The following is a 57317-nucleotide window of genomic DNA, read 5'->3' as shown; positions in this document are numbered from 1 at the left end:
TTAATCACCTTATGTTAACTGTCTTTTTTGCTTTCTATATGTATAAAAATTGATATCGTTGAATAGTTTATCTCGCAGGAATGAGGGATTCGCATGTTTTTCCATGGGACAAGTCGTGTCAATGATAAAGGACATTTAGAGATTGGCGGTGTCGATGCTGTTGAGTTGGCAAAAGAATACGGAACACCGCTGTATATTTATGATGTGGCGCTTATTCGCCAGCGTGCTCGCGCGTTTAAAGAGGCGTTTGAAAAACATGGAGTAAAAGCACAAGTAGCCTATGCCAGCAAGGCGTTTTCAACGATGGCGATGATCCAGTTGGTAGAAGAAGAAGGGCTTTCGCTTGATGTTGTCTCTGGTGGAGAACTGTATACAGCGTTAAAAGCAGGATTTCCTCCTGCGCGCATTCATTTCCATGGCAATAATAAAAGCCGTGATGAATTGGCGATGGCACTTGAGCATGGGGTAGGGTGCATCGTTGTTGATAATTTTTATGAACTGGAGCTGCTTGATGATTTAAGCAAGCAATACGGAGTAACTACCTTTATTTTGCTAAGGGTAACGCCGGGAATTGAGGCACATACACATGATTATATCTTAACGGGACAAGAAGATTCAAAATTCGGCTTTGATTTAAATAACGGGCAGGCAGACGAAGCGCTTGAAAAAGCATTAGCTTCGGCATCTCTGCATGTGTTGGGTCTTCACTGCCATATTGGTTCACAAATTTTTGAAACGACAGGTTTTGTATTAGCAGCACAGAAAATCTTTAAGAAAATCGGCAGCTGGAAAGAAAAATATAAATTTGTTCCGGAAGTCGTCAATCTTGGCGGCGGATTTGGGATTCGTTACACAAGCGAAGACGATCCAATTCCAGCTGCAATGTATGTGGAACAAATTATTCAAGAAGTCAAGAAGCAGGTTATCGAAATGGACATTACAATGCCAGAAATTTGGATTGAGCCGGGACGTTCGCTAGTCGGTGATGCGGGAACGACAATTTATTCGATCGGTTCACAAAAGGAAGTGCCAAACGTTCGAAAATATGTTGCAGTGGATGGCGGCATGAGCGACAATATTCGTCCGGCGTTATATGAAGCAAAATATGAAGCTGTATTGGCTAACCGCATGCTTGATGAAAATGAAGAAGTCGTTGCCATTGCCGGAAAATGTTGTGAATCAGGAGATATGTTGATTTGGGATTTGCCGCTTCCAAAAGCGGAAGCCGGTGATTATTTAGCCGTATTTTGCACAGGTGCATACGGTTATTCAATGGCTAACAACTATAACCGTATTCCGCGTCCGGCTGTCGTCTTTGTGGAAAACGGGGAAGCTCAGCTTGTTGTGAAGAGAGAAACGTATGAAGATTTGGTGCGCCTAGATGTGCCATTGAAGGCAAAAGTAAATAAATAGGTCACGGGGGCCCCCGTGACCTATTTATTTTTGTTGATCTGTTGAGGTAAATGCTGATTTAATGGCATTCCAAATTTCTTTTAGAATGTCAATGATATTTTGGATAAACGTTTTTCCTTCTTCAGATTGTAAAAATGTCGAAAGTTTGTCTTTTGCTTTGCTTAATTGGTCATTGACTTGATTCCAATCAATGTTTAGGTTTTTCATTTTGTTAAATAAAGAAATTAAGCTGTTGATTTCATCTTCTGTTAAGGTGATCCCAAGATCATTGGCGACTTTTTCAATGATGGAACGCAAGTCCGCATCGGTTTTTGGCGGATTTTTGGAAATTTCTTCTTTTATTCCGGCAAGTAAGGCAACAGCTTTGTCATTGCCAATTGATTCGCCAAGCTTTGCCGTTTTGACCATTTCTTCATTGGCGACTTTTTTCACTTCATCCGGAATGACTTTGTCGGAAGACACTTCGTACGCTTTCATCAGCCCTGTTAAAGCGGCCGTTCCAGATACACGGAATGGAGCGGTAATATAAATTTTTGCATCTTTTACTCCGGCGGTAATGAGCGCGTTCGTGTACATTTCCTCCGTTACCCATGAGATGTTATGCGTTTCTACATCGAGCCCAGAGTCTTTCGGGCCGATCGTAATCATTGATGAGGAAATCGCTCTTGTCCCGATTTGCGCTTTTGGAACAACACCATCTAGATATTTATGCTCTTCCGCATTGGAAACCGTAATTATTTGCGCATTTTCTGGAGCGTTCATTTCGCTTAATATTTGTTGTTTTTGTTGTTCCGTTAAATTTTCGCCTAATGTAATAATGACATCGCCTTCTGCTGCGTCCGCCGCCGCCATCGCCGGGTACATAAACAGCAGTGACGTTATAAACAATCCAATCAATGTGCGTTTCAAGAGAACAACCTCCTTTTCATTCTTCGTTGTTTTCCTTGTCACCATTCTTATTGTACATAGAATGGATGGAATATAGAAGCAAAATATAGTAGAATAAAAAAGCTCGTTTATTTAGACGATTCAAACAAGATGGAGGTTTCATCATGAAAAAAGCGTTAATTGAAATGGAAAATGGCGATCGTATCGTGATCGAATTATTCCCAAACGAAGCACCAGGAACAGTAGCTAACTTTGAAAAATTAGCAAACGAAGGATTTTATAACGGATTAACATTCCATCGCGTCATTCCGGGATTTGTTAGTCAAGGAGGGTGCCCGCGTGGAAACGGGACAGGTGATGCGGGTTACACGATTAAATGCGAAACAGATAACAATCCGCACAAACATGTGACAGGGGCGGTTTCGATGGCACATCGTGGCCGCGATACAGGTAGCTGCCAATTTTTTATTGTTCATGAACCTCAACCGCATTTAGATGGGGTACATACGGTATTTGGACAAGTAATTGAAGGAATGGATGCTGTGTATCGCATAAAACAAGGCGATGTCATGAAAGAAGTTAAAGTGTGGGAGGAAGAATAAGCTTCTGTTGAAAAAAGACTTAACAGATTAGCGGCTGTTAAGTCTTTTTTGTATAGCTAAAAAGCGAAAAAATGAACCTAAGCATTGATTTATTGGTTGTTTATTATAAAGTAAGAACCACGGATAATGGTTTCTGTAAATTCAATTTTTACACTTAGGGAAATGGCGGAAGATACGACCCTAAGTGTTTTTATTGAAAGAATGAAATAGATGAGCAGAAGTTAGTCTAATATTAGTCTAATAAAGGAAGAAATAGCAAACTGATAAGAAGAAGAATAGGTAGTGCCGTAAATACCCAAGCACCTGGCCGAGCAAAATTGACTGTCAAGCCAATCCCAAACCGTTTTTCTACAAAAAGGGATGGATCGTTGCGATTAAAATAAAACATCCCCCATTTCCAATACTCGTCATTATCGTAGTCAACCCAAAGTGTTTCTTCTCCTTTTTCAGTTGTGATTCGACTTCCACCCTGTCCGATTTTAAATGCTAGCCATAATATCCAAATGAATTGTGAAGCAAGTACGATGATAGTTGTTATCATAAGCGCAACTTTAGGAATATGGGTGATAACAGCCAATTGAATAACGAAAAACAACGTAACTGTTAAAATCGAAGAGCCGATCATGAATAAAGACAAGTGACGTCTAAAAACAATATTTTGTTTTTTTGACTTTTCTGGATTCGCTGCGTTTAATTCTTGTTTCGCTTTTTTTATAGCCGTATTGACAGCCATCATTAGTATAGTGACAAATATTTGGACAATTGGCAAAATAGAAACAGTATATATCGATTTATTTGTATAACGGGTAACATTTCCTTGTAAATCAAAATGGGCCGGTAAACGATCAGGTAGTTTTGGATACATGCCAATAGTGATTAAGATGGTTAAAAAGGAAATAAAAATAGGGATTAGAAACCATCCGTTTGAATAAACAAGGTGATTTTCCCTAAATTTTATATCGATAATGACACGTTCCTTCCGTTCTACCTTCCAGTTATACTCCTTTTTTAATTGTTTCATCCGTTTATGAAATGGGAGATAGATGAGAAAAGGAGTCAATATGAGCAGGAAGCCGAACAAAACAATAACTATCGCCATTATCGTTTCAGACGAAGGAAAAAATGGGAGAAAAAGGGTAGAGAGTAGCAATAAACTTGTGGTAATTCCTGCTCGGATGGCATACTGTTTTCGTAAATGTTTTATGACTGGTAATTGAGATGCTTCTTCTGGGATGGAGACCCCGAAGCATTGGGTCGGTTTTGTTAAATAAGGAATTACTGAAAGTAAAATGATTGCAGGAAGAAAAGAAACAATCAAAAGAATCGCATCAGCAATAGACATTAACATTTGCCTCCCTTGAGTTCGATTTCTTCGAAAATTTCTGAACAAAGTGTTAAAAACTGACTTTTGGTTAAATGCCGACAAACGGATTCCATTGCCAAAGGCCGAAGAGAAGCAAATAATCGCTTATAAAACTTATCATCCGCTTTTCTTATTTCTTCGCTGTTAATGACAGCTCCTTTCTTACGGTGAATTTGAATGAAGCCTAGCTGTTTTAAATGTTGGTAAGCTTTGTTCACTGTAAGCATATTTACTCCTAAATCAGCGGCTAATGTTCGTACAGGAGGTAGTTTGTCACCTGGCTTTAATTCCCCGGTAGCAATGCCTTCTATAATGGCGTGAACAAGCTGCATGTAAATCGGAATGTCTGATTGAAAATCTAATTCGATCAACATAAAGTGTCCTCCTTAATATTATTGTTATACATATAGTATAACAAATAAAATAAAAAAATATATAATTTTCAGTAAAAAATTCTTTGGCCACAGATAGTATTTTTTTCGCACTATAAACTAACTAGTAATAAATTAAAAATTGAAGTTTCCTATGTCCATTGCCCACAACAATTGGTTTGCTTTTGTTGGAACGATAAATGACTAAAGACTTTAACAGATTCGCTTCTATTAGGTCTTTTTTGTATAATTGAACTAAGAGGTGAAGCAAATGAATCGCAAAAATTGGCTGTTATTTTTTATTTTACTGGGAGCAAGTTTGCTCTGGGGGCTTGCATACTGGCTGTTCATTGCTGGCTGATGAGCATTTGAGAATAGACAAATGGCTTTATTGTGCTATAATGATAAAAAATTGAATATAGGGTATCCTTCGGGGCAGGGTGAAATTCCCGACCGGCGGTAATGAAACGAAAGCGTTTCTCAGCCCGCGAGCCGTATAGGCACGATCCGGTGCAATTCCGGAGCCGACAGTATAGTCTGGATGGGAGAAGGATCACACAGCACACGCAATGGAAAAGCTGCTTTCAAAGATTGTTGCTATTAGTGCATGCTTTTCAACAAGTACAGGCAACCTTTTGTTTGCTGTCGTGTCACGTTTGCACGTGATATTGATCGAACAACGAACGGTTTGGCGGACAAATTCATTTATCTGCAGACGTTCTTGTTCGATCAGGGGGGCGAACAGCTTTCTTTAGGAGACAGCTATATCACATTTGGTTATGTGCTGTTGTTTGACATTCAAAAAATGTAAATGTCATTGTGATTCTTACATAATCCTGCCCTAGGGCTTTTGACCTAGGGTTTTCTTTATGCCAAAAAAGGGGGCGGACGTGATGCAACACGACGAACAGTATATGCGATTGGCCATTGAGTTAGCGAAAGCGGGAATCGGACAGACATCTCCGAACCCGGTCGTCGGTGCTGTTGTTGTGAAAGACGGGGAAATTATCGGCTTGGGTGCGCATTTAAAAGCGGGGGAGCCGCATGCGGAAGTTCACGCGATTCGCATGGCAGGAGAGAAAGCGAAGAACGCAACCGTGTATGTGACGCTTGAGCCATGCAGTCATTTCGGAAAAACGCCCCCATGCGCGGATTTATTAGTGGACACAGGGGTCAAACGAGTCGTCATCGCAACAACAGACCCGAATCCGCTCGTTGCTGGAAAGGGAATAAAAAAACTGCAAAATGCAGGCATTGATGTAGAGGTTGGCGTGCTCAAAGAGGAAGCGGATGAGTTAAATCGCATCTTTTTCCACTATATCGCGACAAAAACACCGTTTGTCACGTTGAAATATGCGAGCAGCTTAGATGGGAAAATCGCGACGACGACCGGGGAAAGCAAATGGATTACATCGGAAGCAGCACGCCAAGATGCCCATCGTTATCGCGCTATGCATGATGCGATTCTTGTCGGAGTGAACACTGTGATTGCCGATAATCCAAGTTTAACGGTGAGACTTCCCGAAGGAGGAAAAAACCCGATTCGCGTCATTTTAGATACGCACTTACGCACGCCGCTTGAGGCAAACGTCGTCAATGACGGAGCGGCAGAAACGTGGATTGTCGTTGGGAATCAAGTAAAAGAGGAAAGCATCATGCCATATCGCAGGCGAAATGTACAAGTGATAAAAATGAACGAAGCGAACATCGACATTCGTAAATTGTTAAAAGTGCTTGGCGAAAAGCGGGTAACGTCTTTGTTCGTCGAAGGGGGAGCCAGCGTGCATGGGAGCTTTCTTCAAGCAAAGGCAGTCAACGAAATGGTGGCGTATATCGCGCCGAAAATCATCGGTGGAAAAGAGGCACCAGGTCCTATTGGAGGCAGCGGCTTTGCAAGCATGGCTGATGTGATGAAACTAAAAATTAAAAGCGTCGAAACGATCGGGCCGGATATCAAAATTGTGGCCATACCAAATCAAAAGGGTGAGCGATGATGTTTACTGGAATTATTGAAGAAGTCGGTACGATTGAACAAATGAAGCAGTCGGGAGAAGCGATTGTCATCACGATTGGCGCAAAAAAAATTTTAGAAGATGTTCGGCTCGGTGACAGCATTGCTGTCAACGGGGTTTGCTTGACGGTCACTTCGTTTACGAACCGTTCTTTTACCGTTGATGTCATGCCGGAAACGGTGCGAGCGACGTCGCTGCGCACATTAACGCGAGGGGCAAAAGTGAACTTAGAACGAGCAATGGCGGCAAACGGACGGTTCGGTGGTCATTTCGTTTCTGGACATGTCGACGGAATTGGGGAAATTATTCGTAAAGAACCGGTGGCGAATGCTGTTTATTACGATATTAAAGTGCCGAAAGAGTTGCGTAAATATATGATTTTAAAGGGATCGGTGGCTGTTGATGGAACGAGCTTAACGATTTTCGGGCTCACCGATGACACCTTTACAATTTCACTGATTCCGCACACGCGCGCGGAAACGATTTTAGGCGACAAACAAGTTGGAGATATTGTGAATATTGAGTGTGACGTTATCGGAAAATATGTGGAACAGTTTCTTGCCAGAAAACAAGAACCGGAACAACGCTCACGCATTACTCTCGAATTTTTAAAAGAGCACGGTTATTAAGAAAAGCGGGGCGGCGAAATGCCGCCATCCTGGCTCCGCGGTGAGTAAATGTTCTTCGTCCACAGAAGTGCTTGCACTTCAAGGGAAAAGATTATTTGCCACAAGAGAGCTAGCCGCCGGGCTGGACAGTAAATCAAAATTTATCCTTTCATAGCTATTAAAAAAGGGGGGCTTGTATGTTCAACACGATTGAAGAAGCGATTTACGAATTAATGCAAGGAAATGTCATTATTGTTTGCGATGATGAGGATCGCGAAAATGAAGGAGATTTCGTCGCATTAGCGGAAAAAGCCACACCGGAAGTCATTAACTTTATGATTAAGTACGGACGTGGTCTTGTATGTGTTCCGATTACCGAGGAGCTCGCTGATAAGCTCGATTTAGCGCCGATGGTTAACCATAATACGGATTCTCACGGGACAGCATTTACGGTGAGCGTCGACCACAAATCAACGACAACAGGCATTAGTGCCTACGAACGGGCAACGACGATTCAGGAGCTTCTTAACCCGAATGCGAAAGCGAGCGATTTTAAACGTCCAGGTCACATTTTTCCGCTCGTTGCGAAAAAAGGGGGCGTGTTGCGTCGCGCTGGTCACACGGAAGCAGCGGTTGATTTAGCTCGTTTATGCGGAGCGAAACCGGCTGGAGTCATTTGCGAAATTATTAAGGAAGATGGAACGATGGCGCGCGTGCCGGACTTACGGCAAATCGCTGATGAATTTGATTTAAAAATGATTACGATTAAAGACCTAATTAAGTATCGAAACCGAAAAGAAAAACTGGTCAAACGTGAAGTCGAAATTACGCTTCCGACTGAATTCGGTGAGTTTAAAGCGATCGGATATACGAATTCAGTGGACGGAAAAGAGCATGTAGCACTTGTTAAAGGCGAAGTTATTCCAGATGAACCGATTCTTGTCCGCGTTCATTCCGAGTGCTTAACAGGCGATGTGTTTGGTTCGTATCGTTGCGACTGCGGTCCGCAGCTTCATGCTGCGCTTCGGCAAATTGAAGAAGAAGGTCGGGGCATTTTGTTATATATGCGTCAAGAAGGTCGCGGTATCGGCTTGATCAACAAATTGCGTGCGTATAAACTACAAGAGCAAGGATACGACACGGTAGAGGCAAACGAAAAGCTCGGTTTCCCTGCTGATTTGCGTGATTACGGAATCGGTGCGCAAATTTTAAAAGATTTGGGCGTAACGAAAATGCGACTCCTTACGAACAATCCACGAAAAATTGCTGGGTTAAAGGGATATGACCTAGAAGTTGTAGAGCGTGTACCACTACAAATGCCGGTGAAAAAGGAAAATGAAAAATATTTAAAAACAAAATACGAAAAATTAGGCCATATGTTGCATTTTTAAGAAAACCTTGTCGCGATTTTGTAAAAATTGTATTATGATGAAAACAGTTAGCGGAAATGAATTTAGGAGGGGTTTTGGATGAGAATCATGGAAGGAAATCTAGTAGGTACGGGATTAAAAATCGGAATTGTCGTTTCACGATTTAATGAATTCATTACAAGCAAATTGTTGTCGGGAGCATTAGATGGTTTAAAACGACACGGTATTGAAGAACAGGATGTTACCGTGGCATGGGTGCCGGGAGCATTTGAAATTCCGCTTGTAGCGAAAAAAATGGCAGAATCGAAGCAATATGATGCAGTGATTGCCCTAGGTACGGTTATTCGCGGCGCAACAAGTCATTATGATTACGTGTGCAACGAGGTGGCCAAAGGAGTTTCCCATGCGTCGTTATCAACAGGAACTCCGGTCATTTTTGGCGTACTAACGACAGAGACGATTGAACAAGCGATTGAACGCGCCGGAACAAAAGCGGGCAATAAAGGTTGGGAAGCAGCGGTTAGCGCCATCGAAATGGCGAACCTTCTCCGTTCTTTTTCATAAACCATGTGTAAAAAGGCAATGAGGAGTTCACAATAATAACAAGAACGTTTATAATACGTAATGAGAAAACGACTTCCGTACTTTTCTGTCGAAGAAAAGTCTTGTCAGTAATGAGGGATTCTTTATGTTAATTCGTTACCGAAAAAATTACGAAAAAATCGCGATGGGTCTTCTGTCGTTTATGCCGACAGAAAAAGACTTAAAAAAGTTGCAGCAAACGATTAAACAGTACGAAACAGATGATGATTGGCAACTCTTTTTATGGAAAGAAGAGGAGGATATCATCGGCATTATTGGTATTTTAATGCGCGATGAAAATGTTGCCGAAATTCAGCATATTAGTGTCAATCCTTCGCACCGCCACCAAGGTATTGGAAAACAAATGGTAAAAGCGCTGAAAGAAATGTTTCCTCACTACGTGTTTCAAGCAAACGAATTGACTGCTTCATTTTTAGATAAGTGTGAATAAGAGCATAGAGGCTGTCTATAAAGTAAAATGATTTACTTGTTAGACTGCCTCTTCGCTTTTTTCTTCTGTTCGCGTGCTTCTATGACATCGGAGCGGTCGCGCAACTTATGTTTATGCAGCAAAAATTCGTTATGAAGATCGCTTTCTTTTCCCCATACAAGCCCGCGCTCGCGGCATATCATCTGGCACGTTTTTAACAATTGAACGTCGAAAATCGGAAGTTCAATGCTTCGATACGGTTCACCTTTATCGAGCCGTTCGATGTAGTGCTGCAGTTGCTGTTTTAGCTGTGAATAATCCAGTCCTAACCGTTCGATTGCTGCTTTTTCCCCTTCGAGAAGCGACAGCGCTTTTTGCATCATTCGCCGCGCTCCTCGATCATTCCCGCGCCGATGATGGTACAGAGCCACAGCGATTTGAATAAGAACGACCCACACCTGTTTTCGTCCATCTTGTTTCCAATGCTCTTCTAGTATTTCGTGACATTCAAAATAATCACGGTCTGTGTGAAAATGAAGCAAATAGTCGATATAGGAGTTCGGATACATCATTACACGACCTTTCTATTCATTGTAATCGTATTGTATCATATTGTGCGTAGTGTGTAGGAATTTGAAAAATCATATTGGACAACGCTGTATTATCGTCTATACTTAACGGTAGTGTAGTTGAAAAATGGTGGGATGAATGTGCAATACAATGTAAAAATTGAGGCGTTTGAAGGTCCGCTCGACCTTTTATTGCATTTAATTAACCGCTATGAAATTGATATTTATGACATTCCTGTCGCGGAAATTACGGAACAATATATGGCGTATATTCATGCGATGCAAGAGCTTGAGCTTGATATTGCAAGCGAATATTTAGTGATGGCAGCGACGCTTCTTGCTATCAAAAGCAAAATGTTGTTGCCAAAGCATGAGGAAGAAAGATTGGATGAAGGAATGGAACCGATCGACGAGGATCCACGGGAAGAATTAATGCAGCGGTTGTTGGAATATAAAAAATTTAAAGAAGCGGCACATGAACTAAAAAAGAGAGAAGAAGAGCGCGCGCTTTTATTTACGAAACCGCCGAGCGATTTAAGCGCCTATGCCACAGCTGTTGAAGTGGAAAAACGGCCGCTTGATGTGAATGTATACGATATGCTCGGGGCTCTTTCAAAATTATTGCGCCGGAAAAAATTACAAAAACCGCTTCATACGAAAATTACGCGTCAAGAGATTTCCATCGAAAAACGAATGGATGAAATTTTAAGCGAATTGCGAAGAACACGAAAGCGGAAAAATTTTTACGACTTGTTCCCTCACTATGACCGCGAGCATATTGTTGTGACATTTTTAGCGATTTTAGAACTCATGAAAAAAAACTTAATCATCATTGAACAAGAACGAAATTTTGCCGATATTTTCATCTCTAGCAACGAAAGGATGACACAAAATGGAGATGAGTGAATATAAAGCGATTGTCGAAGGATTATTATTCGCTGCCGGAGATGAAGGACTGTCGCTCAAACAAATTGCGTCCGTGCTTGATGTCAACGACGAACAAGCATTGACCATCATCGAGGAGCTCAAAGAGGATTATAACCAGCAAAGCCGTGGTATTCATCTTATTGAGCTGGCAGGCGTGTTTCAACTGGCGACAAAGAAAGAGCATGCTCCTTATTTAAAAAAGCTAGTTGAATCACCGGGTTCTTCGTCTTTATCGCAAGCAGCGCTCGAAACGTTAGCCATTGTTGCTTATCGCCAGCCGATTACAAGAGCGGAAATCGAAGAAATTCGCGGCGTAAAAAGCGATAAGCCGTTGCAAACGTTAATTGCCAAGGCGCTCGTGAAAGAAGTGGGAAGGGCGGAAGGAACAGGCAGGCCGATTTTATACGGAACGACAAAGGAATTTTTAGACTATTTTGGTTTAAAAACGTTAGAAGAGCTGCCACAGCTGCCGGAATTGAGTGAAGACGAAAACATGGAGCGAGAGGCGGATTTATTCTTTGAAAAATTTGAAGAAACTTTTAACGAACAGACGTGATTATGATAAGATAGAAGTAGCTTATTTTGTCTTTGTTCTCGCGGTTAAAGGGGGCTTAGTGTATGCGGATCCACCGATGTCAAGGATACGAATTAGAAAAAGCGCAGCCGAATACGTCCGAAGACTTTTTTAATCGGTCGGAAGTGACGTTCGTGGAAGACGGAGATGAGAAGACACTGCATGTGTTATATGTACGTTATTTTGAAGAGGCATTTCCGTCCTTTACTCCATATGAACAAGACCCGATTTTTTCCGTTCAAGGGCGCGATGTCTATTTCAAGGATATTGTCGCACTCGTTTGCTTGTTGAAAAATCCAAGTTTCCGTCATCGCAAGCGCGTCTATGTCAATGAAGAAAAGGAATTCCGCCGCTATTTTGAGCATATTGAATTTACAAAGCTTCCCGAGATTTTTGCAGCCTTAGAAACAAAAGGAGAATATGAATTAACGTCACCTCTCCTTTTTATTACACAGCCATCTTAAACGGATATGGGGGTCTTTTCGTATGGGAAATTCCATCGTCATGAGCCAAACGAAACAAGTTGAAGCGTTTTTGCAACAAACGGTGAAAGCCATTTCTGACTACTTGAATGAAACGACGATTACTGGATTGCTCCATGAGCAAGAAGGTGGAAACAAAGCGTACTATGAACAATTGTTTTCGAATTTACGGCGCCTTGTTGTTTATTGTGAAGAAGGCTTAGAAGCATGCCGAGTTGTGTTAAGCGATGAGCCGTTTCGCAAAGCTGCGGCAGAAAAGGTCCTTTATCGCATTTATCATTCGTGCATTTCCGAATTTTTTGCGCCAAAAGGCGATACTTGGTATGAAGATAGCCGCTCAGCATACACAGGGAGAAATTCCATTAAATTCCGGCAAACGCCACCTTCTTCATTCAAAAACCTTCTCTCATCGCTCGAAAGTGGATTTCAAACGATTCGCGAGGAGCTCGAATTTTACGAGACTGATTATCGCACGAAAATCATTCAATCGAAATAACAATCGGAGCTGTCTCCTTATGTGTCGGGAGACAGCCGTTTTATTTTTTGTGCTTTTGTTTGTTAGCGTCCTGTACTTTTGAGCATCCAAACACTTCGATACGGGAGAAACGTTTGATTTTCAAAGCAGGCCTATACCGCTTTCATTTTTTACTCTGTTCTCGGTTTTATCGGGGTACAAGCTGGCTGGTTCACAACGTTTGTAGACTCTGCGAGCTTCTGCAAGTAATAACATTCTTCTCTTGCCATGTGGTCCGCCATGAGCGGTGTTAACACCCCTAATATTTCTTTGTTTAACTCCATCTCTTCTAATTCGTGTAAAAAGTTTTGGAAGATGACCATCTCTAATTCAATGTCCCGATGAAAGCGGGCTAATGCTGGGAAATCGTATAGATTCGTTCGCAAATATCCAGCCATCTCAATCGCTTTTAAGTAAAAGGCTTCCCATTCTTTTGTAAACGTATCACTTTGTTGCTTTAATTCTTTTTCGACGCTATCCAAATGATCGTTAATCGCCCCTGCGTGACCTGCAGCGTCAAGTAGCCATAGTAGGTCATGGTGAAGTGGATGAACGGCAGGAGGTAGTTTCCTCTGTACGAGATAGCTAGCGATTCGCAACCATTCATCCAGTTCGTTGACCATATGATTTAAAAACGATGGGGACAAAGAAAAGCTGATTTTATCTGTTAACAATCTTTTTAGTAAATGAAGTTTAAATACCCGCAATTGTTCGCCTGCTTCTTTTCCCCGCTTAACGAGCTCTAGTAAACTTGCATATCCTCCACGTGCCTGTTCTAGCAGTTCATCAAACAGAAAAATAAATTGTTTGGCCCGTTTGATTTCATTTGTTTCTTTTTCAGCAAGGGATTCATCAATAAATCGACAATGGTCGCCGAGAATTTGCATCCAAAATTGCAGCTCAAACGCCGCCTCTTGTTCAAAGGTTTTTTTCACTGTTTCTCACCTCGTTTTTATATGTATGAACATTGGTGAATTGGGGTGCGCAAAGACAAGAACGATTTTTAGGCTCACGGCATACGATATGGCGACAAACGAAGAGGAGGTTTTTTATGGAACAACAAGAACGTTTTCAACAATATGTCAATGACGTAATCGAATGGGGAAAACAAATGGAGCAGCGATATGCGGAGCGCGGCGAAGAAGAGATTCACGCTGATATTGAAGCGTTGCTCTCTCGCCTTAAACAACATGAAGAGGTATGGACAGAAGAGGACATTTACGACATTCAAACAATGGTGGATGATTTGTATGAAAAAGCAGAGCGAAGGGAAGACAGAGATCGTCAAGGGCGTGTTCCGATCGGCGGCCATAAGCTTCCGCCGCTTCCGTATCGATATGATGCGCTTGAGCCGCATATTTCGGAGGAAATTATGCGCCTTCATCATACGAAGCATCACCAAAGTTATGTTGACGGATTAAATAAAGCGGAAAAAATGATGCAAAAAGCGCGAGAAACGAATGATTATGAATTGTTAAAGCATTGGGAGCGAGAAGCAGCGTTTCACGGCTCCGGCCATTACTTACACACGATTTTTTGGAACAATATGACACCGAAAGGAGGGGGAGAACCGCGCGGAGGATTGTTGGAGCGAATTAAGGCCGATTTTGGCAGTTTTGAGAGATTTAAAAGACATTTTACAGAAGCAGCCAAAAGCGTCGAAGGGGTCGGCTGGGTGATTCTTGTCTGGTCGCCACGCTCACACCGATTGGAAATTTTACAAACGGAAAAGCATCAATGGATGACGCAATGGGATACGGTTCCGTTACTTGTGTTAGATGTGTGGGAACATGCGTATTATTTGCAATATAAAAATGACCGTACCGCTTATATTAACAATTGGTGGAACGTCGTTCATTGGCGGAATGTAGAACAGCGTTTTGAACAAGCGAACAAGCTTCGGTGGAGACCATTTTAAGTTGATAGCGGGAAGGAATTTCCTTCCCTTTTATGCGGTTACTTTTATGCGGTTAGATGAGACTTGTACATTTTCAAGCATATCCATTCATTTTGTGCATACACTTGTACAAAACGGAAAAAGGGATGGGATTACATGGAGCTAGGGAAACGGTGTATGGTACTCATCATAGCGCTTACCATGTTTTTTTCATGTATTCCGAACAAAACAGAAGCAGTCGGAGAAGTTAGCGCGCAAAGTGCGATTTTAATGGAGCAACATTCGGGACGAGTACTATTTGAAAAAGACGCACATACGAAGAGACGCATTGCAAGCATCACCAAAATTATGACGGCCATTTTAGCGATTGAATCGGGAAAAATGGACGAAACGGTAACGGTGAGCTCTCGTGCTGTTCGTGCGGAAGGATCGTCCGTTTATTTGAAAGAGGGAGAAAAAATCAAGTTGCGCGATCTCGTATATGGACTGATGCTTCGTTCGGGGAACGATGCGGCAATTGCTATCGCTGAATATGTCGGGGGAAGCGTTGAAGGTTTTGTGTTTTTGATGAACCAAAAAGCGGCAGAAATCGGAATGAGAGATACTGAGTTTGCGAATCCCCACGGATTAGATGATGCGGAGAATCATTACTCTACCGCCTACGATATGGCGTTATTAATGCAGTATGCGATGCAGAATAAAGAGTTTCGGAAAATTGCAGGAACAAAAGTATATCGTGCCCCCAATCCCGGGGAAAAATGGGATCGAGTCTGGCGCAATAAAAATAAATTGCTCACGAACCTTTATGAGTATTGCACAGGGGGAAAAACGGGATATACGAAACGAGCGAAACGCACGCTCGTCACGACTGCTTCCAAAGACGGTTTAAATTTAATCGCGGTGACGCTGGATGCACCGGATGACTGGAATGACCATATTGCAATGTACGAATACGGGTTTGAAGATTATGTCATCGCCAAAGTAGACGACAAGCGGATGATCAACAAAATTAAGGATGACTTTTATCATAATAAGATTCGCGTGAGCCGCGATTTAATGTATCCTGTGACAGAAGAGGAAATGAAACAGCTACATGTTAAGATTCAACTCATCAAACCAAAAAAAGAATGGAAGAAAGATGAACGCGATATCCCTGACGTTGTTGGCAAAGCGGTGCTTTATTTAGACGACGAAGCGGTTGATGAGGTACCAATTTTGTACGAGCATTCATCAAATGCTGTGTCTAATGATTCGATTGGGAAGTTATTTTTCTTTTTAGGTGTGGGGAACGATGGTTAACGTAATTTGGGTAATGATGGCGATTATCGGAATTTTCTTTGCGATGGCCCATGGAACGATGGATGAAGTGAACGAAGCGGTATTTAAAGGTGCAAAAGAAGCGGTGACAATCAGCATCGGTATGATTAGTATTTTAGTGTTTTGGCTTGGATTGATGAGAATTGCAGAGGAAGCAGGATTGCTTGCTAAGCTTTCTAATTTATGTAAACCATTTGTTCGCTGCCTTTTTCCAGAGGTGCCGGCAAACCATCCGGCGATGGGGTATATCGTCTCGAATATGATTGCGAATATGTTTGGTCTGGGGAATGCCGCAACACCGATGGGAATTAAAGCAATGGAAGAGCTGAAAAAATTAAATGGCTATAAAGACGAGGCGAGCCGCTCAATGGTCACATTTTTGGCGATTAACACGTCAAGCATTACGCTTATTCCGGCGACGGTTATTTCGATTCGGATGACATATGGCTCTGCGGCTCCTGGAGACATTATCGGCACGACTCTTGTTGCTTCCACCATTTCCACGATTGGTGCCATTTTCATCGATCGATATTATTATTGGAAGCGAGTGCGGAAAGGTGGGAAGAGGAGATGAGCCTGATTCAGCTAATTTCCATTTGGCTGATCCCTGTCACCATTGCCTTTATTCTTTTATATGGGACGTTTAAAAAAGTGCCGACATATGAAGCGTTTGTCGAGGGGGGAAAAGAAGGCATTCAAATCGCCTTTTCCGTGATTCCGTATTTAGTCGGCATGCTTGTATCGATTTCGATTTTTCGAGCCTCCGGGGCCTTGGACTATATAATGAATTTCATTGAGCCGCTCGTTAAAACGATTGGCATTCCCGTAGAAGTCGTGCCGCTGGCGATGATTCGCACCATTTCCGGCACAGCCGCTTTAGGCATGACGACCGATTTGATTGCCACATACGGACCGGATTCGTTTATCGGTCGGCTTGCGTCGACGATTCAAGGGAGTACGGAAACAACGTTGTATGTGTTAACCGTTTACTTTGGCGCTGTCGGTATTAAAAAGATGGGAGATGCGTTGAAAGTAGGGATTTTAGCCGATATCCTTAGTTTTATCATTTCGTTTTTTATTGTATTATTTGTATTTGGTAGATAGGAAAAGCAGAGAAGAGCCGTTAAGTGCAATGGACAAATATTCTTTCTTTGAAGAAGTTCCTGCATTGCCGAGAGGGCGGGGGTGTTTTCGAGTTACATAAAGCATCACTTTTTAAATCATATTTTGGGCAAGTGTGGCATGGAAGACAACTATCTGCGAGCCGGGCAAAACGGTTTTTCGTTAAAATGGCTGCGTTCTTCACCTTTAAAAAAGTGACCTACCTGTTGGGTTGCTTTTTTTGTTTGTCGAAAAAAGGTGTGTATGATAAAAAATAGTGAGGGGACATGCTTGTATCTTTTTCATGGAAAGAGTAAGATGATTGAAGAGGTGACAACAACAATGGAACGATTGCAAAAAGTAATTGCACATGCAGGAATTGCATCAAGACGAAAAGCGGAAGAGCTTATTTTACAAGGAAAAGTGAAAGTGAACGGTCAAGTTGTGACCGAACTTGGTGTAAAAGTAGGTCCTCAAGATAAAATCGAAGTGGACGGTATTCCGGTTGAGAGGGAAGAACCGGTTTACTATCTTCTTTATAAGCCGCGCGGTGTCATTTCCAGCGTCAAAGACGAAAAAGGCCGGAAAGTGGTTACCGACTTTTTTGAAGGACTTGATAAGCGCATTTACCCGATTGGACGATTAGATTATGATACGTCAGGGTTATTATTGTTGACGAACGATGGCGATTTCGCGAACCTTTTGATGCATCCTCGCTATGAAATCGAAAAAGTGTATATTGCCAAAGTGAGAGGAATTCCGACACGAGAGCAACTAAAGCAACTAGAGAAAGGTATTATGCTTGAGGATGGCATGACGGCGCCGGCGAAAGTGAAAATGCTTTCACTCGATAAGCGAAAGCAAACGGCCATTATTGAAATACGCATTCATGAAGGACGCAACCGCCAAGTGCGCCGTATGTTTGAAGCGATCGGCTGCCGGGTAATGAAATTGAAGCGGGAACGTTATGCGTTTCTCGATTTAAAAGGGCTCAATCCTGGAGATTACCGAGAGCTATCGCCACATGAAGTCAAACAACTTCGTGCACTGGCCTTATCCGGCGGTAGGAGGTAAATTTTTCTTACGTTGTCACATAACATTCATATAATTTTCATGTTGACAACTGTGAATATTGCTATAATGGAAAATGGAATATTTTGATTTCAGGAGAGTCAGAACAATGAAAAAACAACGACTTGTTGTGCGAACTGTGATTTTATTATTGCTTCTGAGCGCAGTGGGCTATACGATTTATTCCAACTTTTTTACCGAAAAAACAAGCATCAAAGTTGGTGCCACCGCTCCCGATTTTGTGCTAACGGATTTGAATGGGAAATCCCATCGCCTTTCCGACTATCGCGGTAAAGGAGTATTTTTGAACTTCTGGGGAACGTGGTGTAAGCCGTGCGAACGAGAAATGCCGTATATTAACCGGCAGTATGAAGCGTATAAACAGCAAGGGGTCGAAGTATTGGCTGTAAATGTCGGCGAACCGAAATTGAGCGTACAAAAATTTATCGACCAATTTGGTTTAACGTTTCCGGTTGCAATTGACCGGGAAGATCAAGTGATGAATGCCTATGACATCGACCAGCTGCCGGCAACATTTTTAATTGACAAGAACGGGAAAATTAAAAAGATTATTACCGGAACGATGACAGAAGAGATGGTTCAGCAATATATGGAAAGCATTAAACCATAGGGAGTTTTGGCAATGGAACAAGTAAAATGTGAATGTGGTCACGTCAATCCGCACGGGACTGTTTTTTGCGAATCGTGCGGAAAGCCGCTCGAAGAGGATACATCGAAAAAATTATTGGACATGCGTTATGAGGGAAGTGCGCGCCGTTCGCAAACGTATAATAAAACAATCATTGATAAAATTTGGAATTTCTTTTCTTCCGTCAAAGTCGGCGTCTGGCTCATTGTAATTACGCTCGTTGCATCCGCGATCGGAACGATTTTTCCACAGGAAATGTATATTCCGCCGAACGTCAGCCCTGCCGAATATTACAAAGACCAATATGGTTGGGCTGGGAAGCTTTATTATGAGCTTGGTTTCAATAATTTGTACGGCTCTTGGTGGTATATGCTTCTGATTGCTTCCATCGGCGTATCGCTGGTCATCTGTAGTTTAGACCGCGTCATTCCGCTTTATCGCGCTTTACAAAAGCAAGGGGTAACACGCCATCCGACGTTTTTGCAGCGCCAACGTTTATTTAGTGCTTCACAGGTGGCCGATGAAAACCGAGTATTCAGCCAAATGAAAGAGCGATTAATCAAGCGCCGCTATCACGTTCGTGAGGAAAACGGTAACATTTTGGCGGAAAAAGGACGTTTTTCGCGTTGGGGACCGTATGTGAACCACATCGGCTTAATCATTTTTTTAATCGGTGCGATGCTTCGCTTTGTCCCGGGCATGTATGTCGATAAAGTGCTTTGGATTCGCGAAGGTGAGACAAAAGAAATTCCGGGTACAGGCGGAAAGTATTTTTTGAAAAACGAAAAATTTATTTTTGAAGTGTATGAGAAAGGAAAAGATAACGAAGTATTTAATGCAGCCATCGATCGTGTCGGAAACGGAACTGTGGCGAAAACGTATCAAACGAACGTTGTGCTTTATAAGCGCGTTGGTCCGATTGTGCCGGGAGAAGAGCCAAAATTAAAAAAAGTAAAAGAGTACAACATTCGCGTTAACGAACCGCTGAAATATGACCATTATGCCTTATATCAAGTCGATTTTAAAATGAACGAACCGAATAAAATGGCGTTTAATTTAATTGATAAAGCGACCAATCAATCATTTGGTACGGTAACAGTTGATTTACATAATCCGCAATCTTCTTACAACCTTGGAAATGGTTATCGTGTTGAGCTATTAAGCTATTTCCCGGACTTTTATTTTGATGATGACGGAAATCCGGCGACAAAATCAAAAATTCCGAATAACCCGGCGTTTGTGTTTAAAATGATTACTCCTGACAAACCAAAAGGGGAAGTCAGCTTTGTCGCAATTCGTCAGACGATTGAGCCATTTGGAAATAACAAATATAAAATGGCGTTTGCCGGACTTGATACGAGAAACGTCTCTGGCTTGACGGTGCGTCGCGATTTTACATTATGGATTTTAGGAATCGGCGGAGTCATTTTTATGATCGGGCTTATCCAAGGAATGTACTGGAATCATCGCCGCATTTGGTTGCAGCGGGTGAATGGTGAAGTATGGCTGGCCGCACATACGAATAAAAACTGGTTCGGATTGAAAAATGAAATGAAGCATATCATCGAAGGAACAGGATTAGCGATGCCAATCGACCAAGCGGAAGTGGAGAAGAAAGCAGCGCAAGGAGGAGACAGGAATGGCGCAACTAAGTAGTACACTGCTTTATATCGCGTTTATTCTCTATTTAATCGGAACGTTCTTTTTTGGCGGAGCGATTCGCGACAAAAAGGAGAAGCCGAGCACCAATCGCTGGTCAATGCTCGGAATTGTCATTACGATTGTCGGTTTTGTTTCGCAATTGGGCTACTTTATTACAAGATGGATTGCCGCTGGGCATGCGCCGGTTAGTAATTTATTTGAATTCACCACGTTTTTTGGAATGATGCTTGTCGGTGCCTTTATCATTATTTATTTTATTTATAAAATAAGTGTCCTTGGCTTGTTTACATTGCCGGTCGCGCTGCTAGTGATTGCCTATGCAAGCATGTTTCCGCGCGAGATTACACCGCTTATCCCGGCATTGCAAAGTGACTGGTTACACATCCATGTCACAACAGCGGCAGCTGGGGAAGCGATTTTAGCCGTTAGCTTTGCGGCAGGGCTCATTTATTTAATTCGCGTCGTTGACCAATCGAAGCCAAGCAAACGCACGTTTTGGTTGGAAGTCATTATGTTCTGTTTAATTACGACACTCGGGTTTGTCGCTGTCTCAACGGCATTCAGCCTTGCTGATTATGAAGCGAAATTTACGTGGGTGGATAAAAATAAACAACAAGCGGAAGTCGTATACGATATGCCAGCACTTGTCGGACCGCATAAGGGAACGTTAGAAAAAGAAAGTGCTGATCGCTTTGAGCCGCTTGTTCATATGCCGGCCATCATTAATGCGAAAAAATTAAACACAGTGATTTGGTCATTGATCGGTGGAACGGTTCTTTATTTGTTGTTGCGTCTTGTATTGCGGAAACGTATCGCCGCAGCATTACAGCCGCTTGTGAAACATGTGAATTTAGATTTGACCGATGAAATTAGTTATCGCGCTGTCGCAATTGGCTTTCCAGTGTTTACCCTTGGAGCATTGATTTTTGCCATGATTTGGGCACAAATTGCATGGACGCGCTTTTGGGGATGGGACCCGAAAGAAGTTTGGGCATTAATCACGTGGTTGTTTTATGCTGCATTTTTGCATCTTCGCTTATCAAGAGGATGGCATGGTGAAAAATCGGCATGGCTTGCCGTCATTGGTTTTGCGATTATTATGTTTAACTTAGTTGCGGTCAACTTGGTCATCGCTGGCTTGCATTCGTATGCTGGTTCGTAACTATCACGAAGCCAATTCGTGCAATCCCAATGGGATGTTACATCACGATCCATGTTTGAAAAGTCAGCTGTCATGAAAACCTAGACAAAGGGGATGTCTCATCGTTTTGTGGGACATCCTTTATTTATAAATAGAAAATGTAGATAAAAGAGGAGCACTTTTGTAAAATAGTGAACAAGGGAGGATGTTCATGATGGATAAACAAGTAAAAATTTTAGTTGTCGATGACGAGGAACGTATCCGGCGCTTATTAAGAATGTATTTAGAGCGTGAAAATTATCTCATTGAGGAAGCGGATAATGGCGACGATGCACTCAAAAAAGCGCTGGAAAACGATTATGACGTGATCTTGCTTGACTTAATGCTGCCGGGGAGGGACGGCATTGAAGTATGTAAAGAAATTCGTGAAAAGAAAACAACGCCGATTATTATGTTGACCGCAAAAGGAGAGGAAGCGAATCGAGTTCAAGGGTTTGAAGTAGGAACCGATGATTATATTGTCAAACCGTTCAGCCCGCGTGAAGTCGTATTGCGCGTTAAAGCGCTTTTACGCCGTGCGGTCAACGCAACATATGTACCAACGGATACCACTGCGAAAGACATTCTTGTCTTTCCGCATTTAACAATCGATAATGATGCTCACCGCGTCACAGCAGATGGGAAAGAAGTGAGCTTAACGCCGAAGGAATATGAACTATTATTATTTTTGGCAAAATCACCCGATAAAGTGTTTGATCGAGAACAGCTCTTAAAAGAAGTATGGCATTACGAATTTTTTGGAGACTTACGCACCGTGGACACACATATTAAACGCCTTCGTGAAAAATTAAATAAAGTGTCTCCGACGGCGGCAAAAATGATTGTGACCGTCTGGGGAGTTGGCTATAAATTCGAGGTTGTGAACGAATGATGTGGTTTTGGCGCAGCGTTGTCGGGAAATTATGGTTTACTATTTTATTGCTTGTCTCGTTTGTTCTTTTTATTTTAACGATTCTCCTATTAAAATTTTTTGAAAACTACCATGTTCAAGAAGCGGAAAAAGAGTTAACGCAATTGGCAACAAAAGTATCAGAAGTCATGCACGAACATACGGATGAAGAACTCGGGCGTTCCATTGCATGGACATTAGTCGGCGATATGTCGAAAGCGGTCATTATCGCTGATCAAGTCCATTATTGGTATTCGCCCGCAAACACCCGGCTGCGCGACTTGCCATTATCGCTTATTCAAAAGGATGACGATTTACAAAAGGTATTAACCGAACGAAAGCAAATAAAAAAGAAAATGTATTTGCCGAACATTCAAGTCGGTGATGACCGTTATGGTCAATTGCTTATTGTCGGCGTACCGCTTGAGACAGCAGATGGGAAACACGGGGCGGTATTTATTTACCAATCGTTGCAAGCGGTTGAAGATACGACGCAGCAAACGAAGAAATTAATCTTTCTGGCTGCATTCATCGCTATTGTATTAACGACGATTTTTGCGTTTTTCCTATCGACGCGCATTACGGCTCCGCTTCGGAAAATGCGTCAAGCTGCGTTTGAAGTTGCTCGCGGCAAATTCGATACGAAAGTGCCGATTTTAACTCATGATGAAATCGGAGAGCTGGCGATGGCGTTTAACCAAATGGGAAGGCGCCTGCAATTTAACATCAATGCGTTAAACCAAGAGAAAGAGCAGTTAGCGAGCATTTTGAGCAGCATGGCAGATGGTGTCATTACCTTTAATCGCGACGGGGAAATTTTAATTACAAACCCACCGGCAGAGCGATTTTTGCAAGCGTGGTATTTTGAACAGGGAAACGAGGCTGAGGTGATGGCTCCACTGCCGCCGCAAGTGAATGAGCTGTTCGCTCGCGTCGTCGGTGAAGAGAAAGAGCAGATGACGGAATTGACGCTGCAAGGACGAACATGGGTTATTTTAATGTCACCTCTTTATAACCAGACCGCTGTTCGCGGAGCAGTGGCGGTATTGCGCGATATGACGGAAGAGAGGCGTTTGGACAAGCTGCGGAAAGATTTTATCGCCAATGTTTCTCATGAGCTGCGCACGCCGATTGCGATGTTGCAAGGATATAGCGAAGCCATTATTGACGATATTGCTGCGACCGATGAAGAAAAGAAAGAAATGGCGAAAGTCATTTATGATGAATCGTTACGAATGGGGCGTCTCGTCAATGACCTGCTTGATTTAGCCCGCATGGAAGCAGGACATATAACGTTAAATTATAAAACTGTTCAGCTTGCTCCATATATTGAGCGCATTATTCGGAAATTCCAAGGATTGGCGAAGGAAAAACAAATCAATTTATCGGCTGAATGGAAAGATGAAAACATCGAAATGACGATTGATCCTGACCGCATTGAACAAGTGTTGACGAACTTAATTGATAACGCCATTCGCCATACAGATGAAAACGGGACGGTGAAAGTAATCGTCGAGCGAAGCGGGGACGGAGTCACGATTCATGTTCAAGATTCCGGTTCCGGCATTGCGGAAGAGGATTTGCCGTTTATATTTGAGCGGTTTTATAAGGCGGATAAAGCGCGTACCCGCGGTCGTTCCGGAACAGGGCTAGGTCTTGCGATCGCGAAAAATATCGTTGAAGCGCATAAAGGAATGATTTCCGTGCATAGTAAGCTCCATGAAGGTACGACGTTTACGTTTTACTTGCCAAATGCAACACACGAATCGTAGACGGAAAGCCCTTGCTTTGATGCGGGGCTTTTTCTTTAGCAAGAAAAAGTCTGTGTTCAAGAATGTTGCTGATTTTTTCTTAAGCTAATGGAGCCAGTCAGTTTATAATAAAGCTATTAGAATGATGGGTGGATGAATGATGGATAACGCAGTCTTTGTTGCTGTTTTCACCAGTTTTATGGGTGCATTTGTTTGTATTGTAGCTGCTATTAAAATAAGACAAAATAAATCGAAATAATGGCTTGTATACAATAAAGAAATCAGTTGTCAGCACATTCTTCAGCAAGGTTAAAAAAGGAAGTCTATATTATTTTCTATTAAAAACCAATGCTGTTTAACAGGACGATTAAAAGGAGGAAGGAATGCCTTTGATTTCTGAATATTTTCAGCATATTCATAAGTTGCTAGTGGCTGTTGAAAAAGAGGAAAAAGAAACGCTGCTCATCGCTGCGAAGAAAGTATCAGAGTGTATCCAAAGAGCTGGCATTATTCAATTATTTGGCTGCGGGCATTCCCATTTGTTAGCGGAAGAAGTGTTTTATCGCGCCGGCGGGCTTGTTCCGATTAAACCGATATTGATTGAATCGTTAATGCTTCATGAAGGCGCTGTTCGCTCATCGCAGTTGGAGAAGGAAACAGGATATGCTCGTACATTTTTAGAAAAGGAAGATATTCGAAAAGAGGATGTTGTTTTTGTCATTTCCAATTCTGGACGCAATCCGGTTCCCATTGATGTTGCATTATGGGCGAAACAATGTGGAGCATATGTGATTGGGATCACGTCATTACAGTATTCAAAAGCGCTTCCATCGCTTCATCCAAGTGGAAAGCATTTATGGGAATGCGTTGACCTCGCGATTAACAACTATTCAGTAAAAGGGGATGCCGTTTTAACACATCCTCATGTTTCTGTTCCGTTTGCACCAACATCGACCATCATCGGCGCTGCGATTTTGCATGCGATTTTCGCTGAAGCAATCGTCATGATCGCGGAACACGGAAAAGAGACGCCGATTTTTGTAAGCGGCAATCTTCAGGAAGGACAGGAACATAATCAGAAGCTCATTGAAATGTATCGTGACAGAATTCAATTGCTGCGTTGATCAACAATTTTTGCTTTTTGCTGTCAACAGACGGGTTTGCAGACAATATTTAAAAATAGTCCAAGTGGTATAGACAACTAGTTGATATAATGTTAAGATCAAATCAGAAAGAGGGTGTGGCATGATGAATCGACTTTTTCTGAAGAACGCAACCGTTTATGCGGAAAAGGAACGAATCGAGCAAGGATATGTGCTCGTGGAAGGAGAAAAAATCGTCGATATCGGTCCAATGTCATCGCAGCCAGATGTAAACGGAGCAACTGTCATTGAGCTTGATTCTCATCATTTTGTTGTGCCTGGATTCATTGATATTCACATTCATGGAGCAGCCGGAGCAGATGTGATGGATGCGACAACAGATGCGCTACAGACGATGGCTACGGTACTGCCAAAGGAAGGAACAACAAGCTTTCTTGCAACGACGATGACGGCTTCTTCCGATCTGATCGAGCGGGCGTTGCAAAATACGGCACACTACATTCAGTTTCATAATCGCCCAGGAGAAGCGGAAGTGATTGGAATTCATTTAGAAGGACCATTTATTTCTCCAAAACGGGCTGGAGCCCAACATCCGAGAAATATTATGGAACCAAATATTCAGTTGTTCAAAAAATGGCAAGAGGCCGCAAATGGATATATTCGCCTTGTGACATTAGCGCCGGAAGAGAAAAATGGATTGGAATTAACCGCCTATTTAAAAGAACACGGTGTTGTCGCTTCGATCGGTCATTCTGACGCCATCTATGAAGAAGTGAAAGCGGCGATTCAGGCGGGGATTACGCATGCCACTCATTTATTTAACGGTATGCGCGGCATTCATCATCGTGAGCCGGGAGTTGCTGGAGCAGTGCTCATGCATGATGAGGTGCTCTGTGAAATTATTGTTGACGGCATTCATGTAGCTCCTGAGATGGTAAGATTTGCTTACCGCAATAAGGGAAGTGATGGAATGGTGTTAATTACCGATGCGATGCGTGCAAAATGCCTCGGAGCAGGAGTATATGAACTAGGCGGCCAAGAAGTAATCGTTCAAGGGGAACAGGCCACATTGCAAGATGGAACGCTGGCAGGAAGTATTTTGAAATTAAAGGATGCTGTCAAAAAAATGATAGAGTTTACCGGTTGTACCCTTGAGGATGTCATTCGCATGGGATCGTGGAACCCGGCTAAACAATTAGGCATTCTTGAACGAAAGGGGAGCATTCGCGCCGGCAAAGATGCGGACCTTGTTGTGCTGAATCAAGAATATGAGGTAGTCATGACATTTTGTCGCGGCAAACTCGCATATTCGAAATAGGAGGGGTCTGTCGTGAAACTCATGGAAGTAAAAGATTACAAGGAAATGAGTGAAAAAGCGGCGAAAATCATTATTGAACAAATAAAGAAAAAGCCGAATTCCGTTCTCGGCTTAGCAACAGGAGAAACAGTGCTCGGAACGTATGCAGCATTAGCGGACGATCATCGCCGAAACGGAACATCGTATGAACGTGTCCATACTTTTAATTTGGATGAGTATCTTGGCCTAGGACCGGATCATCCAAATAGTTACCACTATTACATGAACCGTCATCTTTTTTCTCATATTGATATTCCTGTGTCACAAACATATATTCCGAACGGGCTTGCCGATGATGCGGAAGCAGAATGCAAGCGTTACGAGAATTTGATTGATGAGGTAGGTGGAATCGATCTACAACTATTAGGGATTGGGCGAAACGGACATATCGGTTTTAATGAACCAGGAACGCCGTTTTCTACGGTAACGCATGTCGTCGAGTTGGCTCCATCCACACGCCAAGCGAACGCCCGCTTTTTTCCTACGCTAGAAGACGTACCAAGCAAGGCCATTACAATGGGAATTGCAACGATTATGAAAAGCGGACACATCATTTTACTTGCATCAGGAAAGACAAAAGCGCCGATTATGGCCCAACTCTTTGAAAAAGATGTGACACCGCTAATTCCTGCGTCCGTTTTAAAAACGCATCCAAATGTCACGATCATTGCTGATCAAGAAGCATTATCGCTTGTGAGAGATGAGCAGCGAAAGGTGTATGCGATATGATTAACAAACATTCTCCTCTTCCGATTTATTATCAGCTTGAACAAGGGATAAAAGAAATGATCGAAAAACAGCAGCTTAAACCAGGAGAAATGATTCCGTCTGAGCGGGAGCTTGCTGAAACGTACGACATTAGCCGGATGACGGTTCGTCAAGCGATCAATAATTTAGTAAACGACGGCTATTTGGTGAGAAAGCGAGGAAAAGGCACGTTTGTCGCTGCGAAAAAAATCGAACAGCCGTTAAAAGGATTGACGAGTTTTTCTGAAGACATGAGAGCTAGAGGGATGGACCCGGGAACGAATGTGCTTGACTTTCATATTATTCCTGCCGACCAATCATTAGCCCAGCAGCTCGACATTCGCGAAGGGTCGGATATTTATGAAATTCGCCGTATCCGTTTAGCTGATCAGTTGCCGATGGCTTTAGAAACGTCGTACTTGCCCTGTGCGCTCGTACCCGGTTTAACGCGGGGGATTGTAAGCGGTTCCGTCTATGAGTTTATTGAAAATAAATTAGGATTAACGATCCGCTCGGCGGTGCAAGTATTAGAGGCATCGGTGGCGCGGAAAGTAGAGGCAAATCTTTTACAAGTGAAAGAAGGAGCACCGGTTTTATCCATTCAGCGAAATAGCTATTTAGAAAATGGACGACCATTGGAAGTGGTCAGATCGATTTACCGAGGAGATCGTTACAAATTTACGATCGAAATGGAACGGTAGAAGGGCAAGTTACTTGCTTTTCGATAAAGAATGACAAAAAGAGGGGGAATATATGATGTTAGGATTTTTACAGCGCCTTGGAAAAGCGCTAATGCTGCCGATTGCCGTTCTTCCTGCGGCGGGGTTATTGCTTCGTTTAGGGCAACCGGATTTATTGGATATTCCGTTTATCGCAGCAACAGGAGATGCTGTTTTCTCCAACTTGCCTTTATTGTTTGCGATTGGAGTAGCAGTCGGATTTGCAAAAGATGGGAATGGTGCCGCTGCGTTAGCCGGCGCGGTTGGTTATTTTGTGTTAACAAAAGGAGCTACAGCGATTAATAAAGACATTAATATGGCGGTATTAGGGGGGATTCTTTCAGGAGTTGTTGCTGGTCTTTTATATAATCGCTATCATAATATTAAGCTGCCGGACTGGTTGGGGTTTTTTGGCGGAAAACGGTTTGTGCCGATAGTTACTTCTCTGGTGATGCTTGTATTAGCATTGATTTTCGGGTATGTATGGCCGCCAATTCAAGATGGAATTAACGCAGTTGGCAAATGGATTATTGGCGCTGGCGCGTTAGGAGTTGGTATTTTTGGCTTTTTGAATCGTTTGTTAATTCCGATTGGATTGCATCATGTGTTAAACAATTTAGTATGGTTTGTCTTTGGAGAGTTTAACGGAAAAACAGGAGATTTAGGCCGTTTCTTTGCGGGGGACCCTAGTGCCGGCATTTTTATGGCTGGGTTTTTCCCAATCATGATGTTCGGTCTTCCGGCAGCGGCGCTGGCGATGATTGCTGCAGCGAAAAAAGAGCGTCGTAAAGAGATAGCCGGTGCGCTTATCGGGGTTGCATTTACATCGTTTTTAACGGGAATTACAGAACCGATTGAGTTTTTGTTCATGTTTTTATCGCCGTTGCTTTATTTTATACATGCCATTTTAACAGGTCTTTCGCTGGCGATTGCGACGATGTTAGGCATTCACCACGGATTCAGCTTTTCAGCGGGAGCCATTGACTATTTCTTAAACTTAGGCATTGCCCAAAGACCATATTTGTTGTTAGTACAAGGAATCATTTATGGAATTATTTATTTTGTTGTCTTTTACTTCCTTATTAAAAAGCTTGACCTAAAGACACCGGGACGCGAAGATGAAGGCGAAGAGATGGAAAATCGTACAGTGCAATCTGAAGGCAAATATGAAAATCTTGCCGCAAAGTACATGGAAGCGTTAGGCGGAAAAGACAATGTAGCGCAAATTGATAATTGCGTCACACGTTTACGTCTAAAAGTCAATGATATGTCAAAAATCAATGAAAGTGAGCTAAAACAATTAGGAGCCAAAGGTGTTATTCGTCTCAACCAAACGGATTTGCAAGTGGTCGTTGGCACGGATGTTGAATTTGTGGCGAATGAGATGAAAAAACTATAAACTTTGCATGCCTTGGCTGTTTATCTGAACAGCCAAGGGCTTTTTATAGTCTGGGATTAGGGGAAATCGAACGAGTTATTTTTCGCTTTCTTTTTAATTACACATAAAAGGAGTATCCTTATGAAACGCTTGTTAGATTGTACTGCTTCTGATTTTCGCAATATGAATGGAAAACAATTGAAACAATCGATTAAAGCGTCTGAGGGAAGAGTAATTGTTTCGGAAATCATTGGGGCGTTTGCGCCGTTTTATCCAGCAGTGACAAATGCAGAAATAGCTGCCGCTTTTGGCGCTGATTTACTGTTATTAAATTTTTTTGATGTGTTTGCACCGCATTTTAATGGTTTAGATATGAACGAGCCTGATCAAATTGTAAAACGCCTTAAGGAGTTAACAGGGCGTCCGATTGGTGTCAATTTGGAGCCTGTCGATCCGAACGCTAAACAGTTAGAAGGCTTAACATCGCTTCCTAAAGGGAGATTGGCGACGGAGGAATCGTTGCAGGAAGCGAAGCAGTTAGGTTTTGATTTTGTTTGCTTAACAGGCAATCCTAAAACAGGCGTTACCAATGATGAAATTGCCAAAGCGATTGAAAAAGCGCGTTCCGTCTTTGGTGATGATGGCTTGATTATTGCCGGAAAAATGCATGGAGCAGGCGTTGCCAATGAAACAGGGGGAAGCATCGTTTCCGAAGAAGTAATGGAACGCTTTATTAACGCCGGGGCTGATGTTATTCTTATGCCATCGCCAGGAACTGTCCCAGGGGTGACATTAGAAAAAACGGAAAGGCTTGTTCGTTTTGCGCATGAAAAAGGAGCGCTAGTCATGCTGACAATCGGCACAAGCCAAGAAGGGGCGGACGAGCATACGATCCGTCAAATTGCACTTACAAGTAAAATGGCCGGAGCTGATTTATATCATATTGGGGATGCTGGTTACCATGGCATTGCCATTCCAGAAAACATTATGACGTATTCGATTGCCATTCGCGGCAAACGTCATACATACATTCGTATGGCGAGCTCTCCGTTGCGGTAAATGAATCACCAATTCCAGAAAGAAAGTGAGAACCTAACCACACTATGGAAGTGAAATACTTTCATAGTGTGGATTTTTCTTTTAATTTATATTGTTTGGGAGGAAGATCTTCATGATAAGGCATAAAACGTGGCAAAAAACGCATACATACTTTTTGTTAAGGATTTTGATCGAGGAGATCTAAACTACTTTCGCCTAGCTTTGAATATATAAATATGACTTGATATTTCGACTTCCCAAGCAGCACACCCTAAGCGATGGAGAACTTCCTCTTTGTGACTACCTTTTCAACTGCGAAATAAAGAATTGTTATTCTTAACGATCATGTTATGACGTGTAACTGTTTCATCCGTTAGTATAAATTGTCTATTCGTTCTAATATTTCAAAAGCGATTTCCATTGTTTATCAATACCGAATGGATCTTTATTTCATGATGAATGTTTTCTGTTTTCTTTCGGTTTGGTTTAATGGACGCATCACCGGAGAAGTAGATGAATGTATGTTCACGATGTTCTTGAAGTGCGTGCAAGCTAGTTCAAAAGTTTTCTATATAAAAGATCTATCCGCTCTTTTTGGGTCTTCTAACGAATGAATATCAGTTGAAATATTGGTATCTTACCATTTCGTTCCCCATAATCCAAATATTTAACTCTAAATAGAATGGAAATTAAGATTTATTTTAGTAAAGATAAATAAATTAAAATGTTATTTTCATACTATTCATAACCTTTGGTGCTGATAAGAGTACCTGCTACATGTCGAGTAACTTCTAAAAATCAACATATGACTTACTGGTATTTGTCTAAACATGTTGGTGTGATGTTGAATAAACTACCAGCATAAAGAACGAAAGGGGGAGAGAGAATGAGTACAGAGTGGAGAGGTTTTTCCAGTAGTGGAAATAACCGTTCTAATAGTCGCAGTCGTTCGGATTCAGATAGCCGTTCAAAAGCAAATGTCGATTTTGAGTCCGAGAATGATTTGAAAAATAATACAGAATTAGATAATGACAATGACTTGAGAAATATAGACCGCAATACAAACATCGCAAAAGTTACTAACAGCGGAAACTCAAAAGTAGATCTTGATATTAAGGTGGATTCTGATTCTACGGCAAGAGTGCGTGCGCGTACAGAATCTGAACAAGATCAAGAGCAAGAACAAGAGCAAGAAGACTAATAACTAATAGTTGTAGTAAAACAATATAACATAGGTGGGATAGTTTCTATCCCACTTTAAATTGTATTTCTGGGGGAAGGATATGTTATGGAAAATATAAATGATCATCAAACTTCTTTAAGGAATTTAGGAAATTTATCCTCATTAGGGAAGATATCTTCTTTTGATAGCCATTCAAATGCATCACAAATTGGCCATAGCGGGAACTCTGATGTTGATATTAATATAAATGTTCAAGTTGATACAATGCCAATTGCCTTTGCCATTCTATGTTCATTATTAGCTACTAAACAACTAACAAACGAAGAGTTTGATTTAGCTGTTCGGAAATTAGAGGCTCTATCAAATAATTACAAAAAATCCAATCATATAAGAGAAGTAAACGATGTATCTAAAGTTAAACTGTTAAATCAAAGCAAATGGGGAAGGTAATATGTAGTCACCTTCCCCTATTTACATAGGTAACGAATATTTATTTGATTGATTTTTATGAGGATATATTCTAATATTCCGCTCTGTTTGAAATGGCTTCTTGCTTTTGAGAGGTATAAAAATCAGCGTACGACCTAATGGCATTTGTCCAAACTTTTACTTATTTGTTTGAATAAATTAACTATATAACAAATGGAAGGAGAAGAGATAATGAGTAAATTATGGAAAAATTTATCTGAAAATGATAATAACCAATCTATTAGCCGTAGCCGTTCAAATTCAGACTCAGATAGCCGTTCAAAAGCAGATGTTGATTTTGAATCTGATAACGATTTAAGAAGTAATACAGAATTAGATAATGACAATGATTTAAAAAATGTAGACCGCAATACAAACATCGCCAGAGTCGCCAACAGTGGCAACACGAGAATAGATCTTGATATTAAGGTGGATTCGGATTCTACGTCAAAAGTGCGTTCGCGTGCGGAATCTGAACAAGACCAAGAGCAAGAACAAGAACAAGAATTCGAAGACTAATCATATCGGGAGCTGTCTCTTAATTGATGAGATAGTTCCTTTTTTGATTTTGAACATTAGCAAGGAGTTTTGACATTGGAATAAAGGTCTGACTCAAACTTTACACAACCACTCAAGTGCTTTATCAGCTGCTTCGATAGCCCCTAAACTCTACATCCTTTGAATTCAAGAACTGACATAGATGGAGTCTTTTAGTTACACAACGGGGCATTAAAAACATTTTACATATGTCGAAAATCTGTATTTTATATAGAATTGTTTGATAAGGGTATTGTCATGTGTGGATTATAAAATCAATTGGAAAAATTAACGATTATTATGTTATGCATGTTATAATGAGCATGTCTGTGTTTAGCACAAATGAGGAGAGGTGGAATAACATGTTTGGAAAAGTCGCTGCTGATGTGCTTGGATTAAGTGATGTAGGGGCTGTGATTAAACCGGAGAACTATGATAAAGTTGATGCCGACGATTATGTGATGCATGAAGATGGGGAGAAAATTTACTTTTTGATTAAGTCAAAGTCTGATGAGTATTGCTTTACGAACAAAGCGCTTATTCATCTTGACGGAACGAGCGCAACAAGCAAAAAGCGCACGCTTCGCCGTTATGATTACAGCAAGCATCGCATTTCTGATGTGACATTGGAAACAGCGGGTACGGTCGATTTAGATGTGGAAATTAAATTTAAAATCGGTTCTGAACAATACTCGATTGATGTGCATAAAAAGCATATCGAAGAAGTGAAAGATTTATATAAGGCATTGCTGAAAATCGCAGAAATCTGCCACGAAAACGAAACGACATTAGACTATGCTCGCCAAAGTCTAGAGTTAGCTTCTACAGTTTTAAGCCGCATTGCAAGTACACCAAATGATTTAGCGGAACAGTTCAAAGAGCTCAACCAAATTGCATTTCATTGGTTAATTGACACGAAAAAACAATATACGGTAAAAGATTTTGGATTTGTGTTTGAGCGTTATATTCATAATTGATGATTATCCAAACACTCGGATCGGATTCGATTCGAGTGTTTAGGTTTGAATGATATCGCACCAGCTTCTTATTTTTTTATTGTCAATGATGGTCATTTGCATTAATATATAACTGTAAATTGTTCGACAAATTCACACAATTTTATATCATGGCAGAAAAGGTGTCGAACGGGCGCGGTGTATTGCCCTAGTAGACTTAATAGGGAATCTGGTGAAAGTCCAGAACTGTCCCCGCAACTGTAAATGCGGACGAAATGAAATCACCACTGTGCCGTGTGATGGCGAAAGCTGTTACCTGCATGGGAAGGTTCAGAGTAGGATGATGCATGAGTCAGTAGACCTGCCTTTGCTGCCGAATGTTTCCTATCTTCGGGGAGTGAGATGGTGAAACGACGAATGAATGTTTACATATCAAGCATTTCTATATTTTGTCGTTTCTTACTCATTCCTAGATAGGAATGGGTTTTTTATTTATACATCAATCAGAGAGGAGAATAAACATGAAGCAGTGGAAGTATTATGTGATGTTTCTTGCTTTTCTATTAACATTCGGGCTGCTGGTCGGATGTAATAGCGAAAACGCGAACAATGAAACAACTGCCAAAAAGCAAGAAGCAAAAACAGAAGAAGCAGCGTTTCCGGTGACGGTAAAAGACGGATTAGGAGAAGAAGTGACGATCCAGTCCGAGCCAAAAAAGATTGTTTCGTTGATTCCTAGCAACACAGAAATCGCCTATGCGTTAGGATTAGGTGAGAAAATCGTTGGTGTGAGCGATTTTGACAACTATCCGGAGGACGCCAAAAAGAAAGAAAAAATCGGCGGCACAGATTTCAATGTCGAGAAAATTATTTCTCTGAAACCTGATTTAGTGCTTGCGCATGCTTCAGGCGCCCATAACTCCAAAGATGGATTACAACAATTGAAAGATGCAGGAATTACCGTATTGGTTGTGAACGATGCCAAAACGTTTGATGATGTGTATCATTCGATTGAATTAATCGGAAAAGCAACAGGGACGACGAAAAAAGCACACGAAATCATTGAAAATATGAAAACAAAGCTTGAGGCGATTAAAGAAAAAGCAAAAAGCATAAAAGAGAAAGATCAATTGAAAGTATGGGTCGAAGTATCACCGGCACCGGAAATTTATACGGCCGGAAAAGGAACATTTATCGATGACATGTTAAAGGTGATTTCAGCGAAAAACGTGGCTGGTGATCAAGAAGGCTGGCCGATGTTTACGGAAGAAAAAGCAGTTGCTTTAAATCCTGATGTCATTATTACAACATATGGAGATTATGTAAAAGATGCGACGAAGCAAGTGATGTCTCGTCCTGCTTGGAAGGACGTTCCAGCTGTGAAAAATAAACGGGTGTACGATGTGAATTCTGATTTAGTCACACGTCCAGGTCCGCGTCTTGTCGAAGGGGTAGAGGAACTTGCTAAAGCGATTTATCCAGAAGTCTTTCAATAATGCAGCGATTTACGCGGTGACGGTCGTCGTTGTGATCGTTTCTCTTTTGTTAGGGATATCGATAGGCTCTCTATCGATTCCCTTTTCTACTATTATTGATATTTTTTTATATCAATGGTTTGGAACTCCATTGAATAGCGATATTCCTACCAATCTTGTTCAAATCGTCATGGAGATCCGCTTGCCGCGTGTTGTATTGGCATTCTTGGTAGGCGCTTCGCTCGCACTGGCGGGCGCGGCATTTCAAGGGCTGTTGAAAAATGCGCTTGCTGATCCGTATACGCTTGGCGTTTCTTCCGGGGCTTCCGTTGGGGCGGTCATTGTGCTCTTCTTCGGCATTCAATTGCCGTTTGTCGGCACGTTTACATTGCCGATTGTCAGTATTCTATTTGGGCTTTGTACGCTGTTTCTTGTGCTTTTGTTTACAAGAGCGGTCGAACGGAAGATGTCGGTCGAAACGATCATTTTAGCTGGAATTATGTTTGGTGCGTTTTTTAGTGCGCTTATTTCGCTCATGATTGCGTTGACGGGAGAAGAATTGCGGCAGATTATTACATGGCTGATGGGAAGCGTGGCGATGCGAGGCTGGAATTATACGATGATGACGTTGCCGTTTTTTCTTATCGGTTCTTTATTATTGTTATGGAATTCTCGTGAGCTCAATGCGTTTGCGTTTGGAGAGGCAACAGCGGCTCACATCGGTGTTGATGTCATGAGGAGAAAGCTTGTCATTTTAACGGGCGCTTCGCTGTTAACCGGCTCTGCGGTAGCCGTTTCTGGCACGATCGGTTTCGTTGGCTTAGTCATTCCCCATATGATTCGATTAGTATGCGGTCCGAATCATCGCTTGCTTTTACCATTGTCGCTTTTGTATGGCGGTGCGTTTCTTGTCCTTGCTGATTTGGCCGCGCGAACGATCATTTCGCCGCGCGAACTGCCGATAGGTGTCATTACTTCCTTGATTGGTGCTCCGCTATTTGCGGTGTTATTTTTTAAAAGAATGAAGAGAAAGACGTGATGAATGTGCTCGAAGTGAATAACGTGTCTTATCGTTATCATGACAAAATGGTATTGCAAGATGTAACGTTTACCGTTCAAAAAGGGGAATTGTTTGGCATTCTAGGACCGAACGGCAGCGGAAAAACAACGTTATTAAAGTTGTTAAGCAAGGAACTGTCACTACAAACAGGAATGATTTTTCTCAATGGAAAGCCGCTTGTTTCGTTTTCACAAAAAGAATTGGCACGGCTTGTTGCCGTATTGCCGCAAAGCGTCGATACGACGTTCGGTTATACGGTAAAAGAAACGGTCGAGCTTGGTCGTTATGCTCATCAAGGCAGCCTTTTTCCAAAATGGACAGAGGGAGATGAGCAGGCAGTGATAAAAGCGATTGAGCAAGTGGAGCTGCTTGACAAAATGGAAGAAGGGATCGACCAGTTAAGCGGAGGGGAACGGCAGCGCGCATATTTAGCGCGGGCGCTTGCGCAAGAGCCTGACATATTGCTTTTAGATGAGCCGACCAATCATATGGATATTGCCCAGCAAATGAAATTATTAGATCGCCTTTCCAAATGGACAAAAGAAAAAAGGTTAACGGTGATCGCTATTTTTCATGATATGAATTTGGCAAGCTTATATTGTGATCGCATTCTTTTCCTTAAGCAAGGAAGCGTTATCGGTGTGAGTGAGCCGAATGATATGATCGAAGAATCGACATTGCGAAACGTGTTTGGCGCTCCAGTGAGGCGTCAAGCCCATCCCGTTGTGCCAAATCCAATTGTAACGTTTTTGCCAGAAATGGAGCTTCCGGAAAGGGAAAAGGAACTTCGTGATCGTTTGACGATAGAAAAGAGCCATGAGCGGATTGTTGTTACGACTTCCCAACCGTTTAAAGTGTTATCATCGTCGCTTGTGGGAGCTGGCTTTCAATGGGCGACTCATTTTGTGAACCGCCATGTGTCGAAGGATTACCGGTGCGATGATGCTGAAGAGGAAATGAAGCAGTATTTACGGTCGCATACGTTGGACGTGAAGCGGACGATCGGGATGATGACAGCGGTTTGTTTAGAAGACGCTGCCTATGTATATCGGAAAGAAGAAACGTTTTCGCTGTTTACGATTGTTACAGCAGGGATTGGAAATGCAGTCGATGCTGCGAAAGCGTGGGAGAGGGACGAGTCTGCTAAAGGAGTCGGCACGATTAACATTATCGTGTTCATTGACGGAACGTTGATGGACGCTGCCTATGTGCAAGCAATGATGACGGCAACGGAGGCAAAAACGAAAGCGCTGTATGACGAGCGTATCCTTGATCCAAAAACGAACACGATGGCGACGGGAACTTCGACCGATTGTATCGCGATTGCTGCTTCACAAATGAATACCGTCTTTGACTACGCTGGCACGATTACACCACTTGGCAAAGCGATCGGTCGTTCTGTCTACGAAGCGACGAGAGAAGCGCTTCGCCGATATCAACAGCGAAGAGGGGACGATCAATGATTCATCATCTTTTTGCGATTATGCTGGCGGTGGCGCTTGATTGTTGGCTTGGCGATCCGCATTGGTTCCCGCATCCTGTGCGGGGGATGGGGGCGCTCATTGCCTACTTTGATCGACATTTCAATCGCGGGCGCGGTCGGCGGCTAAAAGGAATATTCACCGTCGCAAGCCTTTGTCTCATTATATATGCGATTAGCTTTTTTCTCGTGTATACTAGTTATCGAATTACTACAGGATTGGGCATTGTCATAGAAGCGTTTCTTATTTTCACGACGATCGCAACCAAAAGCTTAAAAGAGGCTGCTTGGCATGTGCTTGTGCCGCTTGAACAAGGTGATGTAGAGAAGGCACGAAAAGAACTGAGCATGATCGTTGGACGGGATACGGAAAATCTTGATGAGCGGGAAATTGTGCGCGCCTGTGTCGAGACAGTTGCGGAGAATACAAGCGATGGCATTACCGCTCCGCTTTTTTACGCGCTTCTTGGCGGCGCCCCTTTGGCGCTTGCGTATCGTGCCGTCAATACGTGTGATTCCATGCTTGGTTATAAAAATGATACATATCGCGATTTCGGATGGGCGTCGGCACGCTTAGATGATGTGTTCAACTATATACCGGCACGGTTAACGGCGATCGTTATGGTGCTTGTCAGCAGGGAAAGACGTATTCGTCACTGTTTGAAGTTGCTCATGCGAGATGCGCACAAACATCCAAGCCCAAACAGTGGTTGGGGAGAGGCAGCAATGGCAGCACTGCTTGGTGTGCAACTTGGAGGAACAAATACGTATAAAGGAGTTGTATCTCATCGCCCGAACATCGGGGATCCGCTCCATCAGTTGAGGAAAGAGCATATTCGCCAATCGGTAAACGTCATGATTCGCACTGTTTTCGCTTTTATCGTTTTGCTTTGGATAGGAGGGATCATCATTGAATTTACCGTCTCATGGGGCTAATCCTCATCAATTATATGAACGCATCGGACTTCCGGTTCCAAAAATGTGGATCGATTTTAGCGTCAATACGAATCCGTATTCGCTGCCGCTTTCAGCGTGGCCGACGCAAGCGGAATTTTGCCGCTGGGCAATGGAGTATCCCGACCCTGATGCTTCGGAGCTAGTCAGTTACCTTGCTCGTTCTGAACGTGTTTCCAAAGAACAGTTGTTCATCGGAAATGGGGCTTCGCAATGCATTTATCTACTTGCACAATTATTTTCCAGGAAAAGAATCGGCATCGCTGAACCGACGTTTTCTGAGTATCGCCGGGCGTGTGAGGCCAATGGTTGCTCCATTTTTTCAATTGTTTCCGATGAAGAAAGCGATTGGACATATGAACAAAGTAAGCTGCTAGAGTTCCTAGAGCAAGTCGATGTGTTCTTTTTTTGCCATCCAAACAATCCAACGGGAACAGTGATGAAAAAAGAACAGTTATATTCACTTTTAGAAGCGGCAGACCAAGCCAATACGTTTGTCGTGATTGATGAAGCGTTTTATCATTTTTGGCTTGAAGCGTTTACTGCTATAGAATGGATTGATTTGTTCCCTCGTCTCATCGTTATTCGCTCGCTTACAAAAATGTATCATTTAGCTGGTGCGCGTATCGGGTACATTGTAGCCAATGAGGAGATCATTCAAAAGGTAAAAGCACTGCAACCGCCGTGGAGCGTCAGCCAAGTGGCACAACGGCTCGCGCTGCATTTTTTACCGATGAATGAGTTTGTGGCCCATACGAAGCGAATGATTGCCTGTGAGCGTGAACGAATCAAAGCGGTTTTGCAAGAAACGGGCTATTACGTGTCGCCATCGGTTGTGAATTTTTATTTATTGCGAGCGTCACATCTTTCGACGGAGAAACTGTTATATGATTTATTGAAAGAGGGGATGATTCCGCGCCATACAATGAATTTCTATAGTCTTGACGGAAAGTATTTGCGTTTAGCAGTCAAAACAAAAGAAGAAAATGATCAATTATTACATGTATTAACAAGGTGGTCGCGATGATCGTCTTTATTAGCGGCGGTGTTCGCAGCGGAAAAAGCGCGATTGCTGAGGAGTATGTGAGAAAACTCGCTTCTTGTGAAAATGTCGTTCATTATATTGCCACTGCCCAAGCAGTTGATGACGAAATGAAAATGCGTATTGCCTATCATCAAGAACAGCGCGCCCGGCAATCACTTCGATGGATGACATGGGAACGATCGGTGGGATTACACGAACTTGCCACTCGGTTTGGTTCCAATGATGTCGTATTGCTCGATTGTTTAACGAATTTGTTGGCGAATGAATTGTTTAGCGATGAAGGTTGGAAACAAGAAGATACTTGTTTTCAAAAAGCAAGGGGGATTTTCGAGGCAGTCGTGCAGCTCGCGGCTCACAGTAAAGCGCTTGTCATCGTTTCTAACGAGCTATTTTCCGGCAGTGTGCCTGAAGATATGGGGACATACCATTTTATGAAAACGCTTGGCTGGCTGCATCAACAAATTGTTACAAGAGCCTCTATAGCGATTCTCGCTCAACATGGCATTCCACTTGTGAAAAAAGGAGAGGCCGTTTGATGAAAACGATATGGCATGGGTGGCTGTTGTCATTGCAGTTTTTGACAGTGATTCCGATCCGAAAAGAAATAAACTGGCAACCAGCGACAGCAAGATGGTCGGTGCGCTGTTTTCCGATTGTCGGACTATTGATCGGCGGGATACTGGCGGGGTGGTATTCATTTTTTTCTTCCTTCACTTCTGTTTCGCCTTTGTTTCTTTCAATTTCGCTTTTGTGGTTGTCCATTTTTTTGTCTGGAGGTCTGCACGCGGACGGATGGATGGATGTGAGCGATGCGTTTTTTTCCTATCGGGATGTCGCGCGAAGACAAGAGATTATGAAGGACTCTCGCGTCGGGGCGTTCGCCGTTTTATCGATTATGTTTCTTTTATCATTTCGCTTTTTATTTATGTATGAAACGATAGGATCTCATGTATCTGTTATGTTTTTTGTTTTGATTCCGCTCTTGTCGCGTGGCTTTATGGCATTGCTTCTCATATATGGTCGCTTGGCGAAAGCAACTGGAATGGCAGCAGCATTTCGCGAGCATGTGTTCAAGCGCGATGCGTATGTCGTTATCGCTATTTTGCTCTTTTGGCTTGTGAGTATTAGCGTTGGAGTCCCTTATGTATTTGAGAAGCTTGTTATGTTGACGGCGGGAGCGCTTGTTTGCTTTTTGGGAGCACGATCGTTTTGTGAAAAACAATTTGGCGGTATTACCGGTGATATGCTCGGGGCGTTTGTAGAAGGAGTGGAGACGTGGCTATGGTTCATCATTTGGCTATTACATTTCTTCGACACGGTATAACGAAAGAAAATGAAGAAAAGCGATATATTGGTTTTACCGATGTGCCGCTTGCCGAACATGAAATTGTCCGACTTCATGAGGCAGGGATCCGTTTATATCCAAGCGCGGATTTCATTGTGTCGAGTGATTTAATACGTTGTCGACAAACGTGCGAGATCTTGTTTCGTAGCAGCGACGTACTTGTGTACGAAACGGAGGAATGGCGTGAAATTCATTTTGGTGATTGGGAGGGAAAAACCTTCGCTGAATTGAAAGAAATAAAAGAGTATCAGCAGTGGTTGCAATCATCGTTTTCTGTGGCTCCGCCGAACGGGGAGAGTTATGCTGAGTTTCAAGCACGGATCGAAACTGCATTGGCACGTACGGTGGAGCTCGCCGGACGAGTAGGTGCTCGTCATGTAACCGTAGTCACACATGGTGGTCCCATTCGATATGTGCTCGAACGTTATGCCCCGATTCAGCGTTCGTTTTGGGAATGGACAGTTCCGTTTGGCGGTGGGTTCACGTTGGAGTCGACGCTTGAGCGATGGAGGGAAAAAAAGCGATGCATTTCATTGTCGGAGGTGCTTTTCAAGGGAAGAGAAAATGGGCGCGCCAATATTATAGATTAGATGAAATCGAATCATGGATGTGGTGCAATGGCTATGAAAGAGAATATGTTTTACCTGATGCGAATACACTCAAACAAATCATTATTTTGGAAGGATTAGAAGCATCGATTCGACGTACGCCGAGTCGCACTCATTGGGAACATGTTTTTCAAATGTGGCACGATTGGGAGCAAGGAGATGACGAGCGAACAGTCGTATGGATTGGCTGTGATATTACTCAAGGAATTGTACCGCTGACAAAAGAGGAGCGAAACTGGCGTGATGTAACGGGGTGGTGTTACCAAGAGTTGGTGAAACGATGTGAGCGTGTCGATCGCGTTTGGTGCGGATTAGTTGAACGAATAAAATAAAGGAGGAAAGTTCTAAATGAGATTGTATACACGGACAGGGGACAAAGGGACAACGAGTCTCATTGGCGGACGCGTTGATAAAGATCACTTGCGTGTCGAGGCGTACGGTACGTTAGATGAAGTGAATTCGTTTGTCGGGCAGGCGATGGCGTTATTGGAAGGAGAGAAATTCCAAGACATTTATGCGGAACTACAAAAAATTCAACATGAATTGTTTGATTGCGGCGGTGACTTGGCGATTATCAATCAGAAACTTCCATACAAAGTGACAGCGGAAATGGTCACGTTTTTAGAAAATCGAATCGACGAATACATTAAGGAAGCGCCGCCGCTTGAAAAGTTTATTTTGCCGGGCGGCTCAAAAGCAGCAGCAGCAATTCATGTAGCGCGAACGGTGACGAGAAGAGCGGAACGCTGCATTGTATCGTTAAGCAAAGCAGAACCGATTAACGATATCGTTTTGCAATATGTAAATCGTCTGTCCGATTACTTTTTTGCTGTTGCTCGCGTCATTAATGCACGCTTAGGAGTAAAGGATGTGGAATATGAACGAAGCGCGATTGTGTTTCGCGATAAGGAGGAAAAATAATGCGGGATATAAAGAAATTTACGGCTGTCATTTTGTTTGTTAGCTTATCGGTCATTGGCTCGCTATTGAAGCTGCCGACAGGGCTTGGCAGCGTTGCGTTAGATAGCGCACCAGCACTTGTTGCAGCGGCGCTCTTTGGACGAAATAGCGGCGCGCTCGTGGCCGCTGTTGGTCATCTGTCATCGGCGTTTTTTGCCGGGTTTCCGCTAGGTGTGTTTCATTTGTTTGTGGCAATAGAAATGGGGTTGCTTGTTTATGGATTTGGTTGGCTGTTTCAGCATCATTGGAAAAAGGCAGCCTATATATTCTTTTTTATCGGTAATGCGTTTCTCGCTCCGCTTCCATTTATCTTTTTCATGGGCAGCGCATTTGTGATGGCGCTCTTTCCGTCGCTGATTATGGGAACAATGGCGAATGTCTTAGTTTCTTTTGCTGTCATTCCTTCTCTTGTAAAACTTCCAATGATCGACAGTAGGAAGATGCCGCATGCGTGACGTACTGTTTTTGCCACTTTATCAAGATGAAGAGCTTGTTATTGCGGCGGATGGCTCTGCAGCTATTGGGCTGAAAGAAGCGGATATCGTTCATGTTCCATATGAAACAGTCGCGTATTTCGCAGCACGCGTCGCCTTAATGGAAGTGATGTGTGTCGGTGCGGCTCCGCTTGCGGTTGTCTTGCAAAATTTCGTTCACAATGAGGTATGGGAAGCGCTTTGTACCGGAATTCGCACGGCTCTTGGCGAGCTGCATCTCGATCTTCCGATTGTTGGAAGCACCGAGTCCAATTTTCCGACATTGCAATCGGCAGTCGGGATGACGGTCATTGGTATGGTTCACAAAGCGCAAAAACGAATCGGAACAACACCATCGGACGCGAAGTTCGCCGTTATCGGGGAGCCGCTTGTCGGCGATGAGGTGATGGAGCGACGTGATCGCGTCTTACCACTATCCTTGTTTCGCCAATTGCTACATAGGAATGATATTTATGAACTTGTCCCCGTTGGTTCGAAAGGAATTTTCTATGAGCTCCAAGGATTACTCGACGACAACAGCCTTCAATCCTCACAATGTTCTTGCGCATTACCGCTACATGCTTCATCAGGCCCAGCTACTTCGTTAATAATTAGTTTTGACCCAAATGGAGAAGAAGAAATTAAGCAAATGGCCAGAGACTACTTTTTTCCTATTGAGATAACCTCGTAAACTAGTAAAAAAGGAAGAATATTCCGCAATATTCTTCCTTTTTCGTTATGGAAATTTTAAGATAGATGTAACAAAACTATTTGTCTTATCGACAGATGTAGTAGAACGGGAGGAAAAAGGATGGATTCCGTTTTTGAGGAGTTGTATGAGAAGTACCATCAAGATCTCTTTAATTTTTTATTTTATATGGTACGAAGCCGTGAGCAAGCGGAAGACCTTGTTCAAGAAGTATATATAAAAGTATTGCGTTCCTATGAGCGATTTGAAGGAAAAAGCAGTGAAAAAACATGGCTGTTGTCTATTGCGCGGCATGTGGCGATCGATTTTTTTCGTAAACAAAAAAGTTGGCGGCGAAAAATTATCAAAAAACTTGATTGGACTGCTGGGCAGGTTCGTGATACACAACCGCTGCCAGAGGAAATCGCCATTCAAAAAGAAGAGATTCAGCTCATGTATCGCTGCCTTGGTCGCTGTACCATTGATCAACGCCTTGTGATTGTGCTCCGGTTTATTCAAGCGCTATCCATAGCAGAAACAGCTGAAGCGCTTGGCTGGACGGAAAGTAAAGTGAAAACGACACAACATCGGGCGTTAAAAGCGTTAAGACAGCACATGGAAGAAGAAGCAGCGAAGGGAGGAATGCAGCTTGAAACAGTCTCGATGGAGTGAACAATGTCTCCAGCATGTACTACAACAAATGCCACTCATCCAAGACAGACGTTCAAAGGAAGAAATTTATAGTCAAGTGTCATCAGCGCGTAAAAGAGAACGGAGGAAAGTCTGGATCATTTCGTCGATGGCTTCGATCGCTGCAGCATTCTTATTTGTCATCATTAGTCTATCAAACATGCCTGCTTTACAGCCAAAACGGGAACATGTCATTAAAAAGAAGAACGAAGCAATAGCAATAATCCCGCTGCGAGCGCAAGACCATTCTCAAGAAAGTCAAGCGATCATTCAAGCTGATCAAAGAGATGTCGTGCAGTCGCGTCTTGTGACGAAAGAGGAATTACATGATCAAGATGTGGTTGTTTTCGGCATTCCTGATGTGAATGGACAAACGGTAATTCCGGTTAGTGTGTTTGTTGCGAAGGGAGAACAATTGTCTCAACAAATAGAAAATGCGCAGTCCCAAGTAATGGGAGAAGAGTGGGGGTTATCAGACAACTTGTTCGATCGTATAACTATTTCTCCTTCTCATAATCAGAAAGGATTATGGGTTGTTCGTGTACCAAAGGCGCACTCTGCTTTATCAGGTGGTTCGGCAAGCGAAGTCATGTTTCTTTCGAGTATTGAGGAGACGGTGCGCTGGATGGGCGGAACGAGCGTGCAATTTTTTACTGAAAACCAAAAGGGAATCGATCTTCCGAATACAGGACATGTTGAATGGCTAAAAATCCCGCAAAAGAAACGTGCTTACTATTTCTATCAATTGGATCGTTCTCATCCTTTGTTTCTTGCTCCATCACCAAAGGAATTTTCAACGTTTCAAGCAGCGTTAGAGCACATGAAAACTGCAAGCGACGATCCGTTTCGTCCCTCCATTCCAAAGCAGGTAAATATTGCGATGGTTCAACCGCAACAAGGCGGAGTAGTGGTTCAATTTACAAGCGATTCACGACTGGATGAGTCTCCCGCTATACAGTGGATGTTGGAAGCCATTTTATTAACGGCAAAAGAGTTTGGGTTTCAATTTGTTACGTTTACCGGCGGAAATGTAAGCCGAATCGGTCCGTATGCTTTTGATGAAAAAATTGCTGTGCCTGTTGCCCCGAACCCAATGCCGATCAAGTAACAACCCCCTCATCGATAAGATGGAGGCTCTGTTACAATTTTGTTAAAATCGCCTGAACCAAGTTCTAATTGCTCCTGTCTTCACATAATACATATATGGTCAAAACATTAACAGGGGGGAAAACTACATGGATGATATCATGAAGCGATTGCTTGTAGTGGCGGGAATGGCGATTTGTATTCGATTGTTATTTATGGTCGGCTTGGCAAATTAACCTTTTGAAAATTCATTAAAATCATTGTCCTCTCACTTTTGCGTGAGATATAATGAGAGAAACTAGTGGGAGGCGATGCTTGGATGTTAACAGACTATCATAATCATCTGGAAAGAGGAACATTGACGCTAGATTATTTAAAGCAATTTACTGATGAGGCAGCACGGAAAGGAATTCAACATTTCGGCATTTCCGAACATGCCTATCATTTCTATCAAACGAAAAACATTCTTTCTAATCCGTGGGTCGATGAGCGAAGATATTATGATATGAAAGACTATGTTCGTTTATTTCATCAGGCGTGGGACGCAGGTATCGATGTAAAGATGTCGATTGAAATGGACTATACGCCGGGCAAGCATGAGGAAATGGCAGCGTTTATTCAATCGTATGAGTTTGATTACGTCATCGGTTCTATTCATTGGGTCGATGATTTTGGTATTGACTTGGCAGAATACCGCAAAGAATGGGAACGTCGAGATTTGTATGATACATATCGCAAATACTTTGATCAAGTTGTCACATTAGCTGAGTCGAACTTATTTGATATTATTGGTCATTTAGATTTAGTGAAAATTTTTAAGTATGTCCCGGAAGATGAAGAATTTTTGCTCGAACAATATGACAGGGCGACCACTGCACTTGCCAATTCGAAAACGTGTGTTGAAATTAGTACAGCAGGATTGCGCAAACCGGTTGGTGAACTCTATCCTGACAAACGGCTGTTAAAAATGTGTTACGACAAAGGGATTCCAATCGTTCTTTCATCTGACGCTCACGTTCCAGAGCATGTCGGTGCTGATTTTGACCAAGCGATTGCCCTAGCGAAAAGCGTTGGATATACCGAACTGATGACGTTCCATAAAGGAGAGAGAAAAGCTGTACCACTTGGGTGAGAATAAAGGGGAAGCGTTCCAATTTCGATTAAAGCTTGACTACGTCCTGTGGGCAAACGGCGAAATGCCTCCATCTTGGCTTTACGATAGCCAAATGTTCTTCGACTGTAGAAGTGCTTGCATTTCAATGGAGAAGGTGATTTAGCACAAGAGAGCTTGTTGCCGAAGCCAGACAAAATTACCGCTGATAGGGAAAAAGGAATGGGGAGTCCCCATTCCTTTTTCTATGAATCTTTTATACTTCTAATTTTTTTACAGTTTCAATATCTTCAATCTTGGATAATGTTTCTAAAAGTGCATCATCTAGCGGTTTATCTAATGATAGCATCATAATCGCTTTTCCGCCTGCCTGCTGACGCCCTACTTGCATTGTTGCAATATTGACTTGATGTTCCCCTAACACGTTTCCGACTTTCCCGATCATTCCCGGTCGATCTTGATGCTCAATGTAAAGAAGATACCCTTCAGGAGCAAAGTCAATAGCAAACCCGTTCAAATGCACAATACGGTCGCCATAGTTTGGAATATGGGTTCCTTTAATCGTAAACGTGTTCTGTTCCCCATGCACAGTGAACGAAATACAATTGGCATAGCCGTGTGTTTCATTAGAAAATTTTTCTCCGAACGTAATGCCGCGCTCTTTGGCGATCATGGCTGCATTGACTTCATTGACGGTGGAGGCGACGCGCGGTTTTAAAAAGCCAGCAAGCAAGCTGCGCGTAATATATGTTGTTTCTAAATCGGCCACTGTTCCTGCATACGTAACCGTTACTTCTTGGACAGGCACATTCATATATTGTGATGCGATCATGCCCATCTTTTTCGCTAGATTATAGAAGGATTGAATTTTTTCGTAAATATCCTTCGATAAGGTTGGAAGATTAATAGATGAAGTGACCGGTTTCCCTTCTAAAAATTGCAACACTTCTTCTGCGACTTGTGTCGCCACGTTCAGCTGCGCTTCGACGGTTGATGCCCCTAAATGAGGGGTGACAATGACGTTATCAAGCGAAAGAAGCGGATGATCTCCCGGTGGTTCTTGTTCAAATACGTCAAGTGCGGCACCGGCTACATGCCCGTTTTTCAAAAACTTGACTAACGCTTGCTCGTCAATAATTCCTCCACGCGCACAGTTGATAAGATATACGCCTTTTTTCGTTTTGGCTAGATTTTTTTCGCCAAGCAACCCTTTTGTTTCCTTCGTCAATGGAGTATGTACGGTAATAATATCCGAAACAGCGAGCACTTCATCGAGTGTACAGACGGAAACTCCAAGTTTTTCAGCACGTTCTTTTGTTAAAAACGGATCGTACACATGCACTTTCATGCCGAATGCACGCGCACGTTTGGCAACTTCGGAGCCGATACGGCCAAATCCGATCACACCTAAATGCTTACCGTGCAGCTCGGTACCAACAAACACCGAGCGATTCCATTCACGCGACTTTACAGAAATATGCGCTTGCGGAATATGACGGACAAGGGAAGCCATCATCGCAAACGTATGCTCCGCTGTAGAAATCGTGTTCCCATTGGGCGCATTAATGACGACGACTCCATGCTTTGTCGCTGCGTCAACATCAATGTTATCCACACCTACGCCGGCGCGACCGACGATTTTTAAGTTTGGCATTTTAGAAAGCAACTCTTCTGTTACTTTTGTAGCGCTTCGCACAAGCAATGCATCGAATTCATGAAGGCGGTCTTCTACTTCAGTGACATGTTTTTGGACGATTTCAATATGTTCGGATTTTTGTAGAGGGGCTAATCCTTCTTCACTAATTGAGTCAGAGACTAAAACGCGAAACACAACGTGTGCTCCTTTCTCTTTCAAGAATTTTAAATTTCTGATAATTTATCATATGAAAAGTCGTCTGTCAATGAAATGAGAAGAAGTCATACCAATGTAAACGTTTTTATCAAAAATGTTCGGAAATTAAGAAAAACAGAGTCGATTTGCCTAATGGTGCCGAGGGCCTACTGCTCTGTGGGAGAAGGTTATTTGGTAGAATATAGAAGGTAAAAGAGAAGGGGAACAAAAAGACAACCAAGTTGAGCAATGTCAACTTGGTTGCCGCGTCTTATTTATTTTTGTTTTCATTGTAGCGAGCGATGCATTCTTCAATCAATTTGGCTGCTGCTTCTGGGCCTTCCCATGTACCGATTTCTGTTCTCTTGCCTTGTAAATCTTTGTAGCGCTCAAAGAAATGAGCAATTTCTTTTAATTTATGTTGTGGAAGGTCTTCAATGCTGCGAACTTCATCAAAGCGAGGATCTTCGACAGGAACACCGATTAATTTCGCATCCTCTTCGCCGCTGTCGACCATATTCAAATAGCCGATGACACGAGTATCAATGACACAACCAGGGAACGTCGGATTGGTAGTGATGACTAAAATATCAAGTGGATCGCCATCTAATGCAAGCGTGTTTTCTAAGTAACCGTATTCAGCTGGATAAAACATTGGCGAGAATAAGACGCGGTCTAGTTTAAAGATCCCACGTTCTTTATCAAACTCATATTTGTTTTGGCTGCCGGTAGGAATTTCAATAAACGCTTCGACAATTTTGTTTTCAAAAGCCATCGACAATTTCCTCCTTAATAAATATGTATGCTTTTCTTATTATAGAATATGAGGCAAACAGTAGCAACAATTGGTTAGAAATTGTGTAAGTAAAGTTTTGATGAGCGGTTTTTGATCAACTTTGCTAAGCTGTTGCTTGTTTTTCCACGCTCATACTTGGCTTGTGAGAAAAAGTATACATTTACCCATATTCATAAATCTTTAATTTAATATTTTCAGCTTAACAAAATATCAATGATCCGTTATAATGAAGCTAAAAAATAGAATAGATCTATCTTCGGGGCAGGGTGAAATTCCCGACCGGCGGTGATGAAACATCTTTGTTTCTAAGCCCGCGAGCCTAAAAGGCAGGATCTGGTGCGAGTCCAGAGCCGACAGTATAGTCTGGATGGGAGAAGATGGAGGTTGGTAACGTTCGAAAAATAAGCAAACCGAACGTTTCTTTAGCATGCCGTAAAGCTTCTTCCTCATGCAAATGCATGGGGATTTATCTTTTTCTGGCGCTAAAGAAGCCTTCCTCTTTTTCTTGAGATGGATCTAAATCCTAGAAAAGAAAAGGAGAGAAGAATATGCAAGAAAAACGTAATGTAAAAAAACTTGTTGCTGTCGGAACATTTTCCGCTATTGCCTATTTGTTGATGATGCTGAATTTTCCGCTTCCAATGCTTCCAACGTTTCTGCTCATTGATTTCAGCGAAATCCCGGCTCTTCTAGCAGCGATTATGTTCAGTCCGATAGCGGGCGTTGCGGTGGAAGCGATTAAAAATTTGCTGCATTACTTTATTCAAGGAAGCGGCACCGGCATTCCCATTGGGCAGCTTGCGAATTTTCTCGCGGGAGTGTCGTTTATTTTACCAGCTGCTTATTTATTTCAAAAGTTCCGTAATTCAAAAGGCTTGACGTATGGATTAGCCTTAGGAACTGTGATTATGACATTAATGATGAGCATACTAAATTATTATGTCATTTTACCAGCATATACGTTTTTCCTTAACGCTCCGGCTTTATCATCCCAACAAGCGAGAGAGTTAATCGTAACTGGCATTTTGCCGTTCAATATGATTAAAGGCATCACGATTACTATCATTTTTATGATGTTGTTTGCAAAAATGAAGCCGTGGATTCAACGTCAAATGGCTGTATAATATAAAAAAGCCCCTTTACCAGCGTTAAAGGGGCTTTTTCCTATTTTACTCAAACTTATTTGGATCTCCGTCGAACGGCTCGTCTGCCACTTTAATAGAGTCAGTAGGACAGCCTTCAAACGCATCCATCATGTCATCAATTAAAATGTCTGGCACTTCGACGATTCCTTGGTTATCATCAAGGGTAACATACGCGATTCCTTCATCATCATAGTCATAAATATCTGGAGCAGCCGCGCCACATGCCCCACATGCAATACAGGTTTCTTTGTCAACAATTGTATACTTTGGCATGAGTAAAAACCTCCCCGAGTTCGATTTGCAACGGATTCCATTACGTTATGTAACTGGAAACGTGTTTCTCATACTTTATAATAAAGATGTTTTACAAACTTTTCAATAGAAAAGTCGAATGGAAGAGTGCGTTCCATGGCTAGAATGACCGTTTTTAGTTTGTCCATTTTTTAATGATTGAGAAACAGGAAAACATTTCGCAGGAAACGTTTCGACATTTTTGTTACAATCAACGTATACATAACCAGATTGAGTGGAGGAGCGAAGCGGATGAAAAGCGATTATGGATCGTTCCTTCTTCTATTTTGTTTGCAGAGATTGAATGGCGAGCGTTCCTTATCAGCTTTGTACCATTTGTTTTCTGGGAAAAAATCGTCACAAACATTGCAGGATAGTAAATGGTTTCGACTTGAGCGCTTTTTTGGCGTTTGGAAAGAGCTAGAGCTGCATGAGATTGAAGCGGTTGTACGCAAATTTGTTGAAAAGCAATGGGTGGTTCCTACAGCCGAGCGTTCTTATCTATTGACGAGAAATGGGAAAGACCAGCTTGAACAATGGTTGCAACAATCATTTTTCCCAATTCATTTGAACGGTTGGAAATATCATTCGTCGGAAATGCTGTTTTGGTATCGCCTTTCGCTTCTTGTACAGACGCTGTCGAATGTGATTCATCGCCGTACATTTGAGCCAATTCATCGCCATGAGGAGACATTTGTTTGGGTGAAGCGATACCTTTTTGCGCAAAAGCGGAGCACTCGCGAGTTAGCTGGCTCCCTTTATGAAGACATACGAACACTGCTTGCTTCCATTTCCGAAGAAGAAGCGACGGTGTTTACCTTGCGCTTAACGAGTTTTGAACGAATTGGCTGGACGAATGAACAGTTGGCGGTTTTTTTGAAAAAAGATCCGATTTATATTCGTTTTATGTTTCAGCACGTATTGCATTATATAATGGAAAAAGTGGAAACGGACAAGCTTTCTTTTCCTACTTTATATGAGTTGCTTTGTGATATCTCTCCATCTATTCCATTGACGCTGTCAGCACAAAAGACATATGAATGGCTGCGGAAAGGAAAAACGATCGACGAAATTGCGCGGTTGCGCCGTTTAAAGCGAAGCACCATTGAAGATCATATTGTGGAAATTGCTGCGAACATCGATGAATTTTCTATTGAACCGTTTGTGAATCAAAAGCGTGCATCACAAATTATGGAGGCCGTACAACGATTGCAAACAAGAAAATTAAGACAGATTCGTGAAGCGGTTGGTGAAAATATCCATTACTTTGAAATTCGTCTTGTGTTGGCGAAGATAGGGGATGTATATGAACCTTGAGATGTTGTTAGAAGAAAAGTTCGGTTACCGCTCGTTTCGAACGGGACAGCGGGAAATTATCGAAGATGTGATGAGAGGACGCCATGTACTGGCAATGCTGCCTACAGGTGGTGGGAAGTCGCTTTGCTATCAGTTACCCGGTTATCTCTTGCCTGGAAGTGTGCTTATTATTTCGCCTCTTGTTTCGCTGATGGAAGATCAAGTGAGTCAGCTACGCCAGCGAGGAGAAAAGCGGGTGATCGCGTTAAATAGTTTTCTAGACAGCGATCTCAAAAGAGCTGCGTTCTCCAATCTTTCGTATTTTCGCTTTATTTATGCATCGCCGGAAATTTTGCAGTCACCTTCGCTTATGCAAGCGTTAAAGAATGTGAAAATTTCGTTGTTTGTTGTTGATGAAGCTCATTGTATTTCGCAATGGGGGCATGATTTTCGACCTGATTTTTTAAAACTAGGAGACATTCGCAAGCTGGTAGGCTCTCCGCCGTGTTTAGCGTTAACGGCGACCGCACCTCCGGAAGTGATGGACGATATTGTTCGTACGCTTCAACTGGATGAAGTTCAGCGGCATATTTACTCGATTGACCGTCCGAATATTGCTATAAAGGTCGAGAAAATGGATTCTGTCGAAGAGAAAGTCCGTCAGCTTATTCACTATGCAAAAACATTGCAAAGCCCCGGTCTCATTTATTTTTCGAGCCGGCAGTGGGCAGAAATCATCGCGAGACGATTGCAAGAAGAAGGGATCGAAGGAGTCGCATACTATCATGGCGGCATGGATGCAGAGCAGCGCATGCTGATCCAGCAACAATTTTTGCGTGATCAACTGCAAATCGTGTGCTGTACGAATGCGTTTGGAATGGGCGTGAACAAAGCAAATATTCGCTTTGTCATTCATTTTCATTTTCCGGGGCAACTAGAAGCCTATTTGCAAGAAATCGGCCGGGCAGGCCGCGATGGAAAACATAGTATCGCCATTTTGCTATATACCAATGGCGACGAGGACATGGTACAATCTCTTATGGAGATGGAATTACCTACGGATGCACAAATAAAGCAATTATGTGAATCGTTATTGACCAATGCCCAAGATGCAAGCGAGTGGAAGCAACAATTGAGCGCACAACTTGGCCTTACGGAAGTACAGTGGCGCATCCTTGATTATTTTTTTGAGACAGAAGGAGTGTTTTCTTCGCTCTCGTCGCTGACTCGTGATGATGTACAATTGCTATCTGCGAAGTTATGCAAAAGAATAGAAGAAAGAAAACGATGGAAACGAAAAAAATTACACCAAATGCTATCGTGGTTATTTCATTCTACTTGTCGCCGCGAATGGATCGTTCGTGCTTTTCATCAACAGCTTGAACAAACACCATATGCCTGTTGTGACCGATGCGGCTTTTCACTGGATGATTACCTTTATAAACAAAAAATAGAAAAAGCGTGGACGTTCCATAGTTGGGAAGAGGAGTTGAAGCGAATTTTCTTTATGAAATGAGGCGTTTTCATGAAGCGACAAAGCGAGCAAATACGAGCAATGAGCGACCGGGAAGTGCTTATTCATTTATATATCACCCAATTGTTGCTGCTAGGGATAGCCTTTATCATTGGCCTGATTCTTTTTGATTGGTCGTCCTTTGAGCGCCTTTGGCACATCCATATACCGACAATTGTCGGATATGGGGGTGGCAGCGCTTTACTTGTCTTAATTGTTGATTTTTTGTTTATGCGCTATTTACCGAAAGAGTGGTATGATGATGGTGGTGTGAATGAAAAAATTTTCCAAAAACGCTCCATCCCCCATATTTTTCTCTTATGTTTGTTGATTGCATTCAGTGAAGAGTTGTTATTTCGTGGTGTCATTCAAACGAATTTTGGGCTTATTGCGGCAAGTGTGATTTTTGCCCTTTTACATGTTCGCTATTTAGCAAAATGTTTTTTATTTATCATGGTTATGTTGTTAAGCTTTTTTCTTGGTTACATATACGAGATCACAGGCAGCCTTTGGGTGACGATAGTTTCCCATTTTCTGATTGACTTTGTATTAGCTGTGAATATTCGCCTAGATTACCTTCAAAAGAAGCGCCAAGAAGATTGAGGTGAACAAAGAGTGGAACAACAAAATGCTTATGATCAAGCCGAACATCTACGAAACCAAGTGAACGATTGGAAACAACGGATAGATGAGCAGGACGCATTATCGCTCCCGCCGCGCAGCGAAGTACATAAGCAAAAGCAAACGAAAAAAAGAGTCAAGTGGAAGCTGAAATATCCGGTCATTCGTTTACTGACGCTCTTTTTTATTTTGCTCCCGATTTCGATTTTAAGTATTTATTATTTACATGACGACAAGCCATCGCTTCATGTTGTCACAATGGATACCAATAGCAGCTATGAACCGATTGATATCGTCAATCAGGAAGAGGAGCAAGTACCTCCTGTTAAACAGACCAAAGTGAGTAAAGAGAAACAAACAGAAAAAGAGCAGTCTGAAACAGGCTCTTCATCGCGTTCCACTGGCAAAAAAGAAGATGTCATTACTCATACGGTTCAAGAAAACGAAACATTATTTAGCATTGCGATGAAATATTATCAAAGCGCTGAGGGAATGGATATTATTAAAAAATGGAACCATTTAGAGAGCTCACAACTGCATAAAGGACAAGTATTACAAATTCCTTTAGTCGATACCGGAAAATAAGGATACTATCAGTGACTAAAGATACTGTAACGATTAGAGGATGCCATGTTCAATAGAAGAGCATATATCCTCTTTTTTCATTATTATTAGATGTTGAAATGTAGTCTCTTATTATTTAAAGAATGTGTGTTTGTTTTGGTAGAAAGTGGGGAACACAGCCTACAAGCGGGGGTTGAGACCGAGCGTAAAAATGGACGATAACAGCGAAGACGCTCTTCGAATCGTTGAAATGAAACATCAAAAAGTTAGAGGACGAAAATAAGCAATTGCGAGAACAGTTGAAAGTAGTTGATATAGAAATTTATAAACGGTTGAATCAACTTTATTTTTGAAGCTGAAAAGAGAGGTTAAAATTACCAGTTTTTTATGTTAAAATGGTTTTAATTTAGTTAGGAGAGGTGAGTTTAGTTGAGGAACGTAGAGCAGAGTACAAAATTAGATTTAGAACGAATCGTTTTTATTGGCAGAACGTTTGAAGAGTATATGGACATGTTTTCTCTTTCAATGGAGGAGCTAAAGGGCAAGAAAATACTAGATTGTCCGGCAGGGGCATGTTCATTTACGGCATTAGGTAACAAATTAGGATTAGACGTAACCGCATGTGATATTGCCTATTATCATTCGGTGGAAGACCTTGAACATGCGATGGAACACATGGAAAAAGCGAAAAATAATTATATTTGGGATTATTTCGAAGATATAGAAGGACTCAGAAAACATCGGTTGAGTGCATTAAAAGATTGTGTGAACGATATGAGGGAGTCTAACGGACGATACGTTCCAGTTACTTTACCTTCTTTGCCATTTAAAGATGCGGAATTTGATGTGATTCTTTCAGCACATTTTCTATTTATGTATGCGGATCGATTAGATGATCAATTCCATATAACAACGCTAAATGAGTTATTAAGGGTTTTGAAAGAGGAAATTCGCATTTTTCCTTTAGTAGATTTAGAAGGGAAACGATATACGCATTTAGATCATTTAGTCAGTTACCTCATAGAAAATGGATGTACGGTTGAAGAGGTCAAAGTTCCATATGAATTTCAGAAAAACGCTCATTCGATGTTAAAAATAAAAAAAAGGTAACAGGAAGGGACAAACGTTCAACGTTGTTCTTTTTCTGTTGAATATAAAATCAGCCTGCTTTTCGAATGAAAGGCAGGCTGATTCTTTGAATTAAAAGAATGATAGGTAAATCTTAATTCAACATACGAAATCAGTTAGCTCAATGAAAACGAAACGTAATGTGTTTAAAACGTATTACATACAGATTCAAAGATTCAAGATTGAATAATTTCGTTTAATCTCTTTCATTAAAGATAAAAGGCCCCGCCCTTCTTTTTTATTAAAAAGATATAGACGTTTTTTTATTAAAAGTCAAAATTATCCGGGTCTGGACCGACTCGATGATTTTGATTCAGTCCATCAATTCGCTTCATATCTTCTTCCGTTAACTCAAAATCAAATACCGATGCATTTTCAACAATTCGATGTTCTTTTGTCGTTTTTGGAATAGTTACAACACCGTTTTGTAAGTCCCACCGTAAAATGACTTGAGCAACAGATTTGTTATACTTATTTGCGATCTCTTGGAGAACTTCATTATCTAGTAATTGGCCTTGCATTAATGGAGACCAAGCTTCCAGCTGAATTCCATGTTCCCGACAAAACGCCTGAAGTTCTTTTTGGGTTAAACGTGGATGGTATTCCACTTGGTTCACCATTGGCTTAATTTCTGCGTCTTTCATCAAATCTTCAAGATGATGGATTTGAAAATTACTTACTCCAATAGCTCTTACTCGTCCTTCTTTATAAAGAGTCTCTAATGCTCTCCATGCATCTTTATACTTACCTTCTACAGGCCAATGAATAAGGTATAAATCTAGATACTCTAAACCAAGTTTTTTTAGGCTCGTTTCATAGGCTGCTATGGTAGATTCGTATCCTAAATCGGTATTCCAAACTTTCGATGTCACAAATAGATCTTCTCTAGAAATGCCAGCTTCTTTTATCCCTTCACGGATACCTTGTCCGACTCCCACTTCATTTCCATAAATAGCTGCTGTATCAACGCTGCGATAACCATGTTTAATGGCTGTTTTTACAGCATGAACTAACTCAGGACCGTCTTCTACTTTAAATACCCCGATACCAAACCAAGGCATTTTTACACCGTTATGCAAAGTTGTTGTATCTTGTAAATTTTTTGCAACCATAAATTGACCTCCTAATTGTTATAAATTGAAATTGGATTCGAACTGTATTGCTTTTTCGTAAGGATCTATCACCTCCCTTCAAGCAACGTTCGACCATGCTGATTTAGGGGAATTGATCAGAAGGCAAAGGATCGTTGTTATTCATTACATTGTATAAACAGATTTTGGCTATAATGTTTATTTTTCGAGAGGTTGGGTTTTTGGTATTTCTCTTCTTGATCTATATAGATTCAGATTAATTTTCCGACATAACCACCTGTCCGATGCGTTGGAGCACTTTTTCTGGAAATTCAGAAAGGTACTCTAAGAACGAAAC

At 42.1% G+C, this 57317-nt stretch carries 61 protein-coding genes and 3 riboswitches; of the genes, 52 read left to right on the top strand and 9 right to left on the bottom strand.

Annotated elements, in window-relative coordinates; genetic code table 11:
* Positions 1-93 precede the first annotated feature (93 nt).
* Positions 94-1413: a diaminopimelate decarboxylase gene (gene lysA / locus HNR31_RS00305; protein ID WP_181554267.1), complete on the top strand. Its 1320-nt coding sequence runs from the start codon at positions 94-96 to the stop codon at positions 1411-1413.
* Positions 1414-1437: 24 nt separating this feature from the next.
* On the opposite strand, the gene HNR31_RS00300 is transcribed toward lysA, so the two are convergent.
* On the bottom strand, positions 1438-2277 hold the full coding sequence (locus tag HNR31_RS00300) for a DUF1002 domain-containing protein (RefSeq protein WP_258561000.1): 840 nt from the start codon (positions 2275-2277) through the stop codon (positions 1438-1440).
* 185 nt (positions 2278-2462) lie between these two features.
* Here HNR31_RS00300 and HNR31_RS00295 point away from each other — a divergent pair, with 185 nt between their 5' ends.
* Positions 2463-2903, top strand: a complete 441-nt coding sequence (locus tag HNR31_RS00295) for a peptidylprolyl isomerase (protein WP_181554841.1) — start codon at positions 2463-2465, stop codon at positions 2901-2903.
* 232 nt (positions 2904-3135) lie between these two features.
* On the opposite strand, the gene HNR31_RS00290 is transcribed toward HNR31_RS00295, so the two are convergent.
* A complete protein-coding gene (locus HNR31_RS00290) occupies positions 3136-4245 on the bottom strand; it encodes a DUF1648 domain-containing protein (protein WP_181554265.1) in 1110 nt (369 codons plus the stop codon).
* Positions 4245-4640 (bottom strand): GntR family transcriptional regulator, encoded by a 396-nt coding sequence (locus HNR31_RS00285; protein WP_181554264.1) that lies wholly within the window; start codon positions 4638-4640, stop codon positions 4245-4247. The genes HNR31_RS00290 and HNR31_RS00285 overlap by 1 nt, the downstream gene beginning before the upstream one ends.
* A 419-nt stretch (positions 4641-5059) precedes the next feature.
* Positions 5060-5194: riboswitch (FMN riboswitch) on the top strand.
* A 336-nt stretch (positions 5195-5530) separates the two neighbouring features.
* On the opposite strand from HNR31_RS00285, the gene ribD reads away from it, so the two are divergent.
* The 5 genes from ribD (at position 5531) to HNR31_RS00260 (ending at position 9660) form a co-directional block, all read left to right on the top strand.
* On the top strand, positions 5531-6631 hold the full coding sequence (gene ribD / locus HNR31_RS00280; RefSeq protein WP_181554263.1) for a bifunctional diaminohydroxyphosphoribosylaminopyrimidine deaminase/5-amino-6-(5-phosphoribosylamino)uracil reductase RibD: 1101 nt from the start codon (positions 5531-5533) through the stop codon (positions 6629-6631).
* Positions 6631-7278 carry a riboflavin synthase gene (ribE, locus tag HNR31_RS00275; protein ID WP_181554840.1) on the top strand — a complete coding sequence of 216 codons (648 nt, stop codon included), beginning with the start codon at positions 6631-6633 and terminating at the stop codon, positions 7276-7278. The genes ribD and ribE overlap by 1 nt, the downstream gene beginning before the upstream one ends.
* A 176-nt stretch (positions 7279-7454) precedes the next feature.
* Entirely contained in the window at positions 7455-8648 is a 1194-nt protein-coding gene (locus HNR31_RS00270; RefSeq protein WP_181554262.1) for a bifunctional 3,4-dihydroxy-2-butanone-4-phosphate synthase/GTP cyclohydrolase II, read from the top strand.
* A 78-nt stretch (positions 8649-8726) separates the two neighbouring features.
* Positions 8727-9191 (top strand): 6,7-dimethyl-8-ribityllumazine synthase, encoded by a 465-nt coding sequence (gene ribH / locus HNR31_RS00265; protein WP_181554261.1) that lies wholly within the window; start codon positions 8727-8729, stop codon positions 9189-9191.
* Between the two features lie 124 nt (positions 9192-9315).
* The gene (locus HNR31_RS00260) at positions 9316-9660 is read left to right on the top strand and encodes a GNAT family N-acetyltransferase (protein WP_181554260.1); all 345 of its coding nucleotides are present in this window, start codon (positions 9316-9318) and stop codon (positions 9658-9660) included.
* A gap of 32 nt (positions 9661-9692) precedes the next feature.
* Here the strand turns inward: HNR31_RS00260 and HNR31_RS00255 are convergent, their stop codons facing one another.
* A complete protein-coding gene (locus tag HNR31_RS00255) occupies positions 9693-10208 on the bottom strand; it encodes a DUF309 domain-containing protein (protein ID WP_181554839.1) in 516 nt (171 codons plus the stop codon).
* A gap of 135 nt (positions 10209-10343) precedes the next feature.
* Here HNR31_RS00255 and HNR31_RS00250 point away from each other — a divergent pair, with 135 nt between their 5' ends.
* The 4 genes from HNR31_RS00250 to HNR31_RS00235 all read left to right on the top strand — a co-directional run bounded on the left by HNR31_RS00250 (position 10344) and on the right by HNR31_RS00235 (position 12687).
* On the top strand, positions 10344-11114 hold the full coding sequence (locus HNR31_RS00250; RefSeq protein WP_181554259.1) for a segregation/condensation protein A: 771 nt from the start codon (positions 10344-10346) through the stop codon (positions 11112-11114).
* Positions 11101-11691, top strand: a complete 591-nt coding sequence (gene scpB, locus HNR31_RS00245; protein WP_181554258.1) for an SMC-Scp complex subunit ScpB — start codon at positions 11101-11103, stop codon at positions 11689-11691. Before HNR31_RS00250 ends, scpB begins: the two co-directional genes overlap by 14 nt.
* Before the next feature lie 62 nt (positions 11692-11753).
* The gene (locus HNR31_RS00240; protein ID WP_181554257.1) at positions 11754-12173 is read left to right on the top strand and encodes a hypothetical protein; all 420 of its coding nucleotides are present in this window, start codon (positions 11754-11756) and stop codon (positions 12171-12173) included.
* A gap of 22 nt (positions 12174-12195) precedes the next feature.
* Entirely contained in the window at positions 12196-12687 is a 492-nt protein-coding gene (locus tag HNR31_RS00235; protein WP_181554256.1) for a YpuI family protein, read from the top strand.
* Positions 12688-12836: 149 nt separating this feature from the next.
* On the opposite strand, the gene HNR31_RS00230 is transcribed toward HNR31_RS00235, so the two are convergent.
* On the bottom strand, positions 12837-13640 hold the full coding sequence (locus HNR31_RS00230) for a DUF2935 domain-containing protein (RefSeq protein ID WP_181554255.1): 804 nt from the start codon (positions 13638-13640) through the stop codon (positions 12837-12839).
* Between the two features lie 116 nt (positions 13641-13756).
* On the opposite strand from HNR31_RS00230, the gene HNR31_RS00225 reads away from it, so the two are divergent.
* From HNR31_RS00225 to HNR31_RS00055, 35 genes are all read left to right on the top strand, one after another.
* On the top strand, positions 13757-14623 hold the full coding sequence (locus tag HNR31_RS00225) for a superoxide dismutase (protein ID WP_181554254.1): 867 nt from the start codon (positions 13757-13759) through the stop codon (positions 14621-14623).
* A gap of 135 nt (positions 14624-14758) precedes the next feature.
* Positions 14759-15901, top strand: coding sequence for a D-alanyl-D-alanine carboxypeptidase family protein (locus tag HNR31_RS00220; protein ID WP_181554253.1), 1143 nt, complete (start codon positions 14759-14761; stop codon positions 15899-15901).
* Positions 15894-16493: a nucleoside recognition domain-containing protein gene (locus HNR31_RS00215; RefSeq protein WP_181554252.1), complete on the top strand. Its 600-nt coding sequence runs from the start codon at positions 15894-15896 to the stop codon at positions 16491-16493. The genes HNR31_RS00220 and HNR31_RS00215 overlap by 8 nt, the downstream gene beginning before the upstream one ends.
* The gene (locus tag HNR31_RS00210; protein ID WP_181554251.1) at positions 16490-17023 is read left to right on the top strand and encodes a spore maturation protein; all 534 of its coding nucleotides are present in this window, start codon (positions 16490-16492) and stop codon (positions 17021-17023) included. The genes HNR31_RS00215 and HNR31_RS00210 overlap by 4 nt, the downstream gene beginning before the upstream one ends.
* 339 nt (positions 17024-17362) lie before the next feature.
* Positions 17363-18094, top strand: a complete 732-nt coding sequence (gene rluB / locus HNR31_RS00205; protein WP_181554838.1) for a 23S rRNA pseudouridine(2605) synthase RluB — start codon at positions 17363-17365, stop codon at positions 18092-18094.
* Between the two features lie 106 nt (positions 18095-18200).
* Positions 18201-18722, top strand: a complete 522-nt coding sequence (resA, locus tag HNR31_RS00200) for a thiol-disulfide oxidoreductase ResA (RefSeq protein WP_181554250.1) — start codon at positions 18201-18203, stop codon at positions 18720-18722.
* Positions 18723-18734: 12 nt separating this feature from the next.
* On the top strand, positions 18735-20396 hold the full coding sequence (locus HNR31_RS00195) for a cytochrome c biogenesis protein ResB (protein WP_181554249.1): 1662 nt from the start codon (positions 18735-18737) through the stop codon (positions 20394-20396).
* On the top strand, positions 20380-21564 hold the full coding sequence (gene ccsB / locus HNR31_RS00190) for a c-type cytochrome biogenesis protein CcsB (protein ID WP_181554248.1): 1185 nt from the start codon (positions 20380-20382) through the stop codon (positions 21562-21564). Before HNR31_RS00195 ends, ccsB begins: the two co-directional genes overlap by 17 nt.
* A 193-nt stretch (positions 21565-21757) precedes the next feature.
* Positions 21758-22474, top strand: a complete 717-nt coding sequence (locus HNR31_RS00185; RefSeq protein WP_181554247.1) for a response regulator transcription factor — start codon at positions 21758-21760, stop codon at positions 22472-22474.
* Positions 22474-24264: an ATP-binding protein gene (locus HNR31_RS00180; protein WP_181554837.1), complete on the top strand. Its 1791-nt coding sequence runs from the start codon at positions 22474-22476 to the stop codon at positions 24262-24264. Before HNR31_RS00185 ends, HNR31_RS00180 begins: the two co-directional genes overlap by 1 nt.
* 368 nt (positions 24265-24632) lie before the next feature.
* The gene (locus tag HNR31_RS00175; protein ID WP_181554836.1) at positions 24633-25367 is read left to right on the top strand and encodes an SIS domain-containing protein; all 735 of its coding nucleotides are present in this window, start codon (positions 24633-24635) and stop codon (positions 25365-25367) included.
* A 124-nt stretch (positions 25368-25491) separates the two neighbouring features.
* Positions 25492-26664: an N-acetylglucosamine-6-phosphate deacetylase gene (gene nagA, locus HNR31_RS00170; protein ID WP_181554835.1), complete on the top strand. Its 1173-nt coding sequence runs from the start codon at positions 25492-25494 to the stop codon at positions 26662-26664.
* A 21-nt stretch (positions 26665-26685) separates the two neighbouring features.
* Positions 26686-27432, top strand: coding sequence for a glucosamine-6-phosphate deaminase (gene nagB / locus HNR31_RS00165; protein ID WP_220129363.1), 747 nt, complete (start codon positions 26686-26688; stop codon positions 27430-27432).
* Entirely contained in the window at positions 27429-28151 is a 723-nt protein-coding gene (locus tag HNR31_RS00160) for a GntR family transcriptional regulator (protein ID WP_181554245.1), read from the top strand. Before nagB ends, HNR31_RS00160 begins: the two co-directional genes overlap by 4 nt.
* Before the next feature lie 55 nt (positions 28152-28206).
* Positions 28207-29568: an N-acetylglucosamine-specific PTS transporter subunit IIBC gene (gene nagE, locus HNR31_RS00155; RefSeq protein WP_181554244.1), complete on the top strand. Its 1362-nt coding sequence runs from the start codon at positions 28207-28209 to the stop codon at positions 29566-29568.
* A 120-nt stretch (positions 29569-29688) separates the two neighbouring features.
* On the top strand, positions 29689-30606 hold the full coding sequence (locus HNR31_RS00150; RefSeq protein WP_181554243.1) for a DUF7916 family protein: 918 nt from the start codon (positions 29689-29691) through the stop codon (positions 30604-30606).
* An 865-nt stretch (positions 30607-31471) separates the two neighbouring features.
* Positions 31472-31786 carry a hypothetical protein gene (locus HNR31_RS00145; RefSeq protein ID WP_181554242.1) on the top strand — a complete coding sequence of 105 codons (315 nt, stop codon included), beginning with the start codon at positions 31472-31474 and terminating at the stop codon, positions 31784-31786.
* Between the two features lie 87 nt (positions 31787-31873).
* The gene (locus tag HNR31_RS00140) at positions 31874-32218 is read left to right on the top strand and encodes a hypothetical protein (protein WP_228485528.1); all 345 of its coding nucleotides are present in this window, start codon (positions 31874-31876) and stop codon (positions 32216-32218) included.
* A 210-nt stretch (positions 32219-32428) separates the two neighbouring features.
* Positions 32429-32755 carry a hypothetical protein gene (locus HNR31_RS00135; RefSeq protein WP_181554241.1) on the top strand — a complete coding sequence of 109 codons (327 nt, stop codon included), beginning with the start codon at positions 32429-32431 and terminating at the stop codon, positions 32753-32755.
* Between the two features lie 380 nt (positions 32756-33135).
* Complete coding sequence (locus tag HNR31_RS00130) at positions 33136-33750, top strand: PH domain-containing protein (protein WP_181554240.1); 615 nt, start codon at positions 33136-33138, stop codon at positions 33748-33750.
* Between the two features lie 142 nt (positions 33751-33892).
* A riboswitch (cobalamin riboswitch) is annotated at positions 33893-34112 on the top strand.
* Between the two features lie 138 nt (positions 34113-34250).
* Complete coding sequence (locus tag HNR31_RS00125) at positions 34251-35225, top strand: ABC transporter substrate-binding protein (RefSeq protein WP_181554239.1); 975 nt, start codon at positions 34251-34253, stop codon at positions 35223-35225.
* Positions 35206-36243: a FecCD family ABC transporter permease gene (locus HNR31_RS00120; protein WP_374058286.1), complete on the top strand. Its 1038-nt coding sequence runs from the start codon at positions 35206-35208 to the stop codon at positions 36241-36243. Before HNR31_RS00125 ends, HNR31_RS00120 begins: the two co-directional genes overlap by 20 nt.
* A complete protein-coding gene (locus tag HNR31_RS00115) occupies positions 36243-37727 on the top strand; it encodes an adenosylcobinamide amidohydrolase (protein ID WP_181554237.1) in 1485 nt (494 codons plus the stop codon). Before HNR31_RS00120 ends, HNR31_RS00115 begins: the two co-directional genes overlap by 1 nt.
* Positions 37727-38680 carry an adenosylcobinamide-phosphate synthase CbiB gene (gene cbiB, locus HNR31_RS00110; protein WP_181554832.1) on the top strand — a complete coding sequence of 318 codons (954 nt, stop codon included), beginning with the start codon at positions 37727-37729 and terminating at the stop codon, positions 38678-38680. The genes HNR31_RS00115 and cbiB overlap by 1 nt, the downstream gene beginning before the upstream one ends.
* Positions 38655-39725 carry a threonine-phosphate decarboxylase CobD gene (cobD, locus tag HNR31_RS00105; protein WP_181554236.1) on the top strand — a complete coding sequence of 357 codons (1071 nt, stop codon included), beginning with the start codon at positions 38655-38657 and terminating at the stop codon, positions 39723-39725. The genes cbiB and cobD overlap by 26 nt, the downstream gene beginning before the upstream one ends.
* A complete protein-coding gene (locus HNR31_RS00100; protein WP_181554235.1) occupies positions 39722-40279 on the top strand; it encodes a bifunctional adenosylcobinamide kinase/adenosylcobinamide-phosphate guanylyltransferase in 558 nt (185 codons plus the stop codon). Before cobD ends, HNR31_RS00100 begins: the two co-directional genes overlap by 4 nt.
* Positions 40279-41067 (top strand): adenosylcobinamide-GDP ribazoletransferase, encoded by a 789-nt coding sequence (locus HNR31_RS00095; RefSeq protein WP_181554234.1) that lies wholly within the window; start codon positions 40279-40281, stop codon positions 41065-41067. Before HNR31_RS00100 ends, HNR31_RS00095 begins: the two co-directional genes overlap by 1 nt.
* On the top strand, positions 41025-41678 hold the full coding sequence (locus HNR31_RS00090; RefSeq protein WP_181554833.1) for a histidine phosphatase family protein: 654 nt from the start codon (positions 41025-41027) through the stop codon (positions 41676-41678). The genes HNR31_RS00095 and HNR31_RS00090 overlap by 43 nt, the downstream gene beginning before the upstream one ends.
* Positions 41612-42028, top strand: coding sequence for a bifunctional adenosylcobinamide kinase/adenosylcobinamide-phosphate guanylyltransferase (locus tag HNR31_RS00085; RefSeq protein WP_181554233.1), 417 nt, complete (start codon positions 41612-41614; stop codon positions 42026-42028). Before HNR31_RS00090 ends, HNR31_RS00085 begins: the two co-directional genes overlap by 67 nt.
* A gap of 16 nt (positions 42029-42044) precedes the next feature.
* Complete coding sequence (locus tag HNR31_RS00080) at positions 42045-42617, top strand: cob(I)yrinic acid a,c-diamide adenosyltransferase (RefSeq protein ID WP_181554232.1); 573 nt, start codon at positions 42045-42047, stop codon at positions 42615-42617.
* Entirely contained in the window at positions 42617-43111 is a 495-nt protein-coding gene (locus HNR31_RS00075; protein ID WP_181554231.1) for an ECF transporter S component, read from the top strand. Before HNR31_RS00080 ends, HNR31_RS00075 begins: the two co-directional genes overlap by 1 nt.
* Positions 43104-43820 (top strand): AIR synthase related protein, encoded by a 717-nt coding sequence (locus tag HNR31_RS00070; RefSeq protein WP_181554230.1) that lies wholly within the window; start codon positions 43104-43106, stop codon positions 43818-43820. Before HNR31_RS00075 ends, HNR31_RS00070 begins: the two co-directional genes overlap by 8 nt.
* Positions 43821-43940: 120 nt before the next feature.
* Entirely contained in the window at positions 43941-44489 is a 549-nt protein-coding gene (sigX, locus tag HNR31_RS00065; protein WP_181554229.1) for an RNA polymerase sigma factor SigX, read from the top strand.
* A complete protein-coding gene (locus HNR31_RS00060; RefSeq protein WP_181554228.1) occupies positions 44467-45615 on the top strand; it encodes a UDP-glucose 6-dehydrogenase in 1149 nt (382 codons plus the stop codon). Before sigX ends, HNR31_RS00060 begins: the two co-directional genes overlap by 23 nt.
* Positions 45616-45912: 297 nt before the next feature.
* Entirely contained in the window at positions 45913-46725 is an 813-nt protein-coding gene (locus tag HNR31_RS00055) for a histidinol-phosphatase (protein ID WP_181554227.1), read from the top strand.
* 235 nt (positions 46726-46960) lie between these two features.
* Here HNR31_RS00055 and serA read toward each other — a convergent pair whose 3' ends face one another.
* Entirely contained in the window at positions 46961-48535 is a 1575-nt protein-coding gene (gene serA, locus HNR31_RS00050) for a phosphoglycerate dehydrogenase (RefSeq protein ID WP_181554226.1), read from the bottom strand.
* 271 nt (positions 48536-48806) lie between these two features.
* Positions 48807-49310, bottom strand: a complete 504-nt coding sequence (locus HNR31_RS00045) for an inorganic diphosphatase (protein WP_181554225.1) — start codon at positions 49308-49310, stop codon at positions 48807-48809.
* A 269-nt stretch (positions 49311-49579) separates the two neighbouring features.
* A riboswitch (FMN riboswitch) is annotated at positions 49580-49714 on the top strand.
* Between the two features lie 165 nt (positions 49715-49879).
* Between HNR31_RS00045 and HNR31_RS00040 the strand changes: the two genes are divergently transcribed.
* Positions 49880-50455, top strand: a complete 576-nt coding sequence (locus tag HNR31_RS00040; RefSeq protein ID WP_181554224.1) for an ECF transporter S component — start codon at positions 49880-49882, stop codon at positions 50453-50455.
* A gap of 45 nt (positions 50456-50500) precedes the next feature.
* On the opposite strand, the gene HNR31_RS00035 is transcribed toward HNR31_RS00040, so the two are convergent.
* Positions 50501-50749, bottom strand: a complete 249-nt coding sequence (locus HNR31_RS00035) for a ferredoxin (protein WP_181554223.1) — start codon at positions 50747-50749, stop codon at positions 50501-50503.
* A gap of 270 nt (positions 50750-51019) precedes the next feature.
* Here HNR31_RS00035 and HNR31_RS00030 point away from each other — a divergent pair, with 270 nt between their 5' ends.
* The 5 genes from HNR31_RS00030 to HNR31_RS00010 all read left to right on the top strand — a co-directional run bounded on the left by HNR31_RS00030 (position 51020) and on the right by HNR31_RS00010 (position 55871).
* A complete protein-coding gene (locus HNR31_RS00030) occupies positions 51020-52084 on the top strand; it encodes a YpbB family protein (protein WP_181554222.1) in 1065 nt (354 codons plus the stop codon).
* Entirely contained in the window at positions 52074-53579 is a 1506-nt protein-coding gene (locus HNR31_RS00025) for a RecQ family ATP-dependent DNA helicase (RefSeq protein ID WP_181554221.1), read from the top strand. Before HNR31_RS00030 ends, HNR31_RS00025 begins: the two co-directional genes overlap by 11 nt.
* Before the next feature lie 9 nt (positions 53580-53588).
* Positions 53589-54179, top strand: a complete 591-nt coding sequence (locus tag HNR31_RS00020; protein WP_181554220.1) for a CPBP family intramembrane glutamic endopeptidase — start codon at positions 53589-53591, stop codon at positions 54177-54179.
* A 12-nt stretch (positions 54180-54191) separates the two neighbouring features.
* Positions 54192-54782, top strand: coding sequence for a LysM peptidoglycan-binding domain-containing protein (locus HNR31_RS00015; protein ID WP_181554219.1), 591 nt, complete (start codon positions 54192-54194; stop codon positions 54780-54782).
* 408 nt (positions 54783-55190) lie between these two features.
* The gene (locus tag HNR31_RS00010) at positions 55191-55871 is read left to right on the top strand and encodes a class I SAM-dependent methyltransferase (RefSeq protein WP_181554218.1); all 681 of its coding nucleotides are present in this window, start codon (positions 55191-55193) and stop codon (positions 55869-55871) included.
* Between the two features lie 284 nt (positions 55872-56155).
* On the opposite strand, the gene HNR31_RS00005 is transcribed toward HNR31_RS00010, so the two are convergent.
* Positions 56156-57001, bottom strand: coding sequence for an aldo/keto reductase (locus HNR31_RS00005; protein WP_181554217.1), 846 nt, complete (start codon positions 56999-57001; stop codon positions 56156-56158).
* Positions 57002-57317: the final 316 nt, after the last annotated feature.

Source organism: Thermaerobacillus caldiproteolyticus (assembly GCF_013761245.1).
GTDB lineage: Bacteria > Bacillota > Bacilli > Bacillales > Anoxybacillaceae > Thermaerobacillus > Thermaerobacillus caldiproteolyticus.
This window is presented reverse-complemented; position numbering and strand designations above follow the sequence as displayed.

Coding starts and splice junctions, on each gene's coding strand:
- lysA (WP_181554267.1), top strand. CDS start 94: ATGTTTTTCCATGGGACAAGTCGTGTCAATGATAAAGGACATTTAGAG.
- HNR31_RS00300 (WP_258561000.1), bottom strand. CDS start 2,277: ATGTACCCGGCGATGGCGGCGGCGGACGCAGCAGAAGGCGATGTCATT.
- HNR31_RS00290 (WP_181554265.1), bottom strand. CDS start 4,245: ATGTCTATTGCTGATGCGATTCTTTTGATTGTTTCTTTTCTTCCTGCA.
- HNR31_RS00285 (WP_181554264.1), bottom strand. CDS start 4,640: ATGTTGATCGAATTAGATTTTCAATCAGACATTCCGATTTACATGCAG.
- ribD (WP_181554263.1), top strand. CDS start 5,531: ATGCAACACGACGAACAGTATATGCGATTGGCCATTGAGTTAGCGAAA.
- ribE (WP_181554840.1), top strand. CDS start 6,631: ATGTTTACTGGAATTATTGAAGAAGTCGGTACGATTGAACAAATGAAG.
- HNR31_RS00270 (WP_181554262.1), top strand. CDS start 7,455: ATGTTCAACACGATTGAAGAAGCGATTTACGAATTAATGCAAGGAAAT.
- ribH (WP_181554261.1), top strand. CDS start 8,727: ATGAGAATCATGGAAGGAAATCTAGTAGGTACGGGATTAAAAATCGGA.
- HNR31_RS00260 (WP_181554260.1), top strand. CDS start 9,316: ATGTTAATTCGTTACCGAAAAAATTACGAAAAAATCGCGATGGGTCTT.
- HNR31_RS00255 (WP_181554839.1), bottom strand. CDS start 10,208: ATGTATCCGAACTCCTATATCGACTATTTGCTTCATTTTCACACAGAC.
- HNR31_RS00250 (WP_181554259.1), top strand. CDS start 10,344: ATGAATGTGCAATACAATGTAAAAATTGAGGCGTTTGAAGGTCCGCTC.
- scpB (WP_181554258.1), top strand. CDS start 11,101: ATGGAGATGAGTGAATATAAAGCGATTGTCGAAGGATTATTATTCGCT.
- HNR31_RS00240 (WP_181554257.1), top strand. CDS start 11,754: ATGCGGATCCACCGATGTCAAGGATACGAATTAGAAAAAGCGCAGCCG.
- HNR31_RS00235 (WP_181554256.1), top strand. CDS start 12,196: ATGGGAAATTCCATCGTCATGAGCCAAACGAAACAAGTTGAAGCGTTT.
- HNR31_RS00225 (WP_181554254.1), top strand. CDS start 13,757: ATGGAACAACAAGAACGTTTTCAACAATATGTCAATGACGTAATCGAA.
- HNR31_RS00220 (WP_181554253.1), top strand. CDS start 14,759: ATGGAGCTAGGGAAACGGTGTATGGTACTCATCATAGCGCTTACCATG.
- HNR31_RS00215 (WP_181554252.1), top strand. CDS start 15,894: ATGGTTAACGTAATTTGGGTAATGATGGCGATTATCGGAATTTTCTTT.
- HNR31_RS00210 (WP_181554251.1), top strand. CDS start 16,490: ATGAGCCTGATTCAGCTAATTTCCATTTGGCTGATCCCTGTCACCATT.
- rluB (WP_181554838.1), top strand. CDS start 17,363: ATGGAACGATTGCAAAAAGTAATTGCACATGCAGGAATTGCATCAAGA.
- resA (WP_181554250.1), top strand. CDS start 18,201: ATGAAAAAACAACGACTTGTTGTGCGAACTGTGATTTTATTATTGCTT.
- HNR31_RS00195 (WP_181554249.1), top strand. CDS start 18,735: ATGGAACAAGTAAAATGTGAATGTGGTCACGTCAATCCGCACGGGACT.
- ccsB (WP_181554248.1), top strand. CDS start 20,380: ATGGCGCAACTAAGTAGTACACTGCTTTATATCGCGTTTATTCTCTAT.
- HNR31_RS00185 (WP_181554247.1), top strand. CDS start 21,758: ATGGATAAACAAGTAAAAATTTTAGTTGTCGATGACGAGGAACGTATC.
- HNR31_RS00180 (WP_181554837.1), top strand. CDS start 22,474: ATGTGGTTTTGGCGCAGCGTTGTCGGGAAATTATGGTTTACTATTTTA.
- nagA (WP_181554835.1), top strand. CDS start 25,492: ATGAATCGACTTTTTCTGAAGAACGCAACCGTTTATGCGGAAAAGGAA.
- nagB (WP_220129363.1), top strand. CDS start 26,686: ATGGAAGTAAAAGATTACAAGGAAATGAGTGAAAAAGCGGCGAAAATC.
- HNR31_RS00160 (WP_181554245.1), top strand. CDS start 27,429: ATGATTAACAAACATTCTCCTCTTCCGATTTATTATCAGCTTGAACAA.
- nagE (WP_181554244.1), top strand. CDS start 28,207: ATGTTAGGATTTTTACAGCGCCTTGGAAAAGCGCTAATGCTGCCGATT.
- HNR31_RS00150 (WP_181554243.1), top strand. CDS start 29,689: ATGAAACGCTTGTTAGATTGTACTGCTTCTGATTTTCGCAATATGAAT.
- HNR31_RS00145 (WP_181554242.1), top strand. CDS start 31,472: ATGAGTACAGAGTGGAGAGGTTTTTCCAGTAGTGGAAATAACCGTTCT.
- HNR31_RS00140 (WP_228485528.1), top strand. CDS start 31,874: ATGGAAAATATAAATGATCATCAAACTTCTTTAAGGAATTTAGGAAAT.
- HNR31_RS00135 (WP_181554241.1), top strand. CDS start 32,429: ATGAGTAAATTATGGAAAAATTTATCTGAAAATGATAATAACCAATCT.
- HNR31_RS00130 (WP_181554240.1), top strand. CDS start 33,136: ATGTTTGGAAAAGTCGCTGCTGATGTGCTTGGATTAAGTGATGTAGGG.
- HNR31_RS00125 (WP_181554239.1), top strand. CDS start 34,251: ATGAAGCAGTGGAAGTATTATGTGATGTTTCTTGCTTTTCTATTAACA.
- HNR31_RS00115 (WP_181554237.1), top strand. CDS start 36,243: ATGAATGTGCTCGAAGTGAATAACGTGTCTTATCGTTATCATGACAAA.
- HNR31_RS00100 (WP_181554235.1), top strand. CDS start 39,722: ATGATCGTCTTTATTAGCGGCGGTGTTCGCAGCGGAAAAAGCGCGATT.
- HNR31_RS00095 (WP_181554234.1), top strand. CDS start 40,279: ATGAAAACGATATGGCATGGGTGGCTGTTGTCATTGCAGTTTTTGACA.
- HNR31_RS00090 (WP_181554833.1), top strand. CDS start 41,025: ATGGTTCATCATTTGGCTATTACATTTCTTCGACACGGTATAACGAAA.
- HNR31_RS00085 (WP_181554233.1), top strand. CDS start 41,612: ATGCATTTCATTGTCGGAGGTGCTTTTCAAGGGAAGAGAAAATGGGCG.
- HNR31_RS00080 (WP_181554232.1), top strand. CDS start 42,045: ATGAGATTGTATACACGGACAGGGGACAAAGGGACAACGAGTCTCATT.
- HNR31_RS00075 (WP_181554231.1), top strand. CDS start 42,617: ATGCGGGATATAAAGAAATTTACGGCTGTCATTTTGTTTGTTAGCTTA.
- HNR31_RS00070 (WP_181554230.1), top strand. CDS start 43,104: ATGCGTGACGTACTGTTTTTGCCACTTTATCAAGATGAAGAGCTTGTT.
- sigX (WP_181554229.1), top strand. CDS start 43,941: ATGGATTCCGTTTTTGAGGAGTTGTATGAGAAGTACCATCAAGATCTC.
- HNR31_RS00055 (WP_181554227.1), top strand. CDS start 45,913: ATGTTAACAGACTATCATAATCATCTGGAAAGAGGAACATTGACGCTA.
- HNR31_RS00045 (WP_181554225.1), bottom strand. CDS start 49,310: ATGGCTTTTGAAAACAAAATTGTCGAAGCGTTTATTGAAATTCCTACC.
- HNR31_RS00040 (WP_181554224.1), top strand. CDS start 49,880: ATGCAAGAAAAACGTAATGTAAAAAAACTTGTTGCTGTCGGAACATTT.
- HNR31_RS00035 (WP_181554223.1), bottom strand. CDS start 50,749: ATGCCAAAGTATACAATTGTTGACAAAGAAACCTGTATTGCATGTGGG.
- HNR31_RS00030 (WP_181554222.1), top strand. CDS start 51,020: ATGAAAAGCGATTATGGATCGTTCCTTCTTCTATTTTGTTTGCAGAGA.
- HNR31_RS00025 (WP_181554221.1), top strand. CDS start 52,074: ATGAACCTTGAGATGTTGTTAGAAGAAAAGTTCGGTTACCGCTCGTTT.
- HNR31_RS00020 (WP_181554220.1), top strand. CDS start 53,589: ATGAAGCGACAAAGCGAGCAAATACGAGCAATGAGCGACCGGGAAGTG.
- HNR31_RS00005 (WP_181554217.1), bottom strand. CDS start 57,001: ATGGTTGCAAAAAATTTACAAGATACAACAACTTTGCATAACGGTGTA.